The 44,220-nt window shown below is 34.9% G+C and carries 43 protein-coding genes and 3 tRNA genes; 28 read left to right on the top strand and 18 right to left on the bottom strand.

The genetic code is table 11. From position 1 onward, the window contains the following. The first annotated feature begins 820 nt into the window (after positions 1 to 820). The 9 genes from thrS to ACNQGN_RS16970 all read left to right on the top strand — a co-directional run bounded on the left by thrS (position 821) and on the right by ACNQGN_RS16970 (position 8,979). Positions 821 to 2,767 carry a threonine--tRNA ligase gene (gene thrS / locus ACNQGN_RS17010; RefSeq protein WP_417989028.1) on the top strand — a complete coding sequence of 649 codons (1,947 nt, stop codon included), beginning with the start codon at positions 821 to 823 and terminating at the stop codon, positions 2,765 to 2,767. Between the two features lie 16 nt (positions 2,768 to 2,783). Next, positions 2,784 to 3,341, top strand: coding sequence for a translation initiation factor IF-3 (gene infC / locus ACNQGN_RS17005; RefSeq protein ID WP_416843209.1), 558 nt, complete (start codon positions 2,784 to 2,786; stop codon positions 3,339 to 3,341). Between the two features lie 133 nt (positions 3,342 to 3,474). Continuing rightward, a complete protein-coding gene (rpmI, locus tag ACNQGN_RS17000; RefSeq protein ID WP_022827375.1) occupies positions 3,475 to 3,672 on the top strand; it encodes a 50S ribosomal protein L35 in 198 nt (65 codons plus the stop codon). 101 nt (positions 3,673 to 3,773) lie between these two features. After that, on the top strand, positions 3,774 to 4,118 hold the full coding sequence (rplT, locus tag ACNQGN_RS16995) for a 50S ribosomal protein L20 (protein ID WP_035633036.1): 345 nt from the start codon (positions 3,774 to 3,776) through the stop codon (positions 4,116 to 4,118). A 201-nt stretch (positions 4,119 to 4,319) separates the two neighbouring features. Beyond that, positions 4,320 to 6,002, top strand: coding sequence for a tetratricopeptide repeat-containing sensor histidine kinase (locus tag ACNQGN_RS16990; protein ID WP_417989027.1), 1,683 nt, complete (start codon positions 4,320 to 4,322; stop codon positions 6,000 to 6,002). Positions 6,003 to 6,012: 10 nt separating this feature from the next. Beyond that, positions 6,013 to 6,681: a DNA-binding transcriptional response regulator gene (locus ACNQGN_RS16985; RefSeq protein ID WP_417989026.1), complete on the top strand. Its 669-nt coding sequence runs from the start codon at positions 6,013 to 6,015 to the stop codon at positions 6,679 to 6,681. Positions 6,682 to 6,795: 114 nt separating this feature from the next. Then, positions 6,796 to 7,083 (top strand): hypothetical protein, encoded by a 288-nt coding sequence (locus ACNQGN_RS16980; RefSeq protein ID WP_417989025.1) that lies wholly within the window; start codon positions 6,796 to 6,798, stop codon positions 7,081 to 7,083. A gap of 443 nt (positions 7,084 to 7,526) precedes the next feature. Further along, positions 7,527 to 7,964, top strand: coding sequence for a hypothetical protein (locus tag ACNQGN_RS16975; protein WP_417989024.1), 438 nt, complete (start codon positions 7,527 to 7,529; stop codon positions 7,962 to 7,964). 211 nt (positions 7,965 to 8,175) lie between these two features. After that, positions 8,176 to 8,979, top strand: coding sequence for an endonuclease/exonuclease/phosphatase family protein (locus ACNQGN_RS16970; protein WP_417989023.1), 804 nt, complete (start codon positions 8,176 to 8,178; stop codon positions 8,977 to 8,979). A gap of 206 nt (positions 8,980 to 9,185) precedes the next feature. Here ACNQGN_RS16970 and ACNQGN_RS16965 read toward each other — a convergent pair whose 3' ends face one another. Both ACNQGN_RS16965 and ACNQGN_RS16960 read right to left on the bottom strand, forming a co-directional pair. Then, positions 9,186 to 10,028, bottom strand: a complete 843-nt coding sequence (locus ACNQGN_RS16965) for an isoaspartyl peptidase/L-asparaginase (protein ID WP_417989022.1) — start codon at positions 10,026 to 10,028, stop codon at positions 9,186 to 9,188. Between the two features lie 59 nt (positions 10,029 to 10,087). Next, entirely contained in the window at positions 10,088 to 10,960 is an 873-nt protein-coding gene (locus ACNQGN_RS16960) for a cyanophycinase (RefSeq protein WP_417989021.1), read from the bottom strand. 261 nt (positions 10,961 to 11,221) lie between these two features. Between ACNQGN_RS16960 and cphA the strand changes: the two genes are divergently transcribed. Further along, complete coding sequence (gene cphA, locus ACNQGN_RS16955; RefSeq protein ID WP_417989020.1) at positions 11,222 to 13,846, top strand: cyanophycin synthetase; 2,625 nt, start codon at positions 11,222 to 11,224, stop codon at positions 13,844 to 13,846. 91 nt (positions 13,847 to 13,937) lie between these two features. Here the strand turns inward: cphA and ACNQGN_RS16950 are convergent, their stop codons facing one another. Then, positions 13,938 to 14,849 (bottom strand): glutaminase, encoded by a 912-nt coding sequence (locus ACNQGN_RS16950; protein ID WP_417989019.1) that lies wholly within the window; start codon positions 14,847 to 14,849, stop codon positions 13,938 to 13,940. Between the two features lie 40 nt (positions 14,850 to 14,889). Continuing rightward, positions 14,890 to 16,149 carry an asparagine synthetase B gene (locus ACNQGN_RS16945; protein WP_417989018.1) on the bottom strand — a complete coding sequence of 420 codons (1,260 nt, stop codon included), beginning with the start codon at positions 16,147 to 16,149 and terminating at the stop codon, positions 14,890 to 14,892. Between the two features lie 346 nt (positions 16,150 to 16,495). Between ACNQGN_RS16945 and ACNQGN_RS16940 the strand changes: the two genes are divergently transcribed. Continuing rightward, complete coding sequence (locus ACNQGN_RS16940) at positions 16,496 to 17,176, top strand: DUF547 domain-containing protein (RefSeq protein ID WP_417989017.1); 681 nt, start codon at positions 16,496 to 16,498, stop codon at positions 17,174 to 17,176. A gap of 21 nt (positions 17,177 to 17,197) precedes the next feature. Here the strand turns inward: ACNQGN_RS16940 and ACNQGN_RS16935 are convergent, their stop codons facing one another. From ACNQGN_RS16935 to ACNQGN_RS16895, 9 genes are all read right to left on the bottom strand, one after another. After that, complete coding sequence (locus ACNQGN_RS16935; RefSeq protein WP_417989016.1) at positions 17,198 to 17,863, bottom strand: response regulator; 666 nt, start codon at positions 17,861 to 17,863, stop codon at positions 17,198 to 17,200. A 3-nt stretch (positions 17,864 to 17,866) separates the two neighbouring features. Continuing rightward, positions 17,867 to 18,658 carry a sensor histidine kinase gene (locus ACNQGN_RS16930; protein ID WP_417989015.1) on the bottom strand — a complete coding sequence of 264 codons (792 nt, stop codon included), beginning with the start codon at positions 18,656 to 18,658 and terminating at the stop codon, positions 17,867 to 17,869. Between the two features lie 642 nt (positions 18,659 to 19,300). Next, a complete protein-coding gene (locus ACNQGN_RS16925) occupies positions 19,301 to 19,690 on the bottom strand; it encodes a hypothetical protein (protein WP_417989014.1) in 390 nt (129 codons plus the stop codon). A gap of 167 nt (positions 19,691 to 19,857) precedes the next feature. Continuing rightward, on the bottom strand, positions 19,858 to 21,402 hold the full coding sequence (dnaB, locus tag ACNQGN_RS16920) for a replicative DNA helicase (protein WP_417989013.1): 1,545 nt from the start codon (positions 21,400 to 21,402) through the stop codon (positions 19,858 to 19,860). A 140-nt stretch (positions 21,403 to 21,542) separates the two neighbouring features. After that, positions 21,543 to 22,496 carry an acetyl-CoA carboxylase carboxyltransferase subunit alpha gene (locus ACNQGN_RS16915; RefSeq protein ID WP_417989012.1) on the bottom strand — a complete coding sequence of 318 codons (954 nt, stop codon included), beginning with the start codon at positions 22,494 to 22,496 and terminating at the stop codon, positions 21,543 to 21,545. Between the two features lie 114 nt (positions 22,497 to 22,610). After that, a complete protein-coding gene (locus ACNQGN_RS16910) occupies positions 22,611 to 23,498 on the bottom strand; it encodes a DMT family transporter (protein WP_417989011.1) in 888 nt (295 codons plus the stop codon). Continuing rightward, positions 23,485 to 24,573 carry an LptF/LptG family permease gene (locus ACNQGN_RS16905; protein ID WP_417989010.1) on the bottom strand — a complete coding sequence of 363 codons (1,089 nt, stop codon included), beginning with the start codon at positions 24,571 to 24,573 and terminating at the stop codon, positions 23,485 to 23,487. The genes ACNQGN_RS16910 and ACNQGN_RS16905 overlap by 14 nt, the downstream gene beginning before the upstream one ends. 87 nt (positions 24,574 to 24,660) lie before the next feature. Further along, a complete protein-coding gene (gene tgt / locus ACNQGN_RS16900; RefSeq protein ID WP_417989009.1) occupies positions 24,661 to 25,791 on the bottom strand; it encodes a tRNA guanosine(34) transglycosylase Tgt in 1,131 nt (376 codons plus the stop codon). Between the two features lie 209 nt (positions 25,792 to 26,000). After that, complete coding sequence (locus ACNQGN_RS16895; protein ID WP_417989008.1) at positions 26,001 to 26,969, bottom strand: CapA family protein; 969 nt, start codon at positions 26,967 to 26,969, stop codon at positions 26,001 to 26,003. Positions 26,970 to 27,303: 334 nt separating this feature from the next. On the opposite strand from ACNQGN_RS16895, the gene ACNQGN_RS16890 reads away from it, so the two are divergent. Further along, positions 27,304 to 27,726 (top strand): DoxX family protein, encoded by a 423-nt coding sequence (locus ACNQGN_RS16890; protein ID WP_417989007.1) that lies wholly within the window; start codon positions 27,304 to 27,306, stop codon positions 27,724 to 27,726. Positions 27,727 to 27,958: 232 nt separating this feature from the next. Here the strand turns inward: ACNQGN_RS16890 and ACNQGN_RS16885 are convergent, their stop codons facing one another. After that, positions 27,959 to 28,441: a DUF6799 domain-containing protein gene (locus ACNQGN_RS16885; protein ID WP_417989006.1), complete on the bottom strand. Its 483-nt coding sequence runs from the start codon at positions 28,439 to 28,441 to the stop codon at positions 27,959 to 27,961. A 331-nt stretch (positions 28,442 to 28,772) separates the two neighbouring features. Here ACNQGN_RS16885 and ACNQGN_RS16880 point away from each other — a divergent pair, with 331 nt between their 5' ends. The 10 genes from ACNQGN_RS16880 (at position 28,773) to ACNQGN_RS16835 (ending at position 38,497) form a co-directional block, all read left to right on the top strand. After that, positions 28,773 to 29,276 (top strand): SRPBCC family protein, encoded by a 504-nt coding sequence (locus tag ACNQGN_RS16880; protein WP_417989005.1) that lies wholly within the window; start codon positions 28,773 to 28,775, stop codon positions 29,274 to 29,276. 557 nt (positions 29,277 to 29,833) lie between these two features. Next, positions 29,834 to 30,580 carry an outer membrane lipoprotein-sorting protein gene (locus ACNQGN_RS16875; protein WP_417989004.1) on the top strand — a complete coding sequence of 249 codons (747 nt, stop codon included), beginning with the start codon at positions 29,834 to 29,836 and terminating at the stop codon, positions 30,578 to 30,580. Next, positions 30,577 to 31,791, top strand: a complete 1,215-nt coding sequence (locus ACNQGN_RS16870; RefSeq protein ID WP_417989003.1) for an ABC transporter permease — start codon at positions 30,577 to 30,579, stop codon at positions 31,789 to 31,791. The genes ACNQGN_RS16875 and ACNQGN_RS16870 overlap by 4 nt, the downstream gene beginning before the upstream one ends. Positions 31,792 to 31,804: 13 nt before the next feature. Beyond that, positions 31,805 to 33,016 (top strand): ABC transporter permease, encoded by a 1,212-nt coding sequence (locus ACNQGN_RS16865; protein WP_417989002.1) that lies wholly within the window; start codon positions 31,805 to 31,807, stop codon positions 33,014 to 33,016. Positions 33,017 to 33,021: 5 nt separating this feature from the next. Beyond that, the gene (locus tag ACNQGN_RS16860) at positions 33,022 to 33,729 is read left to right on the top strand and encodes an ABC transporter ATP-binding protein (protein ID WP_417989001.1); all 708 of its coding nucleotides are present in this window, start codon (positions 33,022 to 33,024) and stop codon (positions 33,727 to 33,729) included. Positions 33,730 to 33,750: 21 nt separating this feature from the next. After that, a complete protein-coding gene (locus ACNQGN_RS16855) occupies positions 33,751 to 34,920 on the top strand; it encodes a hypothetical protein (RefSeq protein WP_417989000.1) in 1,170 nt (389 codons plus the stop codon). A 183-nt stretch (positions 34,921 to 35,103) separates the two neighbouring features. Next, complete coding sequence (locus ACNQGN_RS16850; RefSeq protein WP_417988999.1) at positions 35,104 to 35,376, top strand: rhodanese-like domain-containing protein; 273 nt, start codon at positions 35,104 to 35,106, stop codon at positions 35,374 to 35,376. A 468-nt stretch (positions 35,377 to 35,844) separates the two neighbouring features. Beyond that, positions 35,845 to 36,414 (top strand): YciE/YciF ferroxidase family protein, encoded by a 570-nt coding sequence (locus tag ACNQGN_RS16845; RefSeq protein WP_417988998.1) that lies wholly within the window; start codon positions 35,845 to 35,847, stop codon positions 36,412 to 36,414. A gap of 214 nt (positions 36,415 to 36,628) precedes the next feature. Continuing rightward, positions 36,629 to 37,480, top strand: a complete 852-nt coding sequence (locus tag ACNQGN_RS16840) for a transketolase (RefSeq protein ID WP_417988997.1) — start codon at positions 36,629 to 36,631, stop codon at positions 37,478 to 37,480. 63 nt (positions 37,481 to 37,543) lie between these two features. Further along, positions 37,544 to 38,497, top strand: a complete 954-nt coding sequence (locus ACNQGN_RS16835) for a transketolase family protein (RefSeq protein WP_143388623.1) — start codon at positions 37,544 to 37,546, stop codon at positions 38,495 to 38,497. Between the two features lie 77 nt (positions 38,498 to 38,574). Here the strand turns inward: ACNQGN_RS16835 and ACNQGN_RS16830 are convergent, their stop codons facing one another. Further along, positions 38,575 to 39,549 (bottom strand): FKBP-type peptidyl-prolyl cis-trans isomerase, encoded by a 975-nt coding sequence (locus tag ACNQGN_RS16830; protein ID WP_417988996.1) that lies wholly within the window; start codon positions 39,547 to 39,549, stop codon positions 38,575 to 38,577. Positions 39,550 to 39,628: 79 nt separating this feature from the next. Here ACNQGN_RS16830 and ACNQGN_RS16825 point away from each other — a divergent pair, with 79 nt between their 5' ends. Both ACNQGN_RS16825 and ACNQGN_RS16820 read left to right on the top strand, forming a co-directional pair. Next, positions 39,629 to 40,018, top strand: a complete 390-nt coding sequence (locus tag ACNQGN_RS16825) for an RNA-binding S4 domain-containing protein (RefSeq protein ID WP_417988995.1) — start codon at positions 39,629 to 39,631, stop codon at positions 40,016 to 40,018. Between the two features lie 56 nt (positions 40,019 to 40,074). After that, complete coding sequence (locus ACNQGN_RS16820) at positions 40,075 to 40,575, top strand: phosphoribosyltransferase family protein (RefSeq protein WP_417988994.1); 501 nt, start codon at positions 40,075 to 40,077, stop codon at positions 40,573 to 40,575. Here the strand turns inward: ACNQGN_RS16820 and ACNQGN_RS16815 are convergent. Beyond that, positions 40,567 to 41,085, bottom strand: coding sequence for a shikimate kinase (locus tag ACNQGN_RS16815; RefSeq protein ID WP_417988993.1), 519 nt, complete (start codon positions 41,083 to 41,085; stop codon positions 40,567 to 40,569). The two genes, ACNQGN_RS16820 and ACNQGN_RS16815, sit on opposite strands and share 9 nt — an antisense overlap. 127 nt (positions 41,086 to 41,212) lie before the next feature. On the opposite strand from ACNQGN_RS16815, the gene ACNQGN_RS16810 reads away from it, so the two are divergent. From ACNQGN_RS16810 to ACNQGN_RS16795, 4 genes are all read left to right on the top strand, one after another. Then, positions 41,213 to 41,285 (top strand) — tRNA-Lys (locus tag ACNQGN_RS16810). A 38-nt stretch (positions 41,286 to 41,323) separates the two neighbouring features. Beyond that, positions 41,324 to 41,396, top strand: a tRNA-Lys gene (locus ACNQGN_RS16805). A gap of 42 nt (positions 41,397 to 41,438) precedes the next feature. After that, positions 41,439 to 41,521: transfer RNA gene (locus tag ACNQGN_RS16800), tRNA-Leu, on the top strand. A gap of 436 nt (positions 41,522 to 41,957) precedes the next feature. Next, complete coding sequence (locus tag ACNQGN_RS16795) at positions 41,958 to 43,004, top strand: fibrobacter succinogenes major paralogous domain-containing protein (protein WP_417988992.1); 1,047 nt, start codon at positions 41,958 to 41,960, stop codon at positions 43,002 to 43,004. 218 nt (positions 43,005 to 43,222) lie between these two features. Here the strand turns inward: ACNQGN_RS16795 and ACNQGN_RS16790 are convergent, their stop codons facing one another. Continuing rightward, a complete protein-coding gene (locus ACNQGN_RS16790) occupies positions 43,223 to 43,384 on the bottom strand; it encodes a hypothetical protein (RefSeq protein WP_417988991.1) in 162 nt (53 codons plus the stop codon). 144 nt (positions 43,385 to 43,528) lie between these two features. Further along, positions 43,529 to 43,741: a helix-turn-helix domain-containing protein gene (locus ACNQGN_RS16785; RefSeq protein ID WP_417988990.1), complete on the bottom strand. Its 213-nt coding sequence runs from the start codon at positions 43,739 to 43,741 to the stop codon at positions 43,529 to 43,531. Positions 43,742 to 44,220 lie beyond the last annotated feature (479 nt).

Genomic DNA, 44,220 nt, shown 5'->3' with positions numbered 1-44,220 from the left:
AAAACGGCTGTCAATTCAATATGTCTAGGAACGTGTTCTTATCTTGTTTCTCGTCTCGTTTAACCCACATTGTGTGTCTCTCGAAGCGGGTGCAAAAGTACAACTTCTTTTTAATCTCGCAAGTGTTTTGAAAAGTTTTTTTGAAAATATTTCATCTCGTTTTCCTTTCCTGTGAATCCTGATTTCTCAGCCATTCCACCTACTCAATATATCTATGAACTTGATCCCTTTCGGGTCGGCAAAGATAACTACTTCTTTCTTTTCTCGCAAATCTTTTTTTTAAAACTTTCGTCTTATCTTCGATTCGCTTTCCAATATTTAAGTAAGAACGTCTGCGTCATTGCGGGTGCAAAAGTAGCTACTTTATTCAGTTATTCAAGCTTTTTAATCGCTTTTTTTAACACTTTTTTTTGCTTTTTATTTAACTCGCTGGTAACAAGATTCTTAAAGCATAAAGTTTTTTAACCCCAATACAAAAACGACTCTTCGATCCTACGAAACTTCTACCGCTCCTTTAGCATACCATATATAAGTACACTTTACTATTCGACGATTTGTTTACCGAAGCTCAATACATACCGGCCCACGCCTATTCCCTTTTTAACAAGAACTCACATTGCACGAACTCCTTTCTCCTGCTTCTTTCCGGAAAGAAGATTGAAACGAATGACAAACAATGACTACCGATAGAGATATTCGTTCTTTACTTACTATATAACAACTACTGATTTTGTTTTCACTTGATATAGTAACAAACCTTACATATATATTGTATGTATTTTTGTAATGGTCTATATTTGCATTCTTAAAATAATAAACAATGATTAAGATTACTTTGCCCGATGGGTCAGTTAAAGAGTTTGCTTCAGGAGTAACTCCTATGGAAGTTGCCAAAAGCATTAGTGAAGGATTTGCCAGAAATGTGATTTCGGCATCTTTTGATGGTACAACAGTGGAAACAACAACTCCTTTGACGACGGACGGCAGTCTTATATTATATACATGGAACGACGAAGGAGGTAAAAAAGCTTTCTGGCATTCTACTTCACACGTGATGGCACAAGTTCTTGAGGAATTGTATCCAGGAATAAAATTAACTCTGGGGCCAGCAATATCAAATGGTTTTTATTATGATGTAGATTTTGAAGATCAAAAAATCACTGATGCTGATTTCAAAAAAATTGAGGATAGAGTTTTAGAAATTTCCAGAGGGAAGCACGAATTCAAACTTCGTCCAGTTTCTAAAGCAGACGCTTTAGAATTATACAAGGACAACGTATACAAAACAGAGTTGATTTCAAATCTTGAGGACGGAACAATTACATTTTGCGATCATGATACTTTCACTGATTTATGTCGCGGTGGTCACATTCCAAATACCGGAATTATCAAAGCGATGAAAATCATGAGCGTCGCTGGCGCCTACTGGCGCGGTGACGAAAAAAACAAACAATTGACTCGCGTTTACGGAACTTCCTTTCCGAAACAAAAAGATTTGACCGAATACCTGGAATTATTAGAAGAAGCAAAACGTCGTGACCACAGAAAACTAGGTAAAGAACTGGAGTTGTTTGCTTTTTCACAAAAAGTAGGTGCAGGTTTACCATTATGGCTGCCAAAAGGAGCCGCTTTGAGAGACCGTTTAGAGCAATTTTTGAAAAAAGCACAGAAAAAAGGAGGATACGAACAAGTTGTTACACCGCATATAGGTCAGAAAGAATTGTATGTAACATCAGGTCATTATGCTAAATATGGCGCTGACAGTTTCCAACCTATAAGTACTCCTGCTGAAGGGGAGGAGTTTTTATTAAAACCTATGAACTGTCCTCATCACTGTGAAATTTATAATGTTCGCCCTTGGTCATACAAAGATTTACCAAAACGTTATGCTGAATTCGGTACAGTTTACAGATACGAACAAAGTGGTGAACTACACGGCTTGACTCGTGTAAGAGGGTTTACTCAGGATGATGCGCATATATTTTGTACTCCTGAACAACTGGATGAAGAATTTAAAAAAGTAATTGACTTAGTACTATATGTATTTGGTTCATTAGGATTCGAAAACTTTACGGCTCAGATTTCATTAAGAGACAAAGAGAATAGAGATAAGTATATCGGTAGCGATGAAAACTGGGAAAAAGCAGAAAATGCAATTATCAATGCCGCTGCAGACAAAGGTTTGAATACTGTCGTTGAATATGGTGAAGCCGCTTTCTATGGTCCAAAGTTGGATTTCATGGTAAAAGATGCTTTGGGAAGACAATGGCAATTAGGAACAATTCAGGTGGATTACAACCTACCGGAACGTTTTGATCTGACTTACAAAGGATCTGATAACGAACTACATAGGCCCGTAATGATCCACAGAGCTCCTTTTGGATCAATGGAACGATTTATAGCTATCTTATTAGAACACACTGCAGGAAATTTCCCACTCTGGCTAATGCCGGAACAAGCTATAATATTGTCTTTGAGCGAGAAATATGAAATATATGCGAAAAAAGTTTTAGATTTGCTAGAAAATCACGAAATTCGCGCCCTCGTTGATAATAGAAACGAGACAATAGGCAAGAAAATTAGGGATGCAGAAATGCAAAAAACCCCGTTTATGCTGATTGTAGGTGAGGAAGAAGAGAAAAATGGCACTATTTCTATCCGTCGTCATGGACAGGAAGGAAAAGGAAATATCAGCGTTACAATAGAAGAATTTGCTGCTATTGTAAACGAAGAGATCAATAAAACATTAAAAGTATTTACAGTTTAACTTAAATTATAAAGTCATAGCAATAAGAAGCAACAGAGGTTACCAACCTCGCGTAGAAAAAAAAGATGCACACAGAATAAATAGTCTTATTCGTGGTGTACAAGAAGTAAGACTTGTAGGAGAGAACATTGAGCCAGGAGTTTTTAAACTTTCAGAAGCGCTAAGATTAGCTGACCAATTTGAATTGGATTTAGTTGAGATTTCTCCTAATGCAGAACCACCGGTTTGCAAAATCATGGATTACAAGAAATTTGTTTACGAACAAAAGAAACGTGATAAAGTCTTAAAAGCGAAATCTACACAAGTTGTTGTGAAAGAAATCCGTTTTGGTCCACAAACCGATGAGCATGATTATGAGTTTAAGAGAAAGAACGCTGAAAAATTCTTGAAGGAAGGAGCGAAATTGAAAGCTTTCGTTTTCTTTAAAGGACGTTCGATTATCTATAAAGATCAAGGTCAGATTTTATTATTGAGATTGGCTACAGATCTGGAAGAGTTTGGTAAAGTGGAAGCGATGCCGGTTCTTGAAGGAAAGAGAATGATTATGTTCATTGCTCCAAAGAAAAAAAAGTAATCAGCTTGCACAAAGCAGATCGTATATGAAAAAATAGTTTCGAGCGTACAGTATTCAATTTTAAAACTGAAACTTTAAACTTTAAACAAAAGATAAGTAAGTAAGTAAGAATAAATTAAAACACTAGGAAAAAATGCCTAAAATGAAAACCAAATCTAGCGCCAAGAAACGTTTTAAAGTTACTGGTTCTGGAAAGATTAAAAGAAAGCATGCTTTTAAAAGTCACATCTTGACTAAAAAATCTAAAAAACGTAAATTAGCATTGACACACTCTGCGCTAGTTCACAAAACAGATATGAAAAGCATCAAACAACAATTAAGAATTATATAATAATTCTTTAGGTTAAAACAATTTAAAATAACCTTGGAGTATGGCTTTTAAGTTCTCTTGATTTAATTCGGGACGCCTGCTACAAAAAAACAATAAAAATTATGCCAAGATCGGTAAATTCAGTTGCTAAAAGAGCAAGAAGAAAAAAAATAATGAAGCAAGCCAAAGGTTTCTTTGGTAGACGTAAAAACGTTTGGACAGTTGCTAAGAATGCGGTAGAGAAAGCAATGTGCTACGCTTACCGTGACAGAAAAGTGAATAAAAGAAATTTCCGTGCATTATGGATCCAACGTATTAACGCTGGAGCTAGATTGGAAGGAATGTCTTACTCACAATTCATGGGTAAAGTAAAAGCTAACGGAATCGAATTGAACCGTAAAGTTCTTGCAGATTTAGCGATGAACCATCCAGAAGCTTTCAAAGCAGTACTTAATAAAGTAAAATAAACGTTTTATCAACTCAATTTAGATTACTTACTTATATAAAAACCTCAATCGAAAGATTGAGGTTTTTTACTTTTAAACGATATCCAAAACACTTTAAAAATAAAAAAAATCATACCAATCAGATACCTTCTGTTTTAAAATTAATTTCAGTAATTTCGAACAATGGTATCCAAAAGGCTTTATTTCCCCACTTACATTTTATTGTTAGCATTCTTTTTGGTTCTGCAATCTTGTGAGAAAAAGACACGAACCAACCCGAAGAAACAACACAATCTTGCAGAAATCAATAGACTTCTGGAAGTTGCTCACAAACATAATGAAAATCAAGAATTTGACAGTTCCTACTATTATTTCAGTAAAGCCAAATATGCCGCTGAATTAAAAAAGGACACCTCTAGAATTATTCACTCCTTATCATGGATGGCTCAAATACAGCGCAATCAAGGAGATTATTTCGGAAGTGAGACTACAAGTATTGAGGCCTTTCCATTAATCGAAAATTCTAATAAATACCTATATGGAGAAACCAATGTATATATAGGATTGGGCAACAATTACCTATTTACATTTGATAATGACAATGCAATATATTATTTCAAAAAAGCTATAAATTCAAAAACAGATGAGAACATAGAATCAGCGATTAAAAATAATATCAGTATGGCTTATACAGAAAAGGGAGACTATCAAAAAGCCATTCAAATTCTTTTGCCGTTGGTTTTAAAAAAAGAACTTTTAAAATATCCCGATACATATGCCCGATTAAATGATAATCTAGGACACACCTATGATAAAGCTGGAAATCCTAAAGCACTATACTATTTAAATCAAGGTTTAAAAATAAGAGAACAAATAAAGGATTACTGGGGGATACTCTCAAGCTATCATAACTTATCCGAATATTACAAAACAAGAAATCCTAATCTATCTAATAAATATGCTTTGCTTACCTACAAAAAAGCAACAAAGGTAAAAAGCGTAGATACTCGTTTAGAATGTTTAAAATCATTAATACAAAATGGTCCCAGAAATCAATCTCATAAATATTCATTGCTTTATTTAAAAATCAATGATAGTATTAGCAAAGTACGACTAAAAGCTAAAAATCAATTTGCTAAAATAAAATACGATTTCAAAAAAGAAAAAGAAGAGAATCTAAAACTAAAAGCACAAACTATAATGCACCAACAACAACAACAAAATCGAAATATACTTCTGTATTTTGTTGTCGGAATTACCGTTTTGACAAGTCTTTTCATCTCTCATTTTCTTATCGCAAAAAACAAAAGAGAAAAAATAAAAGCCTCCTACACTACAGAGATTCGAATTTCGAAGAAACTTCATGATGAACTGGCTAACGATGTGTATCACACTATGGCTTTTGCTGAGACACAAGATCTGTCTACCAGTCAGAATAAAGAAATATTACTTACTAATCTGGATACAATTTATGCCAGAACACGAAACATTTCTAAAGAAAACAGTATCGTAGAAACGGGACCTCTCTTTGCCTCTAACGTAAAAGAAATGATGTCCGGCTTCAACACAAGTACAGTTAACATACTGACCAATGGAATAGATACAATCAACTGGATAGCAATAGATGACAATAAAAAAATTACTGTTTATCGTGTCCTGCAAGAATTGCTTGTCAACATGAAGAAGCACAGTCAATGTAGCTTAGTTGTACTAACTTTCAAAAAAAATGAAAATAAACTACAAATCGATTACACTGATAACGGCGTAGGAGCAACATTCGATGAATTAAAATTAAAAAATGGACTGCAGAATGTGGAAAACCGTATTCAGGCAATAAAAGGAACCACTACATTTGATGCTAAATTCCAAAAAGGATTCAAAGTAAGTTTCATTTTTCCAATCTAATAGTAGTATTATGTTTCACAAAGTTCTGGTTGCCGAAGATTTAGACAGTATAAGTATGACAGTTGTTCAAGCACTCGAGGAACTTTCAGTTTTAGAAATTCACCATGCAAAATATTGTGATGATGCCTTTTTGAAAATAAAAAAAGCCCTTCATGATGAAGTTCCTTTTGATTTATTGATCAGTGATTTATCCTTTAAACTAGACCATAGAGAAAACAGAATCGCCAACGGTGAGGAATTAATTGATGCTATAAAAAAAGTACAGCCAAACATTAAAACAATAGTATTTTCTATTGAAGATAAATCCTTTCGAATAAAATCCCTTTTCAATAATTCAGGAATAAATGCTTACATATCTAAGGGACGCAACAGCATTCCTCAGCTTATAGATGCCGTTCAAAATACATTTAAAAGTGACGAAAAAATAATTTCCCCCGAATTGTCCCATCTATTAACCGACAAAAAAATCATGGAAATTGAAGCCTATGACATTTCGCTTTTGAAATTACTATCAAAAGGATTAATTCTGGATGAAATAGCATTAGAATTCAAAAAAAACGGAACCACTCCTAATGGAAGCAGCAGCATTGAAAAGCGAATCAACAAACTTAAAATATACTTCAAAGCCAGCAACAATGTACACCTTATTTCCATTACTAAAGACTTAGGATTGGTATAACCCTCTTCGTTGTAAAAGAGGAAAATAAAATTATTTACCTCTTTTACGGTTTCCCGTAAAGAAATAAATTTAATTAGGATTACGTTTGGCCTGTTTAACTTTAAAACTTAAAAAATGGCCAATTTTACAACTGAAGACTTAGCATTTACAGGATATTCACAAACAGTCGCGGGCACAAATCTCCGTGAGAATATTGAAATTCTAAATGCCGTTTATGTAGATAAAACAGAAGAACTTGAAGTAGTTCATTTTTGCAATCAGTTTTTAGCAAAATATAAAGTCCCTCAAACAAAAGCAAGTTTTCAAAAAGTAGAAAGCTTTTTACAACACTCCATTTTAGAACATCAGGTTTACCGCGAAGAATTATTAGACTGGATTGCGAGCAACTGGATTAAAATATAAATAATCCGTTACTTTATTATTCGTGCGTAAGAATTTGATACAAACTATGTTTTAAGTTTATTGTTACTTCCTGCTTTAAGGTTTCCTGTGAGGATGCCGTTTTATTGTGGCTACTATTTCAAATCCACAAATCCAACATGCTTTTGTGTTGAAGGAATTTTTTTACTATTTTCAATCCAAATGAGGTTTCCCGCAAGGAAGTGATTCAAATTGAAGGTAATTTTGGAGTCAATCAAAAAAGCCTAATCCATGATACCTTCATTTTTTCTAACTTTTAATCTATTATTTTCAATACAAATAGCCGGAATGTTTGTGGGAGCCGTGTGTATCATTTATTTAGTGTATGAGATTTGGAAAAAAAGAAAAAAATAGCGTGTCGAAAACCAAGCTCGACAAAAACACACAAAACAACCTTAATCCAATTAGAATAAAAAAATACAATTATGATTTTTAATACTAACTTCAAAAAAATAACTCTAGTTAAAAATGGCCTAATATTAGATTATAAATCAAAACCAAAAAAAGAAATCTTATTTTCTGAACTAGATGAAATTTATATTACGGTAAAGAAAATAAAAACGATTTACGAACTTTCAATTATTTTATTGTCAATGGGTATCGCAGCATTTTCATACTTCTATCTACAAACTGACATAATACTACTTATCGCTTTCTTAATAGTTATTGCAATAGTTTTGAAAATGAATGATTTTAAAAGTTATGGGCTTAAAATACGTTTAAAAAACGGAGATACTTTTGAAAAACAAGTACCTGCAAAATCAAAACATGAAACAATAGATCTAGTAAATGATGTTCGAAAAGGGCTTTACAACTATAAAATAAAAAACAGTAATGAAGTTTTACTTGAGTTTTCACTATAACACCACTTTCAAAAAACTGTACTCCAAAAATTAAACGATTTTCAAACTTTACTTTGGCATCAAATAAGAACGTATCGTATATAAATAGCCTCAAAAGAGTAAAACTAAAAATAAATTTTGAGACTTAAACTCCCTTTAAATTATCCTAACTTTGAAGCACTCTACTTTTTATATGGGAGAACATTATTAGTATTTACCTAAATAAAACAAATTGAAACCCTTCCTTTCCCTACTGCTTCTTTTTATTTCTTCCATTGCTTTCTCCCAAACTAAACTCCTTTCCTGGAATCTGGAAAACTTTGGTAAATCAAAATCTGAAGAAACGATTAACTACATAGCAAATTCGCTAAAAGACTATGATATTATTGCTATTCAGGAAGTTGTTGCGGGATATGGAGGAGCACAGGCAGTAGCAAAACTTGCGGATGAACTCAATCGCAAAGGAGCCAAATGGGATTATGTGATTAGTGATCCAACCAGTAGCAGTGCCTATAAAACCGAGCGATACGCTTTTATCTGGAAAACCGCTAAGTTAAAGAAAATCGGTAGAGCCTGGCTCGAACAAAAATATCATTTAGAGATCGACAGGGAGCCCTATTTCTGTACATTTCAATATGAAAACAAACAATTCACGGTGGTTAATTTTCATGCAATAACTAAAAAAAGACAGCCAGAAACAGAAATCAAATATTTTAAATTTTTACCGGATGAATATCCTACTTTGAATTTAATTTTTACTGGTGATTTCAATTGTCCGCAATCGCATACCGTTTTTAATCCCTTGAAGAAAATGGGGTATCAGTCTATTTTGGTTGACCAAAAAACCTCGCTGAAACAAGAATGTAAAAAGGATATATGTCTTGCTTCAGAATTCGACAATATGTATTTCAAAACCTCAAAAATTAACAGCATAAACGCTGGTATTATTCCCTTTTATAAAAACTTTAATTCATTAAAACAAGCCAGAATAGTATCAGATCATATTCCAATTTGGTTTGAATTTTCTTTGAATTAAACATCCAATAAAAAAACACCTGACCCCATTTCAATGGTACGACCTTCGGTAATATCCAATAAATAGCTATCCAATTCCTTTAAAAATCAGCAGTAATCGCATTTTGTCGGGCGAATATTTTCTTAGGAAGTTTAGCCAATCTGAATTGTTTTTTAGTTAAAAATACAACATCAATTTTAATCTCTTTAATCTATAATTTAGAACTTCTAATCGAAAACTTTAAAATTATCTCCGTCAAAACTCGCAAAAACCATACTGGGATGCGAATCCTGATGAAACATATTTCCTTGATTATCAATGGCAATTGCTCCTGCAAAACCATCATAGGGTTTCAATTCATTAAAAGTCTTAGCAAAAGCATCCTGCAGTGTAAATCCATCGGTAACCCTAGTGACAATTTTGGCAGCAGTTGCATTACTCACAATATCCTCACCCACTCCTGTTAAACTCACGCCGCAAAACGCATTAGCGTAATTGCCCGCAACTGTTGCAGAATCAGAAATACGTCCTGGAATCTCAAATCCCTTACCACCTGTAGAAGTGGCTACAGCAATTTTTCCGTTTTGGTCTAAAGCCACACAACCTACTGTACCTGTCCCCATTGCTATCCTTTTTGCCTCAAATTCAGCTCTTCGCTGTGGTATTTCAGTTGAAAAAGATTCAAAACCATGTTGTCGGGCAAAATTAGTTGCTCCACTTCCGCCCAAAACCCTGTCGTCATATTGCATCAGCATTTGGGCAACCTGAACGGGATTCCGTACTTCTTCAATATTGATAACACCACTCATTTTTTGAGTTTCGCCATCCATAAGCGCAGCACTCATTCTGATTTTTCCGTCACTTTGTATTTGGGAACCAATCCCTGCATTAAACAATTCGTCATCTTCCAAAAGAGAAACAGCATAAACAACAGTTTCTAAAGCTGTGTGTGTGTTTAAAAATTCATAGGATTTTATTACGATTTGTTCAAGAGCAGTTTGCTTGGCAACTTTTGTTTCGTGATTGGTAGATGATTCAGAGAAAAAACCACCATGTATGATTAGTTTCATAATTTATAAGTTGCAGGTTTATTGTTAACCAGATCTGAAATTGAAAACAGCTATCTTATTTACAAGTAATGTGAAGATTGTATATGCATCAAATGCGTTTCCAGATTGTAGGTATCAAATTTACTCATGACATGCGTTACCAAATGAGAGATCGATATCGGTTGGCCTAATTCTACTTTAGTCAAATTGGTGTCTTTAATTTCGCGACCATCAACCAAAATAACCAATCCGGAACCTATCGCTTCCATTTCTTTATTATTGGTTATCAATACTCCCGTATCTTCTCCAAGTCCTATTCCCAGCACTCTTGGATTCCCAACAACAGCTTGAAAAAGTCTTCCAATTCTACCACGCTGTACAAAATGCGTATCGATAATAACGCCATCAATCAAACCCAATCCGCTAGAAATTTTCACTTCCCCTTTCAACAAGGCTTCAGAACTGCTACCCTGATAAATCATATTATTAGAAGCTGCAGCAGCTCCAGCAGAAGTACCTGCATAAATAAATTCTTCATTATGGTATTTATCCAATAAAATATCGTGAAATGGTGTTCCGCCAAGAATGGAGGTCAATCGCAATTGATCTCCTCCGGTAAACATAACAATATCTGCTGCTTTCAGTCGTTCCAAAACAGCCGAATCGGCAGCTTGTTCGCGTCTTTCGATAGTAAGTATATCTACATTTTTGGCATTCAAATGTTCAAATGCTTTAACGTACTCAGGTCCTATTTCTTTTGGAATTACGGAAGCCGTTGTAATAATTTCTATTCGAGAATTCTCTTTGTGTTTTGATTCGTTTAATATCCTTTTTAAAATTCCAGTTTCAAAAAAGTTTAGATTGCTAGTAGCATTTTTATCCAACTCCGTTTCAGTAAAACTTCCTTTATCTACTGCACCTCCTATTATTATTAGTTTTCCTTGTATATTCATTTTGTAAAAATAACCAAAAAGATAAAAAAAGACATTGCCACAGCCGTTTTTTTTAAATTATAACAAACTGAATAATTCTTGTTTATTTTTAAGAAAATAAATTTTGATTCCTATTTTTAAAAAACTACATTAGTTGCATTCGATACTTTTTCTAAAAAAACACTACCTAAAACAATCTTTTTTTTAAAGTTAGAACATATCATATTTAAAATCAACTCATTACATATCCATTTTTTAGTTCAAAAATAACATTTCCGTTTTATGAAAATAATTAAAGTACAGGCCCTACGCGGACCAAATATTTGGAGTATCCAAAGAAAAAAATTAATTCAAATGCGATTGGATTTGGAGGAAATGGAACAATTTCCTACTAATAAAATTGAAGGATTTAGAGAACGAATTGAAGCTATGTTTCCTTCAATGATTGAGCACCGCTGTTCTGAAGGTTGTCGTGGAGGATTTTTTTCCAGAGTAGACCGCGGAACCTGGATGGGGCATGTGATTGAACATATTGCACTGGAAATTCAGTCTTTGGCAGGAATGGAAACAGGATTTGGAAGAACTAGAGAAACCAAAACTCCAGGAACTTATAATGTAGTATTTAGTTATACCGAAGAAAATGTTGGTCTTTTTGCTGCAGAATCATCTGTTGCAATAGCTGAAGCATTAATCGCCGGAACGGATTACGACTTAAATGCCGACTTACAGAAAATGCGTGAAATACGGGAGCGTGTTAGACTAGGGCCGAGCACCGGAAGTATTGTAGAAGAAGCTGTTTCCAGAAATATTCCATGGATACGACTCGGGACGAATTCCCTAGTTCAGCTAGGATACGGTATCAATCAAATGCGTTTTCAGGCAACTATTACCTGCAAAACCAGCAGTATTGCTGTAGATATTGCCTGTAATAAGGAGCAAACAAAAAAAATGTTGGATATGGCATCGATTCCTGTTGCCAGTGGAAGCATTTGTGTTGACGAAGAGAGTCTTGCCGAAACCATTAAAAAAATTGGATACCCTATAGTGCTGAAACCTTTGGGGGGAAATCATGGAAAAGGTGCTTCTATTAATGTCACCAAATGGGAAGACGCCGTTTCAGGTTTAGCTTTCGCACAAGAATATGGCAAGCGAGTCATCGTTGAGAAATTCATTACTGGTTTTGACTTTAGAATATTAGTAATTGATAATAAATTAGTTGCTGCTGCAAAACGGGTTCCTGCTCACGTAATAGGAAATGCAACTGATACCATTCAGCAATTAATCGACATAACCAATCTGGATCCTAGAAGAGGTTATGGACATGAAAATGTGCTAACCCAAATAGATGTCGACAGAGATACAGAAGACTTATTGGAAAAACTAGGCTATACATTAGAAACCATTCCGAGAAGTGGTGAAATTGTATTTCTAAAATCTACTGCAAATTTAAGTACTGGTGGAACTTCTGTAGATGTTACCGATATGATGCACCCAGAAAACATCTTTCTTGCGGAAAGAATTTCAAGAGTAATTGGATTAGACATTTGCGGTGTCGATATCATGGCGGAGAATTTAACGCAACCATTAAAAGAAAATGGCGGCGTAATACTGGAAGTGAATGCGGCTCCAGGTTTTAGAATGCACCTTGCTCCTTCTGAAGGATTACCCAGAAATGTAGCCTCACCAGTTATTGACATGTTATATCCTCCGGGGAAATCGTTTCGTATTCCTATAATTGCTGTCACTGGAACTAATGGCAAAACGACCACTACCCGACTTTTGGCACACATTGTAAAAAATAATGGGTTCAAAGTTGGATTCACTACATCGGATGGGATTTATATTCAAAATCATATGATGGAAAAAGGTGATACTACCGGACCTATCAGTGCTGAATATATTTTGAGAGATCCAACAGTGGAATTCGCAGTTTTAGAAACTGCTCGAGGAGGAATACTTCGTTCTGGTTTGGGTTTTAGCCGTTGCGATATAGGAATCATTACTAATATCCAGGAAGATCATTTGGGTTTAAGTGACATTCATACCCTTGATGACCTGGCCAGAGTAAAAGCCACAGTTGTAAAAAGCATCAAGAAAGACGGTTGGGCTGTTTTGAATGGTGATGATGAACACTGTGTGAAATTAGGAAAAGACTTGAATTGTAATGTCGCTTATTTTAGTTTGAGTGAAGATGGCGATTTTATCAAAAAACTTTGTGCTGAGGGAAAAACCGTCGCCGTTTATGAAAATGGTTATATTACCATCAAAAAAGGCGAATGGAAAATCCGAATCGAGCGCGCCACTCATGTCCCTTTAACAATGGGTGGAAAAGCAAAATTTATGATTGCCAATGTACTTGCAGCAACTTTAGCGAGTTATTTATGGGGATTTAAAACAGAAGATATTAGTTTGTCTTTACAGACTTTTATTCCAAGTGCGGCACAAACTCCGGGTCGTATGAATATTTTTGAGTTTAAAAAATTCAAAGTACTGATTGATTTTGCTCACAATGCATCAGGATACAAAGGAGTTGAAGAATATTTACAAAGCGTTGATGCTACCAAGAAAATTGGAATTATCGCCGGTGTTGGTGATCGTCGCGATGAAGACATCAAAGAATGTGCTTCAATAGCTGCCAGAATGTTTGACCATATTATCATTCGACAAGAAAAATACTTAAGAGGAAGAACCGAGGACGAAATTATTGACTTGATTCTTGAAGGAATTAAAAATTCAGGCAAAACGGTAACTTATGAAATTATTCCTAAAGAAACGGAGGCAATAAAACATGCTATAAATTGTGCTGAAGAAGGAAGTTTTATTACGGCGTTGAGTGATGTGGTTACTAATGCTATCGATATTGTACAAGAATACCTGGATAAAGAAAACGAACATGGCAGCCTTTAGTTCTACAAACGGTAGAAAACTAAGCTTAAAGAGACACTATCCTAATTAGACCAACAAAAAGCCAATCCGTTTGAGATTGGCTTTTTGTTTTTTAAAAAATAGACATTCCAGTTTTAGTTGTCAATGATTCCAAAGCATACATTCCTAATTCCGAATTTCCCTTTTCGTTAAGTCTTGGATTCCAAGTGGCTACCACAAAGTTTTTCGGATATAAAGCCACAATACCGCCGCCAATACCACTTTTGCCTGGCAAACCAACTCTATAAGTAAATTCTCCCGACTCATCATAAAAGCCGCAAGTCTGCATCAATGCATTTAAACGTTTGACCTGCCTTCTGGATAAAATTTGTTTTCCTGTCTGACTTTTTCCTTCATTGGCTAAAAAGAAAAAAGAATGTGCGAGTTCTTTGCATGTCATTTCCACTGAACATTGATGGAAATAAAAATCCAAAACAGTTTCTACATCATTATCAATATTACCAAATGACTTTAAAAAATTGGCTAATGCAGCATTCCTAAAACGAGCTTCTTTCTCCGATTGCGCTACTTTTAAATTAAAATCAATCGTTGAACTTCCAGAAATCAATCGTATAAAATCCAAAAAATCCTGCTTTGGGTTTTTCAAATGCGTTACAAGCATGTCTGCAATAACTATTGCACCTGCATTAATAAAGGGATTACGCGGAATCCCCTTTTCATATTCCAACTGCACTAACGAATTGAAAGCACTCCCGGAGGGTTCCACTCCTACACGCTCCCAAATTTTCTCATCCAAAAAAGAAAAGGTCAACGCTACGGTCAACACTTTGGACACACTCTGAATAGAAAATCTTTCACTACAATCTCCAACTCCAAAATCCTGCCCGTCGATTGTTGTCAAATGAATGCCAAATTTATCGGGATTTACTTTTGATAATTCCGGTATTGAGTCAGATACATTTCCAATACTAGGAAGTATTTTTGATTCTTTATAAATCTCCTGTAAAATGTCCTTGTAGTTCATCTTAGAATTTAATGAAATATTAATTTTAAAACCTTTATGATTACGTCTTTTGTTTCTTCTTCTTCGCTGCAGGAAACAACACATTATTCAAAATCAAGCGATAGCCAGGTGAATTGGGATGCAAATCCAGAACTGTTGGTGGATCTCCCACTTGGTGCTGGTAATCTTCGGGATCATGTCCTCCATAATAAGTGAACATTCCTTTGCCTTTTTCACCGTGAATATAACGCGCTTCACCATTAAGTTCACAGTTTCCCATGACCAGAACATTTGATTTTACTAATAAACCATCGAAAGAAGTGGTTTGTCCCATGAATCCTTTTACGAGTTGTGTGTGGTTTTGACAAAGCATACTCGGAATTGGATCCCATTTTGCTGAAAATTCCATTAAAGTAAAATAATCTTTCTCCATAGGGATTCTCCTACTCGAAGTCAAATCAATATCTGAAAATTCATATTGCTCTGGTCTTCTCTCCAAAATAAAATCTTTGAAAGCAAAGGAATTGCTATAATTCATTTTGGATTGGTAATTAGAATCACTCGCATCTCCATCAAACATAGCTTCACAAATATCAACCCCATCGGCCGCTAAAGCAATATCAAAACTATCTGTTGCGGAGCACATCGCAAACATAAATCCACCGCCAATAACAAAGTCCCTTATTTTTTTTACCACCGCTCCCTTTTCTTGCGATACTTTCGAATACCCTAATTTGGTTGCTAATGCTTCGGCATCTTTCTTTTGTTCAATATACCAAGGTACATTTTTGTAGGCGCCGTAAAATTTTCCGTGATGACCCGTAAAATCTTCATGATGCAAATGCAGCCAATCGTAAAGTACTAATTGGTCACTTAAAACCTCTTCATCGTAAATTGGCGTAAAAGGAATTTCGGCATATGTTAAAACCAGCGTCACAGCATCGTCCCAAGGCTGTTTCCCTTTTGGGGTATAGACAGCAACTTTTGGCGCTTTTTCAAGTATCACCGTTTCCATATTTTGAGATGGACTTGAAATTTCATCTAGAATTTTAGCTTCTTCACTATCCGAAAGGATCTCAAAACTCACGCCTCGAATCTGACACTCTTTGCGTATTTCTTCCGCATCAGGCAATAAAAAAGATCCACCTCTATAATTCAGCAACCAACTGGCTTTGTAATTTTTGTCCAAACACCAATAGGTGATTCCATACGCCTTCAGATGATTTTGCTGTGTAGTTTCATCCATTGGCAATAAAATAAAAGAGGCTTTTACACTTATTGAAAACAGATAAATAAGAATAAATAAGAATCGTTTGGACATTGTTTACTAATTTTTATACATCAAAGATAGAAAGTAACGGATTTAAATGATTAAAATTTAACGTTTAAATCAGGAACAACATCACTTTAGGAATAAACACGTAAAAATACGCATAGTCAAACTACTGCTTCTTTATAAATTCGCAGAGATACATTAATTGATCAAAATGAAAAATATAGTACGGACTTCGAACGAAAACAATGAACCGTTTAATATAAAAAATCTATTAAAAAAAATTGGGATATGTATATTAGTACTCCTGATTCTAACTTTTTACACCTTATGTTATCAGTTCTTTTTTAGTTAATATGCGATAGAAGTCAAAAAAATATAAAACGCACTTATTGTGAAAAACTATTACACCTCTTTATCAAAAGACATTTTATCGATTGCAAAATCAGAAAAAGATACGACAGTCCTTAGAAGACAACTTTTTTATATCCAACGGGCAAAACTTATAACGAGTCTGGATACTGACGATTTGAAAAAAACATTTTGGATTAATATTTACCACGCTTATTACCTGATTATTTCAAAAGATGCTACCGTGTATAAAACCATTTTCAGCCTAAAAAGAATCAACATTGCAGGCTTTGTATTTTCATTAAATGATATTGAGCATGGCATTTTAAGGAAGTGCAAATTTAAAATCGGTTTTGGGTATATTACGAACCCGTTTTATTCCACACATATAAAAACGTTAGCCGTAAGTGAAATCGATTATAGAATCCATTTTGCATTACGAAGTGGTAGTTTACAAGATTGCCCTATTGATCATTATGATTGTGAAAAAATAGATAAACAACTTACTATAGTTACTAAAGATTTTATCACATCTGAAACCGAATTTGACGATGAATTTAAAAGAATCAGGGTATCTAAATTTATAGAAACTTATTTGCGGGATTTTGGAGGAAAAAAATCAATTAAGAAATTATTGGAAACTATTTTCAAAAAAGACTTAAAAGCGTATACCCTCAAATTCAAAAATCCGAAAAGAATGCAGAACATTCTGACTGCCTCCTAATCTTTAAGATCCGGATACAAATTAAAAATCAAACATTAATATATCATTCTGAACAGCGTAAACCACAAGACCCGCTATATTTTTGGATTCCGTTTTCAATAATAAATTATTTCTGTGTCCTTCTACAGTTCTTGGACTAATAAAAAGTTTTTCTGCAATTTCAACTGTGCTTTTTTGGGAACAAATGAGTTTAAGGACTTCTAATTCTCGCGAACTAAGAAATTTGGTATCAAAATTACTTTTCGTTTTTTTGTTCGTCAATAGATTGTCCTGAATAATTTGCATCACATAATCCGTATAATAAAATCCTTTTGTGGCAACTTCATTTATTGTCGTCAGCAATTCTTGAGGTGTAGCGTTTTTTATCAGGTATGAAACAGCACCTACATCTATCATATTAGCAACAAAAGATTTAGAATCATAACTTGTAAGCGCTATAATTTTTAGTTCCGGAAATTCTTCATGGATAATCTTAGTAGCTTCAACTCCATTTATTACCGGCATTTTCAAATCCATAATGATAATATCAGGATGATTTTTATTGCTGTTAAGGAATGTAATTAATTCATCCCCATTTGAAGCCTCAAAAATAATCTCCATATTTTTTTCACGTGCTAATAAAAAAGAAATTCCTTTCCTAAAAAGAATTTCATCATCCACCAGAATTATCTTAATACGATTCTCCATAATCTAAAAATTAAAAATTACCTTAATTCCTTTTTCTAAGCCCGAATCAACCGAAATAGTACCATTTAAAAAAGAGACTCTACTTTCTATATTTTTCATTCCAAGACCTTTTTTATTTTTATCATTTTTCATGTCAAAGCCAATTCCGTTATCACTATAATGGCAACTTTTCAGTCCCTTCTTCTCTTCAAAAAAAATGGAGATAATTGATGCTTTACCGTGACGCATGGAATTATTAATCAATTCTTGTAAAATCCTAAAAACATGCAAATTTCTGTCATTTTGGCTAGCATCAAATTGAACATCATTCACGTAATTTATAACAACAGCTTTACTGCTGTTGTACTCCAGACACAATTCTTCGATTCCTGCATGAAGTCCAAATTTATCCAATACCGGAGGTAATAGACCATGAGCAATTTTCCTGGCACTATCCAGCGTTTTGCCGGTAAGATTGATAATGTTTTCGGTTATCTCAGCAATTTCATTTTTGGATAAATTAGGTGTGATTAGTAAATGGCTGTTCAGGGAAACAACATTAAGCTTAGAACTAATGTCATCGTGCAAATCTTGGGCAATACGTTTGCGCTCTTCCTCCTGCGTAAAAATCACAGCATTCAGCAACTCTTTCTGATATTGAATTTCCAAATCTTTTTTTTCTAATTCTTTCTGAATTATTTTCTTTCTTGAAAAATAAAAAAACAATATCAAAACTAATCCCATTAAAACAAAAGCGATACAGCTATAAATGACAATTTCAATTATCTCATTTTCCTGCAGTGTGTTTACTTTCATACAACTGTGTTTATTGCCTTTTTAGAAAAACTTTTTTTCCATTCTAAAAAAATAAAAAATTGAAAAACGATGTATAAAAACGCATTTACTGTCCATGTTAATAAACTCATCTCTGGACTTAAAGTCGTTGTTAAATTGCCTACTAAAAATAAGATGGTACTCCCAAATAAATATAAAAGGATACCCATATTAATATAGTAAAATTCTTTTTTTTCATTCAGCAGATTATAAAAATGAATCGTGGCAAAGACAATTAATAGAAAAGAGGTAACGAATATTTCAAATAAATTGAACTTGTAAAACAAATTAGAATCCAGTCCATATTGGATTGCTAAAGTCAATAACCCACAAATCATACCTAATTTGACAATCTTCTTTTGAAAATTTTCTTTAAAAATCGCCAGATAAAAAAGACTTAACAAAACAAACTGACCAATAAAATAAAAATGGGATAGATAGATGTTGTTAATCAGAAACCGCATCATAATATTAGATCCTAGCTGGATACAAAAAACCACCCCTAAATAATAGGTAAAAACGCGATACGCTTTTCCTTTATTTGAAAATTCCTTTATAAAAATTATTAAATTGAATAACAGGAATAAAATTCCACTATTTATGAGTGTATAATGCATTTATTCTCTAAAAATTTAATGGGCTGTTTGGATCACCATTTGGAGGACAAGGTGACGTAAAATCATATATATCATCGTCCGCAGCTGCAGTAATTCCAACTCCCTCACTAATCATATCCACATAAATACCTGTAGCGGGATCATATTTAGTACCTACGATCATTAATTTTTCTAATCCTTCATCGTCGATCCCTATGTACGCCCTTACTGCATCAACTTCTTCTTTTAATACTTCCAGTAAATCTACTTTAGGAATTAAAAAAGCATTTACATGATGGTGTTTGTTGTAATCCCCTTCTTCTTTAGACCAACGTTTAGCCCATTTTTGTGCTGTTTTTAATGGAATGGCATTTATTTTTCCTTGAACTTGTTCTTCTCGAGTAGTTTCTTGTGACATCGATTTTGAATTTTAGTTATATCTTAAGTTTAAAAATTAGTAGCTAAAATACTATTTTATATTGTTTTAACAAAACCAACACACGTACCTAAAATAAAAAGCCTAAATCAATAACTCAATTTAGGCTTTACTTATAGTAATAAACAGTATTAAGACTGCTTTATCTTCTAAAAAGGAACATCACTGTCATCATCAGGATCATTCAGATTACTTCCAAAAGCTTCATTGGCTGATGGCAGGTTTTTGGTAATAAAAGGATTATCATCCTGATTCATACTTGACGGTAAATCATCGTAACCACCGCTAAAATCTTCCAGGTTATCAAATTTCCCAAGATGTCCAATAAACTTCAACCGAACATTCTCTATACTACCATTACGGTGTTTGGCTATCATTATTTCCGCCTGACCTGCTGTTGGTGAGGCTTCGTCATCATCCCATTCGTCAATTTTGTAATATTCGGGGCGGTATAGAAAAGATACAATATCAGCATCTTGTTCAATCGCTCCCGATTCACGTAAATCGGACAACAATGGTCTTTTACTGGAACCACGCGTTTCCACGGCACGGGACAATTGAGAAAGGGCAATTACCGGAACGTTTAATTCCTTTGCCAATGCTTTTAAATTTCTAGAAATCGTAGAAATCTCCTGTTCTCTATTTCCTCCTCCTTTTCCGTTCCCACCGGCAGTCATTAGTTGCAAGTAATCAACGATAATAATTCGTATTCCATGTTGCGAAACCAAACGTCTCGCTTTTGCTCTTAAATCAAAAATAGAGAGTGAAGGCGTATCATCAATATACAATGGCGCTTTTTCTAAATTTTTAACTTTCGTACTCAATTGTTCCCATTCGTGTTTTTCCAGTTTTCCGGTACGTAATTTCTCGGACGACAACCCTGTTTCGCTTGAGATCAAACGAGTGATTAACTGAACCGAGGCCATCTCCAGGGAAAATAGGGCAACTGGCATTCCGAAATCAATAGCCATATTTCTGGCCATCGATAATACAAATGCAGTCTTACCCATTGCTGGCCTTGCAGCTATAATAATTAAATCACTTGGTTGCCAGCCAGAGGTAATCTTATCTAATTTATCAAAACCAGTAGCTACACCACTCAATCCTTCCTGACCTGCAATTTCTTCGATCCTTTTTTTGGCCTGCAATACTAAACTTTGTGCAGTCTCGGAACTTCGTTTGATGTTCCCTTGCGTCACTTCATATAATTTGGATTCAGCTCTATCTAATAAATCAAAAACATCCGTCGTTTCATCGTAAGACTCTTCAATAATTTCAGTAGATATACGAATCAAACTGCGTTGAATAAATTTCTGAAGGATAATCCTGGAATGAAATTCAATGTGTGCAGAAGAGGATATTTTTTGTGTAAGCTGAATTAAGTAAAAATCTCCTCCTGCCAACTCTAATTTTGCATTTTTCTTAAGTTGGGCAGAAACGGTTAATAAGTCGATAGGCTGCGTTTCTGTAAACAGTTGAACGATTGCCTCAAAAATGTGTTTATGGGCATCTTTATAAAAAGCATCGGGCTGTAAAATATCAATTACATCATCTACCCCTTTTTTATCAATCATCATGGCACCAAGCACTGCCTCTTCTAAATCGAGAACCTGCGGTTGTAATTTTCCTTTTTCAAGGCTTATTATAGTAGTTTTATCAACCTTCACAGGATTAATATTTCTGAAGTTTTCCATACAGCGAAAGTAACAAAAATTAAAAAAACATTGCCATTGAGTTGTTACAAATAATTGTTCATAAGTAACTATTTTTTGTTTATAACCATAAAAAAATCCGAAACTGTAAGGCTTCGGATTAAATGTTATTTTGTAAGATTTTACTCTTTATATTCACCCATCTTACTGTATTTCTCCATTCTTTGCGCAACTAATTGTTCTGTTGATAAGTCTTTCAATTCATTAAAACCTTTCATAATATATTGCTCCACTGTTTTGAAAGCCGTCTCTCTATCGTAGTGTGCTCCTCCTAATGGTTCAGGGATAATATCATCAACTAATTTTTGTTTTTTCATGTCTGCAGAAGTCAATTTCAATGCTTCGGCAGCTTGCTCTTTGTATTCCCAGCTTTTCCATAGAATAGAAGAGCATGATTCCGGAGAAATAACAGAATACCAAGTGTTTTCCATCATATATACTTTATCACCAACGCCTATTCCCAATGCTCCACCGGAAGCTCCTTCACCAACAATTACAGTAATAATTGGCACTTTTAGACGAATCATTTCAAATATATTTCTGGCAATAGCTTCTCCTTGTCCGCGTTCTTCCGCTTCAAGTCCTGGATAAGCACCCGGAGTATCTATTAAGGTCAATACCGGAATATCGAATTTCTCTGCCATTTTCATCAATCGCAATGCTTTTCTATATCCTTCAGGATTTGGCATTCCGAAATTACGAAACTGACGTGTTTTAGTATTAAATCCCTTTTGTTGCCCAACAATCATGAAAGATTGTCCATCAATTTTTCCTAAACCACCAATCATGGCTTTGTCATCTTTAAAACCTCTGTCGCCAAAAAGTTCTAAGAACGTATCACCACATAAAGCACGTACATGATCCATAGTATAAGGACGACTGGGATGTCTTGATAATTGTACACGTTGCCAAGCAGTCAAATTTTTATAAATATGTCTTTTGGTCTCTTCTAATTTCTTGTTGATTTGTTTACAAGTATTCGTCACATCAACATCTGATTCCTGACCAATAACAAGACATTTATCTAACTGATCTTCTAGTTCTTTTATTGGAAGCTCAAAATCTAAATATTCCATAGGATTTCTGCGTTTTGTTTTTATTTGGAACGACAAAGATAAAATTTTAAATCGTTCAAAAAGGTAAATTTAATATTTATGTGTAAAAGTTTGCTTGATCAAACTTTGCGTAAGTTATTCTATTTTGTCTTTTTGATAGTGTTTAATTACACCGTTTAGAATTACTGTGATTACAATTATCACGGCCCCTATATAGAATTCAAAGCTCATTTTTTCCTTTCCGCCAAGGATAAAATAGGCCAAAACTATCCCGTAAACCGGTTCCAGATTAGTGGTTAGCATTACGGTATAAGGCGTGAGTTTTTGCATAACTTTCACTGAAGCGGTAAAGGCATAAGCGGTGCAAATAGAAGCCAAAATCAAAATTAAAACCCAATTATTCAATGTCAGAATAAAGAAATTCAACGTGAATTTTTGCTGAAATAAGAAGTAAACAGTAATAAAGAACAGACCTGCCATGAATTCATAAAATGATATCACGGAAGGATCGTGGCTTTCTATCAATTTCCCGTTCATCAGCGTAAACAAAACTCCTAATATTATGGATGCCAAAGCATACAACATGCCCTCTAAATAATTCACCTCAACTTTCATAATCAATGCAAGTCCCGCGATGATAACAAGTCCGAAAAAAACTTCATACCAAAGTACTTTCCTGCCGTAAAAAATAGGTTCCAGTACCGATGCAAAAAAAGCACCTAAAGAGAAAACCGAAAGCGTAATAGAAACGTTAGAAACATGAATTGCCTTGAAAAAAGTAATCCAGTGCAGCGCAATCAATAAGCCGACAAAAATCAATTTGAAAAAGGAGTGTATGGGGATCCTAAACGATTTGTTTTTGAATACAATAAACAAGGATAAAAAAACACTTGCAAAAAACATGCGGTACCATACCAAAGCATCTGCCGTTATGGTGATTAGGGCCCCTAAAATAGCAGTAAAACCCCAAATAAAAACAATGAGGTGCAGGTTTAGGTAACTCTTTAATTTATCGTTTTGCATTTCGTAATAAATAAACGGCTAATACCCCAAAAGCAACGTTGGGCAACCAAACTGCCAGCATGGGAGGAATACTTGATTTTTCGGCCAGTACGCCAAAAATTTTATCAAAAAAGACAAAGGCAAAAGCTAAAGCAATTCCGATAGCCAGGTTGACTCCCATTCCGCCTCTTCGTTTCATTGATGAAACTGAAACAGCAATAATAGTAAGAATAAAAGCTGAAACCGGAACGCTAAATTTTTTATACAGCACCACTAAATACACATTTATATTAGAGGAACCTCGTTTTTTTTCCTTTTCAATAAACGTAATCAGTTTATTCAAATTCAATGTTTCCGCAATATAAACCACGGGCGTTAAATCTTCTAAATCAAACTTAAAACGAGCATTTTTTTGCGGTGCTTTTTCTATTTTATCACCAAATTCACCTACTGTCCTTTTGGTATAATCAAACATTGTATAGGTTTTATCCTTCGGATTCCATTTGATTCTGCTTGCCGTTATTTTATACTCTAATTTCTCTTTATTGAATTTTTCCAGTGAAAAATTAAAAGCAACCTTCGACAAAGCATTAAAACTGTTCACATAGATGAATTCACTATCGCTAATTTGTCGGTACACATCCGTGTTATCTCCCCGCATAGCCTCTTTTCCACCAGTCTTAAGATACGTATACCTAAAGTTATTAAAACCTTCGCTGGCTGCTGGAACAACAAAGAATCCCATCAACAAAACAAAAACAGAAATAATGGAAGCCCCAATAATGTATGGTCTTAAGAATCGGGTAAAAGAAATCCCCGAACTTAAAATGGCAATAATCTCTGTGTTATTGGCTAGTTTTGAAGTAAACCAAATAATGGATAAAAATAAAAAAATAGGGAATAAGGAATTGGCAAAATAAATCGTGAAATTATAATAATAGGTAGCAATTTCCAAAAATGGAACTTTGTTCTCTATCATTTTATTAATCTTCTCCGAAACATCGATAATAATTCCAATAGGTATAAACATCAACAACATAACCGCAAAAGTGGCTAAATATCTTTTTAGGATGTATTTGTCTATTATTGTTAGCATAAAGATTTATTCGGTTATTGGTTATTCGCTAAAATGGTTAGTCGTTTACTCGATTAAAATATTAACCGAATAAACCAATCACTGAATTTACAAACGTTGATTCATATTCTTTACCATCATTTCTTTCCAAGGTCTAAAATCGCCCGCTAAGATATGTTTTCTCGCCTCACGAACCAACCACATGTAAAAACCAAGATTATGGATTGTAGCAATTTGTTTTCCTAAGTATTCGTTGGCAGCAAAAAGGTGGCGCAAATACGCTTTTGTATATTCCGTATCAACGTAGGTGATTCCCATTTCGTCAATTGGAGAAAAGTCGTCTTCCCACTTTTTATTTTTTATGTTTATTGAACCGTTAGCAGTAAACAACATCCCATTTCTGGCGTTACGAGTAGGCATCACACAGTCAAACATATCGATTCCAAGAGCAATATTTTCGAGAATATTTATTGGAGTTCCCACACCCATCAGGTAACGCGGTTTATCTTCGGGCAAAATTTCGCAAACCACTTCCGTCATTGCATACATTTCTTCTGCTGGTTCCCCAACAGAAAGTCCACCGATGGCATTTCCCTGCTGACCGGAATTGGCAATATATTCTGCCGATTGTCTTCGTAAATCTTTGTACGTACTTCCTTGAATAATTGGAAAAAATGTTTGTTCGTATCCGTATTTAAAAGGCTGCGTATCCAAATGCTTAATGCAACGGTCTAACCAGCGGTGTGTCATGTGCATTGAGCGTTGTGCATAGCGATAGTCACAAGGATACGGTGTACACTCGTCAAAAGCCATAATAATATCAGCACCAATGGTACGCTGAATTTCCATCACATTTTCTGGCGTAAAAAAGTGATACGAACCGTCAATATGCGATTTGAACTTCACGCCTTCCTCCTTAATTTTTCGGTTAGCCGAAAGTGAATACACCTGGTAACCACCGGAATCCGTCAAAATATTACGGTCCCAGTTCATGAATTTATGCAAACCACCCGCCTTCTCGAGGATTTCGGTTTGTGGTCGCAAATATAAATGGTAGGTATTTCCCAGGATAATATCTGGATTTATATCATCTTTCAATTCTCGTTGATGCACCCCTTTTACGGAACCAACAGTACCAACAGGCATAAAAATTGGGGTTTCAATCACACCGTGATCAGTGGTAACAGTTCCCGCTCTGGCTTTTGACTGCGGATCATTTTTTAATAAATCAAACTTCATAAACACGTTTTTCTCCCGACCGTTCGGGACGGCAAAGATAGGTTAATTTGAAAATTAGATAATTACATAATTTAAAAATTTAATTAAGAATTGGGAAAAACGATTTTTTGGTTTCAAAATTAGAATTTGAGCATTAAATTTTACGATGCCCAAACTCGTACTTTGCGTAAAAATACCACTATCTACTTCGTTTCAATAGGTCGGTAATTTCAAAACAATACAACTTCTCCTTCATCATTTATTGAAGTACCAAATTTTGCTGACAACTCTTGCATACGCTGGATACACCATTTCGAATCTTCGCCTGTAGCAAGATTTACTTGACATTTTGAAATCAAAACGGGTATAAGCACTACCGTTTCGATTCTCTGTTTTGAAACTTCAACCTTAAAGAAAAAGGAATGATCATTTCTTAAATAAGGGTCAACCGTATAATCATCAATAAAATCCCCGGTATCATACAGAATCAATTTATCATTGTATACTTGAATACCTTGAAAATTATGCGCACTATGGCCATGAATAATGTCGGCCCCCTGATCAATCATCGCATGAGCAAAGTCAACAAAATAGCATTCGGGCGACTCTTTCATATTCGGTCCCCAGTGAATACTGACAATCATCAAATCTGTTTCCTTGCGCAATTTTCCTATAGCAGCTAATGCTTTATTACAGTCATCGGTATTGGAAATATCAATATAATTAATACCACTACTGGATGTACCGGCCCTCCATCGGCGTTCATTATCTGTAAAACCCAATATTCCAAGTGTGGTATTTTTGATCGTTAGAATAACTGGCTTTTCAGCTTCGGCTTCATTCATTCCCGCACCTATATGTTTTATACCAGCCTCATTTAAGGTTTCAATAGTTTCGATTAAACCTTCTTCAGAAAAATCTAATACATGATTATTGGCGAGGTTAGCAACTGTTGTACTGGCTTGAGTCAGGGTTTTAATTCTGTCAGGAGTTGCTTTAAAATTAAAGGTCTTGAAGACTTTGTTAATACTATTAGTAAGTGCGGCTTCCAGATTAATGATATTGATATCCGTATTTTTAAATTCCGGCAACACAGTTCCCCAGGGATAAGCATATCCTTTATTGCTGATCGTTTCACTGACACCTCTGCCTAGCATCACGTCCCCCGTCAATCCGATAGTAATGGTATTATCACCCATAGTCAGTTACTTATTAGCCTTCATACAAGAATAAAGCTTTAAAAAACTATTTTCAATTAAAACTCACAGACAAAGATAAAAACTAAACAGCTTAAAAACAGACGTTTATATTAACAATTTATTTTATTTACTTTCTATAACAGACTTAAAATCAAGAATCTGACAGCTTTTCAAAACCTTCAGACAACTTCATTTGTATCGTAATATTTGACAGTGCATTTGGAGAAAGCGTTTTTTTACTCCTGCCGTGTAAAGAATCTATATTACGAACCAAATTCTTATGAAATTATCTTAAGTTTGTAAGAATACTATACAATTAAAAAACCTTAAAATTATGCTTCAAAAACTCTTTTCTCCTACATCCTGGTCGGCTAATGCAACGGATTGGGCTTCACTCATTTTACGTTTAACTCTTGGTTTACTAATGCTGAGTCATGGTATTCCAAAACTGATGAATTTAATAAGCGGCACTATAGAATTTGGTGACCCAATAGGCATTGGAATCCCGGCTTCATTGGCTTTGACCGTTTTTGCTGAATTTCTGTGTTCGCTTCTTCTTGTAGTAGGTTTATGGACCAGACTGGCGTTAATTCCGCTTATTATTACAATGGCGGTTGCTGTGTTTATTGTCCATATTAATGATGATTTGGGAAAAATGGAGCCAGGTTTAATGTACCTACTTTCCTATTGCGCATTATTTTTATTAGGGAGCGGTAAGTATTCCGTTGATGCAATTTTAAAAAGAAAAGCAGTGTAAACGAATTATTTTTCAGCGAGGTCTTATAAAGACATTAGCTGAGCTTATTCTTTATTAGAAGAGACAGTCTAAAAAAAATTAGACTGTCTCTTTTTATGTGTTGCAAAACGTTTCGTTAATTGTGATTTTAACTATTCCATTCTATCGCTCCTTTTGCTAGAAGTTACGTAGAGAAAAAAAAATGAAATCTATTTCCGCTTCTTAATTCCAATTACTCCGCTCTAATCCTATTTTAGTAATCACTCTTTTTTTCCATTTTTCTTTCTTTCATCATTCCGCTCATATACATCTTGTCTCCATTTTTCATCATCATGGTTTTACCATCTTTCATTTTTACCATTCCATTTGGAAAAACGACAGAGCCGTTTGCCATGATCATATCTTTATCCATCCTCATCGTTTTACCATCTTTCATCATCATCATTTTACCTTCCTTCATCATTATATGATCTTTCATTTTCTTTGCCATCATCATACCGCCCATGTCCATCTTGTCTCCATCTTTCATCATCATGGTTTTCCCATCTTTCATTTCTACCATTCCGTTTGGAGAAACAACCGCCCCATTTGCCATCTTCATCTTTTCTTCCATCATCATCTTCTTACCCTCTTTAACCATCATCATTTTTCCATCTTTCATCATTACATGGTCTTTCATTTTCATCATTTCATCTTGGGCTGCAACTGTTAAAGAGTATATCACCATTGCTATCATTACAAATAATTTTTTCATAATACATTGATTTTTATATATTTACAATTAAATTTAGAATACTAAAATTACAAAAAATAAATTCTTTTTTGGCAATTTTCATTTGACAATTTTTAAAGCTAAAAATTTTCTTCTTAAGAAAAACTTCAATTTCAAAAAAGTGGATAAGGTACTTCACTAAAAAAGAAATAACCAGTTAAAAAACATCAAATTACAAGCTATACAACATACATCATCCTAACATAAACATTTAATTAACAGCCAGTTGCATTAATTTTATTTAATTTTATAGACACTGTATACTATAAATATAACAATTAAAAAACTATAAAAAATGGAAACAAAAAATCAGACTACAATTACTACTTCATCTACCAAACAAGAACTTTTAATTGTACGAGAATATGAAGCTCCACGCGAGGTTGTTTGGAGCGCCTGGACAGATCCTACAAAGTTCATGGAGTGGTGGGGACCCAAAAATTTTACTTGTCCATTCTGTGAAATCGATTTTAAAGTTGGGGGTAAATATCGCTACTGCATGAGATCCCCTGAGGGTCAGGATTATTGGGGCACTGGTACCTTTACCGAAATTGTTCCCATGAAACGAATTACTTACACGGATTCATTTGCAGATGAGAAAGGAAATGTAGTTCCATCTACTTATTATGGAATGGAAGGTTTCCCTTTAGAATTACAGGTAACGGTGACATTTGAAGCGCATGACGCTAAAACAAAAATGACGCTTACACATGCTGGTATCCCATCTGGTAAAATGACTGATCTTACCAAAGCTAGCTGGAATGAATCTCTCGACAAGCTCGCAGCAAGTTTAAAATAATTGAAAACTGAACTCTTTTTAAAACAAATCTCACGGATTATAAAATCCGTGAGATTATTAAACTTAAGATTTTTTTCCTTTTTAGTTACTCAAAAAAATTCGTTACGAATCAAACCGACAATTTTTGAAATAGCATAATCTAAAAATTATAGAAGTATCCTATAAAAACATAATTATTTTAAAATGAGAGAATTAACCTAAAAAAAGTGTGTTTTAACCTTAAATAAAGGGATAAATAATTATCTTTGAGAAAGAAATAAAAATTCTTTTTTTAGCACTATACCTCCTACCATTTGACAACTTTAAAGGTTTGCAGTATATGATACAGAATTAGCCAATACTTAAAGCCACTAAAAGAGAACAGTACTTTTTTGTATTTATTTTAGTTCACACACACTACCCTGCTCTTTTGAATTTGTTAGAGCTTTTTGAATTATAAATTGTTTAGAAAATCACGCAGCTCATCTCAGTGCCATAAGCTTTGAGGGATCACGTACACTTTTATAAAAGCAGTAATTATATCGAATAAATACTTCGCAACCATTAAAACCGATAGCATGAAAAAGATACTCTTTCTATTATTTTTTCATTTATCAACTATTCCTTTTGCCTTTTCTCAAGAGGCAAAAGACATTGTAAAAAAAGCAGATGAAAAAGCCAAAGGAAAAAGTTCTGTTGCCAGCATTACTATTCAAACCATACGCCCGAGCTGGTCGCGGGAAATGAGCGTAAAAGCATGGACAAAAGGCAATAATTTGAGTTTGATATTGGTTTTGGCTCCTGCTAAAGAAAAAGGCGTCGTGTTTCTGAAACGAAAAAAAGAAGTGTGGAACTGGATTCCTTCTATTGAAAGAAACATCAAAATGCCACCTTCGATGATGAGCCAGAGTTGGATGGGAACAGATTTCACCAACGATGATTTAGTAAAAGAAGCCTCTATTCTGGAAGATTACACACACTCTTTTTTGGGAGAGGCCAATATTGATGGTAGATCGTGCTATAAAATCCAACTGCTACCCAAACCCAAATCAGCAGTGGTTTGGGGAAAAGTAATTATGGTTATTGACAAAAAAGATTTCATGATGTTGCATGTCGACTATTTTGATGAAGACGGCGCGCTGATAAACACCATGCATTGTACCGATATAAAACTTTTGGGCGGTCGTTTATTACCTGCAAGAATGGAAATGGTTCCCGCAAACAAAAAAGGAAACAAAACCATACTGCTATACAATTCACTTGTTTTTGACACACCTCTGGATGATTCTTTCTTTACCACGCAAAACATAACCAAAGTAAAATGATTCTGAAATTAATTTGGAGAAATATATGGCGCAACAGCCGACGCACGCTAATTACTGTAGCTTCAATCGCGTTTGCCGTTTTGTTTGCCGTTTTGATGAAATCGTTTCAAAATGGGGTTTTCAATAATTTAATTAAAAATGTGGTGGGTTATTATTCTGGTTATGCCCAAATTCATCAAAATGGGTACTGGGACGAACAGGTTCTGGACAACAGCTTTATGTTAGAACATTCCCTAACAGCCCAACTCCAGAAAAATCAACAAATAAAGGAAATCGTTCCTCGATTGGAAACTTTTGTTTTAGCTTCGAAAGGAAACACGACCAAAGGATGCTTATTGGTGGGTACCGATGCTGTAAAAGAGAACAAGCTGACCCAACTGAAAAGCAAATTAATCAAAGGACATTATTTCGAAAACAATGAAGAAGCAGTACTTCTTGCTGAAGGTTTGGCAAAACGACTGGACGTAAGTGTTAACGATACCATTGTACTTTTCGGTCAGGGTTTTCATGGCGTTATGGCTGCCGGAAAATATAAAATAAAAGGTATCGTTCATTTGGCCTCGCCAGCTATGAACGACACTTTTGTGTATTTACCATTGGCTGCGACACAATATTTCTTGAGCGCTGAAAACAGGCTTACATCGATCTCACTGGGAATTGACAATCCCGAAAATACAGCTGCTATTGTACAAAATCTAAAAAATGGCATTGGAAAAAAATATGAAGTGATGTCCTGGCAGGAAATGATGCCGGAAATAGCCAATCATATCAAGGCCGACGGTTTTTCCTTTTACATTTTTTCGGGGATTCTATACCTCATTATAGCCTTCGGACTTTTTGGGACGGTTTTAATGATGACTGCCGAACGTAAATATGAATTTGGAATGCTCATTGCTATTGGAATGAAAAAAAACAAATTAGAACTGATTTTACTGGGAGAAACAGTACTCATTACGTTTTTTGGTTTGCTTCTGGGCTTTTTGTTAAGCTTGCCATTAGTGATTTACTTAAAAGAAAGACCCATTCGTTTTGGAGGAGAAATAGCTAAAGTCTATGAGCAATTTGGTTTTGAAGCCCTCTTCCCTACCGCTGTTGACCAAAACATTTTTGTAACTCAATCCATTATTGTTTTGGCAATGACACTAGTTATTGGCTTATATCCTCTTTGGCATGTAAATGGTTTAGACCCAGTGAAAGCAATGAAAAAATAAAAATGAAACCGCCATGTTGACAAAAATCGCCAGCAGAAATATTTGGAGGAGTAGAAAACGGAGCCTCACAATCATCATCGCGGTGAGCGTCGGTCTATGGGCTGGTATTTTTATGATGGCTTTTTATAACGGCATGATTGAACAACGTGTCAATACAGCTATCACAAGCGAATTATCCCATATCCAATTGCATCATCTCGAGTTTAGAAAAGAATACGAAATAAAGTATTATTTGCCGAAAGGCAGAAAAATGCTCGAAATCATTGCGAAGGATAACAAAATAAAAGCCGCCGCCGGTCGCGTAATTATAAAAGGAATGATTGCATCCGCCTCCGGAAGCAGTGGCATAACCATAAACGGAGTGATGCCCGCTCAGGAACAAATACTCACTAATCTCAAAGGAAAAATAGTTCAAGGAAATTATTTCAACCCAAAAAAGACAAACGAAATCATTCTAAGTGAAAAGCTCCGAAAGAAACTAAAATTAAACCTCAATAAAAAAACAATTCTGACTTTTCAGGATAAAGAGGGTAATCTGGCATCAGCGGCTTTCCGAATTACGGCCCTTTACAAAACTAACAATACACCTTACGATGACAGCAATGTCTTTGTGAAAATTACGGATATTGATTCGCTCGCAGGAATTCCAAATGCCATTAACGAAATTGCTATTTTACTAAAATCTAATAAATTACTTGAAGAAATCCAAAATAACCTAATGCAAAAATTTCCCGGAACAGAAATACAAAACTGGAAGGAAATCGCCCCAGAAATAGGATTAACAGTTTCCGTTGGTGACCAAATGGTTTTTATTTTTATGGGAATAATTCTTTTGGCATTGGCTTTTGGTATTGTTAATACTATGATGATGGCTGTTTTGGAAAGAACACGTGAAATAGGAATGTTGATTGCTTTGGGCATGAATAAATTTAAAATATTCATCATGATTCTGCTGGAAACTTTTTTTCTGATATTGGCAGGTTGCCCCATAGGCATACTCCTTGCTTTTGTCTCTATTGGGATTACCCAGAAGATTGGAATCGATTTTAGCCGCTTCTCAGATGTCTATTCAAGTTTTGGCTACAGTTCCGTAATTTATCCCAATTTAACTTCAAGGCAGTTTGCAATTATTATGTTTTTAGTCTTGCTAACCGCTTTGTTTTCGGCCTTATTTCCAGCGAGAAGAGCACTACGATTGAATCCGGCAGAATCTTTAAAAAAATAATCACCATGCAAGAAACAGTAATAGATGCGCACAATTTATCGAAAATATACGATGAAAAAACCATACCGGTTTATGCATTAAACAAAGTACATCTTCATATTTCACGTGGTGAATTTACGGCCATTAAAGGGCCTTCGGGCTCCGGAAAAACCACTTTCTTGAATATGATTGGCGGGTTGGACATTCCTTCCGAGGGCTATGTCGAAATTAATGGAACGAACATCACTCAGCTAAAAGGCAATGAGTTGATTGACTTTCGATTAAACAATATTGGTTTTGTATTTCAATCCTATAATTTAATTCCCGTGCTTACCGCCAAAGAAAATATCGAGTTTATCATGTTGTTGCAAAAGCGTCCAAAAAAAGAAATGGAGCAACGGGTTTTGGAATTACTGAAAGAAATAGGACTGGAAGACAAAATCAATAAACGTCCCCGAGAACTATCCGGCGGACAACAACAGCGGGTGGCTGTGGCCAGAGCATTGGCACCAAAACCCCAATTCATTTTAGCAGACGAACCCACCGCAAATCTAGATTCCGTTTCAGCTGAAAATTTATTGGACATTATGCTAAAACTCAATCAGGAAGAAAATATGACATTTATTTTTTCGACGCACGACCAAAGGGTCATCAACCGAGCCCGACGAGTCATTACACTGGAAGATGGAAAAATTGTTGGTGATACTGCTCTAGCGGCGACTGTATCTAAATAAACTATTATGAATTAGATAATTGTGAAATTTTATAACTACATATTCGCAACAATTTCATACTTCTTTTGTGCCACAATTTTCGCGCAAACCGATAGTATAAAATCCCCCTGGATAGAACTTAATGGTTATATTAAAGACATGCAAAGCACTTATTTTATCCAAAAAATTGATTCTAATGCATCAATGAATCTGATTCATAATCGGTTAAATTTTAAGTTTACTATTTCTTCCAAAATAAGTGGAAGATTGGAAATTCGGAATCGCATTTTTTATGGGGAACAAATCAAACTGATTCCTGACTTTGGCAAAACCATGAACCAGTACAATGGTTTATTGAACCTTTCCCATTTATGGATAGACGAAAAATCATTCGTGGCACATTCGGTTATCGACAGGATCCTGCTTCAATATGGGGATGAAAAATGGGATATTAAAATTGGCAGGCAACGTATTAATTGGGGAATTAACAACATTTGGAATCCCAATGATATTTTCAACACCTACAACTTTCTGGATTTTGATTATGAAGAGCGGCCCGGGAATGATGCAATACGCATTCAGCGCAATTTAAATACCAATTCCGTTTTGGAACTGGCCTATAAACCGGGAAAAAAAAGTACTGAACATACAGCTGCCTTCCTATATAAATTTAATAAATGGAACTATGATTTTCAGTTTTTGGGAGGGATTTATCAAACCGATTATGTTGTTGGTGGCGGTTGGGCCGGAAATATCAAAGAAGCAGGTTTCAAAGGTGAAATGAGTTATTTTATTCCAAAAAGGAATGCTGTGAATACATCCGAAACGGTCAGCTTTTCTCTTATGGCGGATCAAACTTTTAAAAATGATTGGTATATTTCGCTTGCCAGTTTATACAATAGCAATCCTACTAATGTTTTTGCTACCGGAGGAAGTTTTTTTAATTCTAATTTGTCAGCGAAATCGCTGTTTCCGTTTCGCTACAATTTTTACGCAACTATAATGAAAACAATTTCCCCTATTGTCTCCTGCAACTTCTCATTTATTTATTCGCCCGAAAAAAATACATTAATTCTTGTTCCCTCTTACGCGTGGAATGTAGCGACCAATTTCGATCTGGATTTCACAGCACAGTCTTTCTTTGCGGAGTCTGGTACTTCTTATAAAAATTTAATAACGGAAATTTATATAAGGGGCAGATGGAGTTTTTAGAAAAGATATTGAGAATAAAATTTATGCAGCGTAACAAATAGCACAGACTAGCTTTTCATGTTGTATTACTTTTGCATACAACAGACACACTCGCTTTTGTACCTCAATTCTTTTTTTACAATAGAAGAAAACATCATTTTTTTAAAGAAATATTAAAACAACCCTTATTAAATAATAAACGAAATGAAATTAAAAAAAATAATTAAAGAGAAACTAGGGACCATAGTAGATGTCCGCAGCCACGGGGAATTTATGGGCGGTCATGTTGCGGGTTCCATTAATATTCCCCTAAATGAAATTCCGCAAAGAATTGAAGAATTAAGGACTCTTAAAGAGCCACTAATTCTTTGTTGCGCATCGGGAAACCGAAGCGGACAAGCATTGCTCTTACTGACTGAACATGGAATCGAAAGTTATGGAGGTTCATGGCTGGATGTAAATTTTAATCAATCCTAATTCATAGGATGATAAAGACACTCCAAAAAAAAATCAGGTATGGTGCACAGTAAACAATTTCTATTTAATAAAACAGAAAATTTAAATTGAGACAGTAACGATGCTATGAATATTTTTTTGAACAGGGACAATCAAAACTAAAAGACAAAAACAACCTGTAATAAGTTTGTCTGTAGCTAAGGGATACGAAGTGCATAGGCAAAAAGCATTTTGAAATTCAAGGATTTACAAAAGTCCTCAGTAATCACGATTGGCGTAGCTATCAAAAAAAATGTCTTCTAAAATAAAAACGGTCCAGCTAAAACAAAAAAAATAACACTATTATTCGTATTTACAATTAGTTAATTAACAATTGATTAGAGTATAGTTTGTTTAATTTTATAGTACTTAATAAAGTAAGTACTGCGTTTGAAAGGTAAAGCATAGAATTTAGTACTTACAACAATTAATCTTAAAAAAACAACTATTATGAGAACCGAAACTAGTAAACATGAACCTATTAAAGGAGCTGTACAAGCAAAATCAAATGCAGCACATGGATTGAGAGATTTATTTGAAGTTGGATTAAAAGACATTTATTGGGCAGAAAAAGTATTGACTAAAACTTTACCAAAAATGGTAAAGAATGCTTCTTCTCCAGAATTAGTTAACACTTTGAAAAACCAGTTAAGTGAAACACAAGGACATGTATCACGTCTGGAAGAAATATTTACAGTAACAGGTATTGCACCAACTGCAAAAAAATGCGATGCCATGCAAGGTATATTAAAAGAGACTAATGGTCTCATTAGAGAAACCGATGTTGGTATGGTACGCGATGCAGGACTTATCGCAGCAGATCAAAAAGTAAAACATTATGAAATTGCAACCTATGGTACTTTACATGCTTTTGCAAAAACTTTAGGTGAAAATAAAGCGGCTGAATTGCTAGCCATGAATCTTAATGAAGAGAAAAAAACTGATGCTGCATTAACTGGAATTGCCTTATCTGCCGTCAATAGACAAGCCTATAGAGCAGATGCAATTACAAACACCTAGAACGTATTTTAATTGGAGAATGGTATTTTATTATTGTTTCTCTATTGCTATAAAGCCTGCGAAATGCGGGCTTTTTTTTATGGATTAGTGTTGCATAAATGGTAATTCAGATAATAACAAACTGCACTGCATTGCACATTAAATATTCAAAAAAACGTTTGCGGTAACCCTAAATAAAAATTACATTTGCACCAGTTTAACTTTTACACAAAAAATGAAGCCTAACACACAACAATTAAACGATTTAACTATCCAAGTCAGAAGAGATATTCTTCGAATGGTTCACGCTGTCAATTCAGGTCACCCAGGAGGTTCTCTAGGTTGTACCGAATTTCTTGTAACCTTGTACCAAAACTTGATGGAACGCAAAGAAGGATTTGATATGGATGGTATTGGAGAAGATCTTTTCTTCCTTTCAAACGGACATATTTCTCCAGTATTTTATAGCGTTTTAGCGAGAACTGGATATTTTCCAGTATCGGAACTAGCTACTTTCCGTCTTATTAATTCAAGATTACAAGGACACCCAACTACTCATGACGGTTTACCAGGAGTGAGAATTGCATCAGGTTCTCTTGGACAAGGATTATCTGTAGGAATTGGTGCTGCACAAGCAAAAAAATTAAATGGTGACAACCATATTATTTATACGCTTCACGGAGATGGTGAATTGCAAGAAGGTCAAAACTGGGAAGCTATCATGTATGCTTCTGCAAAAAAAGTTGACAATCTTATCGCTACCATCGATTTAAACGGAAAACAAATTGACGGTACTACAGACGAAGTTTTATGCATGGGGAGTATCCGTGCTAAGTTTGAAGCATTTGATTGGGATGTTTTAGAAATTGAAAGAGGAAACGATATCGAAGCCATTATTGCCGGAATGACAGATGCAAAATCAAGAACTGGAAAAGGAAAACCAGTTTGCGTACTCTTGCATACTGAAATGGGTAATGGTGTTGATTTTATGATGTATAGTCATGCTTGGCATGGAAAAGCGCCAAACGATGCACAGCTTGAAAATGCTTTAGGCCAAAACTATTCTGAAGACGAAAGCGACTATTAGTAGTTTGCAGTATTCAGATTTCAGTATTCAGAAACGAATACATTCAACTTTTTAAATTAAGAAATGAAAAAATATACAAATACAGGAAGTAAAGATACTCGTTCGGGTTTTGGAGCGGGAATGACCGAATTAGGTCAGACGAATGAAAATGTTGTTGCACTTTGTGCAGATTTGATTGGTTCATTAAAATTTGACGATTTCAAGAAAAATCATCCAGAGCGTTTTTTCCAAATTGGAATTGCTGAAGCAAACATGATTGGAATTGCAGCGGGTTTAACTATTGGAGGAAAAATTCCATTCACTGGAACTTTCGCAAACTTTTCTACTGGAAGAGTTTACGATCAAATTCGTCAATCAGTTGCCTATTCTGAGAAAAATGTAAAAATTTGTGCTTCACATGCAGGATTAACTTTAGGTGAAGATGGTGCAACACACCAAATTCTTGAAGATATAGGTTTGATGAAAATGCTACCAGGAATGACCGTAATCAACACTTGCGATTACAATCAAACTAAAGCGGCTACTTTAGCACTAGCAGATCATCATGGTCCGGTTTACTTGCGTTTTGGACGTCCGGTTGTGCCTAACTTCATGCCATCTGACGAGCCTTTCGTAATTGGAAAAGCAATTTTATTAAACGAAGGTACAGATGTAACGATTGTTGCGACTGGACATTTAGTATGGGAAGCTCTTATTGCTGCCGAAGCTTTAGAAGCTAAGGGGATTTCTGCTGAAGTAATCAACATCCATACTATCAAACCTCTTGATGAAGAAGCAATTTTGAAATCATTGGCTAAAACAAAATGTATTGTTACTGCTGAAGAACATAATATCCTTGGTGGTCTTGGAGAAAGCGTTTCTAGAGTACTAGCGTTGCATCACCCAGCTCCACAAGAGTTTGTTGCGGTAAATGACAGCTTTGGAGAATCTGGAACACCAGAGCAATTAATGGAAAAATACAAACTGAACAATCAAGCGATTGTTGAAGCTGTTGAAAGAGTTATTAAAAGAAAATAATTCAATTCATTTTGAACATAAAAAAATCCCATTCGTTATCATTACGAATGGGATTTTTTATTTACTGTCTCGTTGTATTATTGACAGGTTTTATCTAAATGCTTTTTAATTCTTGCAGGATCAGTTGTATTACCATTACAACTTGGAATACTTGCAAATGGGTAAGGCAGTTGAGTAGCAGGATTTTTAATTTCCAGCTTAGTGGTATAATTATCCCCATCATCATCAACATCTGCAAAGTTAGGTACCCCATCTCCATCCGTATCATCAGGATTCACAACTCCTGACGCCAATATGCGCATATAACCATCACCATCTAAATCCTCTTGGTACGATTCAATACCATCCCCATCCTGGTCTAGTCTATTCAATTCGTATAATTTGAAACTAAAAACTAAAGGAGCGTAAGCAGGAATAAGTCCGCTTGGAGAACCATAATAGGCTAATCCCGAAGGAATAAACATTACACCGGCACCAAAATCATTATAAGTCACAGTTCCGTCAGTATTTGACGCATAACTTCCTGTTTTAAATTGTGGAAATACTTCTGCCCAACCGGTGATAGTGCTGAATAAACTAAAAAAAGATTGTGGATATTTATTTTCTTCAAATTGAGTTGTTGTTTGTGTAGCAACGCCGTCTGTAGTTTTACTTGTTAAATATTCCCCTTTGTAAGAGGTTAAAACCGCATCAACACTACAAGGTGCCGAACCCGTTCCTGCTCTCAACACTAAATAATATAATTTATAAGTAATACTATGTAGGCTTACATTTCTGCTTTTAAGCTCGTAATCACTTTGATCCCAAATTGATTTTTGAGTTCCTCCTGTTGGTATCTTTGTGATAGTTACGTCTTGATCGTCAGTAAATCCAGGATGATTTACAACTGTTATATAACTTGTTTTTAAATATTGTTCAATATCAGTATTATCGGTAGCATATTGTACTGCATAATCTCTAAGTGGCTCAACTGTAGCGGCATCATCCTTTGAACATGAAAATAAAGAGAGGGTTGTAATTAATAGAATAAAATAATACTTAAATTTGTTCATTATAGCTAAATTTTTAAGTGCGCAAGATACAATATTGATTGATTTTTGTAAACTATTTAACTCCGATTTTAGAAAATTTATGAGAATAGATAAATATTTATGGTGTATGCGGTATTATAAGACCCGAAATATGGTTACCGAAGCCTGTAAAAAGAATCATGTCACAGTAAACGGCCTTGTTGCCAAGCCATCAAAGGAAGTTTTCCCTACTGACAAAATTACGTTCCGCAAAGACCAAATCACTCAAATTATAACCGTTCTTGACATTCCGGAAAATCGTGTTGGGGCTAAATTGGTTGATATTTACAGAAGAAATGATACTCCTGCTGAAGCCTATCAACATTTAGAGCTTTTAAAGTTATCAAAAGAGCATTATCGCAAAAATGGAACCGGAAGACCTACCAAAAAAGACAGAAGGGATATTGATGAATTTGGCAATGAGATTAAAAATGAAGAAGATCCAGATTAAAAATTTTTCTTTCATCCCTACAAATCTCTAAAGCCTTAAACTTTTAAACAAAAAAAATGAGTAAAAATATCATCTTAACGAATCAGGAAATTGAGCATAAAATAAAAAGAATTGCTTACCAAATCTATGAAACCTTTGTAGATGAGGAAGAAATTGTCATTGCCGGAATTGCGACTAACGGTTTTACTTTTGCTAAAAAAATAGCGCTAGTCCTTGAAACCATCTCTCCACTTAAAGTTTCGCTTTGCGAAGTGCAAATCAACAAACAAGATCCTCAGTTACCAATTCACACCTCATTACCAAAAGAACAATATGCAAACAAAGGCTTAGTTCTTGTTGATGATGTATTGAACTCAGGTACCACACTGATCTATGCAGTAAGGCATTTTATTGACGTTCCTTTGAAAAAATTCAAAACAGCAGTTCTAGTGGACAGAAATCATAAAAAATACCCGGTAAAGGCCGATTTTAAAGGCATATCACTGTCCACTTCACTACTAGAACACGTACAAGTCGTTTTTGATGAAAACGGGAACGATTACGCCTATTTAAGCTAAAATTTCAACAATATCTGAAACTGTCTGGTCAATTGTCTTATCGTCGACCACTACCTTGTATTGTGCCTGATTGTAATAATAACTTCTGTCGAAGAGGTGCTTTGCAATAAACTCTTTCATTTCGCCCTCACTTTTATCGGCAATAAGAGGGCGTTTGCTTTTATTATGCGCTAATCTATTGAATAATGTCTCTATTGAAGCTTTGAGATAAACAGACACAACATTATCGCCTTTTAGCAACTCATGGTTATTTGCATAACAGGGCGTCCCTCCGCCTAAACCAATAATTAAGTTGTCGGGAGAATTCAATAATTCTATAAAAACTTCGCGTTCTAGTTTTCTAAAATAAATTTCTCCATACTTTTCAAAAATGTCATTAATTGACAAATTTATTTTCTCTTCGATCTTTTTATCTAAATCCACGAAAGGGATTTCGATAATTTTTGACAACTTATTTGCAATTGTGGACTTACCACAACCCATATAACCTAATAATATAATTTTTTTCATCTGAATAAAACCTTACAAATTAAGGTGTTGAGTAATTTTGTTAAAAAAAGACAAATTTATAATAAAATTGCTTGGAAAACTCCAAAATAAGTCCTTATATTTGCACCCGCATTCAAGGAAAGAATATGACTCGATAGCTCAGTTGGTAGAGCACATCACTTTTAATGATGGGGTCCTGGGTTCGAGCCCCAGTCGGGTCACAAATCTTGTGATCAACACATAATTTCCTTGAAGCATTGACTCGATAGCTCAGTTGGTAGAGCACATCACTTTTAATGATGGGGTCCTGGGTTCGAGCCCCAGTCGGGTCACTAAAGGTCGAGTAATTTATTACTTGACCTTTTCTTTTTTAAGGCCACGTGGAGAAACGGTAGACTTGCCAGCTTGAGGGGCTGGTGCTCGCAAGGGCGTGTGGGTTCAAATCCCACCGTGGTCACTTTTAAAGCCTGCTTACAGGGTTTGACAAGGTTTTTGCTAAACATTTGCTAAACATATTTAGAAAATGCTAGTAAAAACCTTTTTCGTTTAATACTAGTGAGCCTAAAATATTTTCCATTAACATTTCTCACAACTTTTAGTTTTAATCCATTTTGTGAGCGTAAACACGCTAATGCCTTTGTAACGCACATCTCTAATTTTAGGTTAAATCATTGTTAATCAGACATCTACTACCTTACCTACGACAACAAATCACTACCTTTATTCTTGACTAACATTATTGAAGCGTTTATAAATGATAAAAGCATTTAAGTGATTATTTAGCCCCCTATTCATAGTCAATTAATCTGTTTTTGAATTTTACTTTTGATATGCAGTACAAAGTTATTTTTTAAAAGAAAAAAATTTAAAAAACAACCTTAAAACAACAAACTATGAAAACACATTTAAAAAATCAAACGCTATTAATTTTAATAGTTTCGTTTTTTATAGTATCCTGTTCTACAGATACTGTTGATTCTCTAGGATTAACCACTACAAATGAAGTGGCAAAGATAAAAGACCCAAAAATTAATGTACCTACACTCACCACCACAGCAGCAAGTGTTATTACAGCTACTACAGCAAACAGTGGCGGAATGATTATTAGCGCAAAAGGAACAATCTCTGCCAAAGGAGTGGTGTGGAGCACTTTACAAAACCCCACTATTGACTTGATCACAAAAACAACCGATGGTACTGGATTGGGTGGTTTTACCAGCTCCTTAACGAGTTTAAACCCAGCCACCACTTATTACGTTCGCGCTTATGCAACTAACGTAAACGGAACTGGCTATGGGAATCAAGTGAGTTATACAACTCTTACGCTACCCTTTCCTACAGTTACTATTGGCACCCAAACCTGGACAAACGCAAACCTGGATGTAACTACCTATAGAGATGGCACCACAATTCCTCAAGTAACCGTCGCAGCTGATTGGGCTGGTTTAACCACAGGTGCTTGGTGTTATTATAACAATGATCCAGCAAATGGTGCTGTTTACGGAAAATTATACAATTGGTATGCCGTAGCAGGAATATGGAACGAAGCCTCCAAAACAGATCCATCACTAAGAAAACAATTAGCCCCGACTGGCTATCATATTCCTACCGATACTGAGTGGACTGAGTTAACCACTTTTTTGGGAGGAGCAAATTTTGCGGGTGGTGCGATGAAAGAAACTGGGTATATACATTGGCTAGATGACAATAACCCCGCCACAAATGCTACCAACAGCAGCGGCTTTACAGGTCTTCCGGGAGGGTATCGCTACAGCAATGATACTTTCAACAACATTGGCAACTACGGTCTCTGGTGGAGTTCTACGGAGTACAGTACTACAAACGCTTGGCTCTGCGTCCTGTATTACAGCTTTGATTTCGCAAACAGAAGTAACACCGATAAGGTGGATGGTTTGTCGGTGCGATGCCTCAGGGATTAATACCCTTTGTCCCTTTAACTCTTTAACTCTTTGAAAAAATGACGGGGCGTCAGCCCCTTTATTATAGGAAGCCAGTTCGAAGTATTCAACAATAATTTCGGGCAATAATAACTTGATATGTTCACTGAAAGAGTCTTGTATTTCTATATAATTTTGAAATACAAAAATCGGTATTTTAATATTCCCCCACAACTTTTAGACTTGATCCTCTTTTACTATTATGTCCTAGCAAAATTAATTAGAGGCACAATATTTCCCTTATCGCCTTCCCTAATTGATCTAATATACTCTGCTCTTGTTTCGTTTGCCTGTACCATATTTGAATGATTCCATGTAAAAATATCTTCACCAAAAATAGGTTCAATTATTATGTCTGCCATAATTCTAGAATGTCTTCCATTTCCATTTGGAAAACAATTAATGTTAACCAATCTATGTTTAAACCTTATTGCTATTTCATCCGGAGGATATGTGTTGTTTTCAATCCACTAATCCGCATCTCCTAGTAATGTCCTAAATAAACCCTAATCCCATAATGATTTACGCATTTCTCGTTTTATTTCACTAGCCAATTCTTTTGTAGCTTTATCTATTTGCTCATCACCGTTACCTTGGTTCTCTAATTTCATATTATTGCTAGTTCTAAGAACAATTTTTTTCGCAAGTTCTAATACTCTAGAATCAACCAAATTTTGAATTGTTCCATGCTTCGGAACAAAACCATATACAAATTTCATATCTAATGCACTACCAATTTCTTTAAGTGATTTTATTGATATTACTCCTGCAGATTCTCTTTCTTCATTTTTTTAAACACCTTGTTTGGTCATGTTTAATTTTGCACCTAACTGTTCAAGGGTCATATTTAATGCGGTTCTGATATTATAAAGCCATGCTTGCTCTGGAATAATTACTTTTTCAGCCTCCTTAAATGCTTTTAATTTTCTATCTAGTTGCTCGATTAGTATTTTTTTTTTGATTGCGCATGATTGTTTGTTTACAATTTCATAGAAAAGTAAACATATATATTTACAAAAAATAATTAAAGTAAACACATATGTATACAAAAATAAATACATGTCTACTAATCAGCTTACCTTGTGAACGGTAAATAAGAATGCAGAGTTTTTGGCAACTGGAAGTGCAGAGTATTCGGCAAGAATGAATACATAGTTTGATTCAAAAGTAGGGTATTATTTTGAAGAATCAAAAAACG

It is taken from the genome of Flavobacterium rhamnosi (assembly GCF_048286515.1).
Lineage (GTDB): Bacteria > Bacteroidota > Bacteroidia > Flavobacteriales > Flavobacteriaceae > Flavobacterium.
The sequence above is the reverse complement of the archived record's forward strand: the minus strand, read 5'-3'. Positions and strand labels throughout refer to the sequence as shown.

Excerpts from the sequence above, each read along its gene's own strand:
- ACNQGN_RS16925 (WP_417989014.1), bottom strand. The coding sequence starts at position 19,690 with ATGTCACAAGAAACTACTCGAGAAGAACAAGTTCAAGGAAAAATAAAT.
- ACNQGN_RS16985 (WP_417989026.1), top strand. The coding sequence starts at position 6,013 with ATGTTTCACAAAGTTCTGGTTGCCGAAGATTTAGACAGTATAAGTATG.
- ACNQGN_RS16880 (WP_417989005.1), top strand. The coding sequence starts at position 28,773 with ATGGAAACAAAAAATCAGACTACAATTACTACTTCATCTACCAAACAA.
- dnaB (WP_417989013.1), bottom strand. The coding sequence starts at position 21,402 with ATGGAAAACTTCAGAAATATTAATCCTGTGAAGGTTGATAAAACTACT.
- ACNQGN_RS16975 (WP_417989024.1), top strand. The coding sequence starts at position 7,527 with ATGATTTTTAATACTAACTTCAAAAAAATAACTCTAGTTAAAAATGGC.
- ACNQGN_RS16865 (WP_417989002.1), top strand. The coding sequence starts at position 31,805 with ATGTTGACAAAAATCGCCAGCAGAAATATTTGGAGGAGTAGAAAACGG.
- ACNQGN_RS16825 (WP_417988995.1), top strand. The coding sequence starts at position 39,629 with ATGAGAATAGATAAATATTTATGGTGTATGCGGTATTATAAGACCCGA.
- cphA (WP_417989020.1), top strand. The coding sequence starts at position 11,222 with ATGAAAATAATTAAAGTACAGGCCCTACGCGGACCAAATATTTGGAGT.
- thrS (WP_417989028.1), top strand. The coding sequence starts at position 821 with ATGATTAAGATTACTTTGCCCGATGGGTCAGTTAAAGAGTTTGCTTCA.
- ACNQGN_RS16930 (WP_417989015.1), bottom strand. The coding sequence starts at position 18,658 with ATGAAAGTAAACACACTGCAGGAAAATGAGATAATTGAAATTGTCATT.
- ACNQGN_RS16790 (WP_417988991.1), bottom strand. The coding sequence starts at position 43,384 with ATGGCAGACATAATAATTGAACCTATTTTTGGTGAAGATATTTTTACA.
- tgt (WP_417989009.1), bottom strand. The coding sequence starts at position 25,791 with ATGAAGTTTGATTTATTAAAAAATGATCCGCAGTCAAAAGCCAGAGCG.
- ACNQGN_RS16870 (WP_417989003.1), top strand. The coding sequence starts at position 30,577 with ATGATTCTGAAATTAATTTGGAGAAATATATGGCGCAACAGCCGACGC.
- ACNQGN_RS16785 (WP_417988990.1), bottom strand. The coding sequence starts at position 43,741 with ATGAAATTTGTATATGGTTTTGTTCCGAAGCATGGAACAATTCAAAAT.
- ACNQGN_RS16860 (WP_417989001.1), top strand. The coding sequence starts at position 33,022 with ATGCAAGAAACAGTAATAGATGCGCACAATTTATCGAAAATATACGAT.
- ACNQGN_RS16960 (WP_417989021.1), bottom strand. The coding sequence starts at position 10,960 with ATGAATATACAAGGAAAACTAATAATAATAGGAGGTGCAGTAGATAAA.
- ACNQGN_RS16795 (WP_417988992.1), top strand. The coding sequence starts at position 41,958 with ATGAAAACACATTTAAAAAATCAAACGCTATTAATTTTAATAGTTTCG.
- ACNQGN_RS16945 (WP_417989018.1), bottom strand. The coding sequence starts at position 16,149 with ATGTCCAAACGATTCTTATTTATTCTTATTTATCTGTTTTCAATAAGT.
- ACNQGN_RS16815 (WP_417988993.1), bottom strand. The coding sequence starts at position 41,085 with ATGAAAAAAATTATATTATTAGGTTATATGGGTTGTGGTAAGTCCACA.
- ACNQGN_RS16910 (WP_417989011.1), bottom strand. The coding sequence starts at position 23,498 with ATGCAAAACGATAAATTAAAGAGTTACCTAAACCTGCACCTCATTGTT.
- ACNQGN_RS16875 (WP_417989004.1), top strand. The coding sequence starts at position 29,834 with ATGAAAAAGATACTCTTTCTATTATTTTTTCATTTATCAACTATTCCT.
- ACNQGN_RS16895 (WP_417989008.1), bottom strand. The coding sequence starts at position 26,969 with ATGGGTGATAATACCATTACTATCGGATTGACGGGGGACGTGATGCTA.
- ACNQGN_RS16840 (WP_417988997.1), top strand. The coding sequence starts at position 36,629 with ATGAAGCCTAACACACAACAATTAAACGATTTAACTATCCAAGTCAGA.
- ACNQGN_RS16820 (WP_417988994.1), top strand. The coding sequence starts at position 40,075 with ATGAGTAAAAATATCATCTTAACGAATCAGGAAATTGAGCATAAAATA.
- ACNQGN_RS16935 (WP_417989016.1), bottom strand. The coding sequence starts at position 17,863 with ATGGAGAATCGTATTAAGATAATTCTGGTGGATGATGAAATTCTTTTT.
- ACNQGN_RS16915 (WP_417989012.1), bottom strand. The coding sequence starts at position 22,496 with ATGGAATATTTAGATTTTGAGCTTCCAATAAAAGAACTAGAAGATCAG.
- ACNQGN_RS16850 (WP_417988999.1), top strand. The coding sequence starts at position 35,104 with ATGAAATTAAAAAAAATAATTAAAGAGAAACTAGGGACCATAGTAGAT.
- ACNQGN_RS16965 (WP_417989022.1), bottom strand. The coding sequence starts at position 10,028 with ATGAAACTAATCATACATGGTGGTTTTTTCTCTGAATCATCTACCAAT.
- ACNQGN_RS16905 (WP_417989010.1), bottom strand. The coding sequence starts at position 24,573 with ATGCTAACAATAATAGACAAATACATCCTAAAAAGATATTTAGCCACT.
- ACNQGN_RS16950 (WP_417989019.1), bottom strand. The coding sequence starts at position 14,849 with ATGAACTACAAGGACATTTTACAGGAGATTTATAAAGAATCAAAAATA.
- ACNQGN_RS16835 (WP_143388623.1), top strand. The coding sequence starts at position 37,544 with ATGAAAAAATATACAAATACAGGAAGTAAAGATACTCGTTCGGGTTTT.
- rpmI (WP_022827375.1), top strand. The coding sequence starts at position 3,475 with ATGCCTAAAATGAAAACCAAATCTAGCGCCAAGAAACGTTTTAAAGTT.
- ACNQGN_RS16890 (WP_417989007.1), top strand. The coding sequence starts at position 27,304 with ATGCTTCAAAAACTCTTTTCTCCTACATCCTGGTCGGCTAATGCAACG.
- ACNQGN_RS16885 (WP_417989006.1), bottom strand. The coding sequence starts at position 28,441 with ATGATAGCAATGGTGATATACTCTTTAACAGTTGCAGCCCAAGATGAA.
- ACNQGN_RS16980 (WP_417989025.1), top strand. The coding sequence starts at position 6,796 with ATGGCCAATTTTACAACTGAAGACTTAGCATTTACAGGATATTCACAA.
- ACNQGN_RS16830 (WP_417988996.1), bottom strand. The coding sequence starts at position 39,549 with ATGAACAAATTTAAGTATTATTTTATTCTATTAATTACAACCCTCTCT.
- rplT (WP_035633036.1), top strand. The coding sequence starts at position 3,774 with ATGCCAAGATCGGTAAATTCAGTTGCTAAAAGAGCAAGAAGAAAAAAA.
- ACNQGN_RS16845 (WP_417988998.1), top strand. The coding sequence starts at position 35,845 with ATGAGAACCGAAACTAGTAAACATGAACCTATTAAAGGAGCTGTACAA.